General features: G+C 55.3%; 38 protein-coding genes and 1 pseudogene. 24 read left to right on the top strand and 15 right to left on the bottom strand.

The genetic code is table 11. The annotated features are described in order from the left end of the window. Window positions 1-44: 44 nt before the first annotated feature. Entirely contained in the window at window positions 45-518 is a 474-nt protein-coding gene (locus B2R17_RS18505) for a hypothetical protein (protein ID WP_339886564.1), read from the top strand. A gap of 98 nt (window positions 519-616) precedes the next feature. On the opposite strand, the gene B2R17_RS18510 is transcribed toward B2R17_RS18505, so the two are convergent. Both B2R17_RS18510 and B2R17_RS18515 read right to left on the bottom strand, forming a co-directional pair. Beyond that, complete coding sequence (locus B2R17_RS18510) at window positions 617-1,009, bottom strand: hypothetical protein (RefSeq protein ID WP_286765125.1); 393 nt, start codon at window positions 1,007-1,009, stop codon at window positions 617-619. 254 nt (window positions 1,010-1,263) lie between these two features. After that, window positions 1,264-2,430, bottom strand: coding sequence for a ParB N-terminal domain-containing protein (locus B2R17_RS18515; protein WP_286765126.1), 1,167 nt, complete (start codon window positions 2,428-2,430; stop codon window positions 1,264-1,266). Between the two features lie 481 nt (window positions 2,431-2,911). On the opposite strand from B2R17_RS18515, the gene B2R17_RS18520 reads away from it, so the two are divergent. Beyond that, entirely contained in the window at window positions 2,912-3,172 is a 261-nt protein-coding gene (locus tag B2R17_RS18520; RefSeq protein WP_007325233.1) for a hypothetical protein, read from the top strand. Between the two features lie 871 nt (window positions 3,173-4,043). On the opposite strand, the gene B2R17_RS18525 is transcribed toward B2R17_RS18520, so the two are convergent. Next, window positions 4,044-4,706 (bottom strand): hypothetical protein, encoded by a 663-nt coding sequence (locus B2R17_RS18525; RefSeq protein ID WP_286765127.1) that lies wholly within the window; start codon window positions 4,704-4,706, stop codon window positions 4,044-4,046. 423 nt (window positions 4,707-5,129) lie between these two features. Here B2R17_RS18525 and B2R17_RS18530 point away from each other — a divergent pair, with 423 nt between their 5' ends. The 5 genes from B2R17_RS18530 to B2R17_RS18550 all read left to right on the top strand — a co-directional run bounded on the left by B2R17_RS18530 (window position 5,130) and on the right by B2R17_RS18550 (window position 10,002). Then, complete coding sequence (locus B2R17_RS18530) at window positions 5,130-6,581, top strand: WG repeat-containing protein (protein WP_286765128.1); 1,452 nt, start codon at window positions 5,130-5,132, stop codon at window positions 6,579-6,581. Window positions 6,582-6,735: 154 nt separating this feature from the next. Beyond that, window positions 6,736-7,032, top strand: a complete 297-nt coding sequence (locus tag B2R17_RS18535; protein ID WP_286765129.1) for a hypothetical protein — start codon at window positions 6,736-6,738, stop codon at window positions 7,030-7,032. Beyond that, the gene (locus B2R17_RS18540) at window positions 6,974-7,633 is read left to right on the top strand and encodes a S1 family peptidase (RefSeq protein WP_286765130.1); all 660 of its coding nucleotides are present in this window, start codon (window positions 6,974-6,976) and stop codon (window positions 7,631-7,633) included. The genes B2R17_RS18535 and B2R17_RS18540 overlap by 59 nt, the downstream gene beginning before the upstream one ends. Window positions 7,634-8,532: 899 nt before the next feature. Further along, entirely contained in the window at window positions 8,533-9,117 is a 585-nt protein-coding gene (locus tag B2R17_RS18545; RefSeq protein ID WP_286765131.1) for a hypothetical protein, read from the top strand. A 510-nt stretch (window positions 9,118-9,627) separates the two neighbouring features. After that, window positions 9,628-10,002: a hypothetical protein gene (locus B2R17_RS18550; RefSeq protein ID WP_286765132.1), complete on the top strand. Its 375-nt coding sequence runs from the start codon at window positions 9,628-9,630 to the stop codon at window positions 10,000-10,002. A gap of 119 nt (window positions 10,003-10,121) precedes the next feature. Here the strand turns inward: B2R17_RS18550 and B2R17_RS18555 are convergent, their stop codons facing one another. The 3 genes from B2R17_RS18555 to B2R17_RS18565 all read right to left on the bottom strand — a co-directional run bounded on the left by B2R17_RS18555 (window position 10,122) and on the right by B2R17_RS18565 (window position 12,147). Beyond that, window positions 10,122-10,421, bottom strand: a complete 300-nt coding sequence (locus B2R17_RS18555; RefSeq protein WP_286765133.1) for a type II toxin-antitoxin system RelE/ParE family toxin — start codon at window positions 10,419-10,421, stop codon at window positions 10,122-10,124. Continuing rightward, window positions 10,408-10,659, bottom strand: a complete 252-nt coding sequence (locus B2R17_RS18560) for an addiction module protein (RefSeq protein WP_286765134.1) — start codon at window positions 10,657-10,659, stop codon at window positions 10,408-10,410. The genes B2R17_RS18555 and B2R17_RS18560 overlap by 14 nt, the downstream gene beginning before the upstream one ends. A 495-nt stretch (window positions 10,660-11,154) precedes the next feature. After that, complete coding sequence (locus tag B2R17_RS18565; RefSeq protein WP_286765135.1) at window positions 11,155-12,147, bottom strand: hypothetical protein; 993 nt, start codon at window positions 12,145-12,147, stop codon at window positions 11,155-11,157. Between the two features lie 38 nt (window positions 12,148-12,185). Here B2R17_RS18565 and B2R17_RS18570 point away from each other — a divergent pair, with 38 nt between their 5' ends. The 3 genes from B2R17_RS18570 to B2R17_RS18580 are packed head-to-tail and all read left to right on the top strand — an operon-like array spanning window position 12,186 to window position 13,320. Next, on the top strand, window positions 12,186-12,749 hold the full coding sequence (locus B2R17_RS18570) for a 3'-5' exonuclease (protein WP_286765136.1): 564 nt from the start codon (window positions 12,186-12,188) through the stop codon (window positions 12,747-12,749). Further along, on the top strand, window positions 12,746-13,111 hold the full coding sequence (locus B2R17_RS18575; RefSeq protein ID WP_286765137.1) for a low molecular weight protein tyrosine phosphatase family protein: 366 nt from the start codon (window positions 12,746-12,748) through the stop codon (window positions 13,109-13,111). The genes B2R17_RS18570 and B2R17_RS18575 overlap by 4 nt, the downstream gene beginning before the upstream one ends. Further along, window positions 13,111-13,320, top strand: a complete 210-nt coding sequence (locus B2R17_RS18580) for a hypothetical protein (RefSeq protein ID WP_286765138.1) — start codon at window positions 13,111-13,113, stop codon at window positions 13,318-13,320. Before B2R17_RS18575 ends, B2R17_RS18580 begins: the two co-directional genes overlap by 1 nt. A 304-nt stretch (window positions 13,321-13,624) precedes the next feature. On the opposite strand, the gene B2R17_RS18585 is transcribed toward B2R17_RS18580, so the two are convergent. After that, window positions 13,625-13,843: an addiction module protein gene (locus tag B2R17_RS18585; RefSeq protein ID WP_286765139.1), complete on the bottom strand. Its 219-nt coding sequence runs from the start codon at window positions 13,841-13,843 to the stop codon at window positions 13,625-13,627. 350 nt (window positions 13,844-14,193) lie between these two features. Continuing rightward, on the bottom strand, window positions 14,194-15,057 hold the full coding sequence (locus B2R17_RS18590; protein WP_286765140.1) for a GDSL-type esterase/lipase family protein: 864 nt from the start codon (window positions 15,055-15,057) through the stop codon (window positions 14,194-14,196). A gap of 630 nt (window positions 15,058-15,687) precedes the next feature. Here B2R17_RS18590 and B2R17_RS18595 point away from each other — a divergent pair. The 6 genes from B2R17_RS18595 (at window position 15,688) to B2R17_RS18620 (ending at window position 24,251) form a co-directional block, all read left to right on the top strand. Next, entirely contained in the window at window positions 15,688-17,376 is a 1,689-nt protein-coding gene (locus tag B2R17_RS18595) for a glycoside hydrolase 43 family protein (RefSeq protein WP_286765141.1), read from the top strand. 73 nt (window positions 17,377-17,449) lie between these two features. Then, window positions 17,450-19,375, top strand: coding sequence for a rhamnogalacturonan lyase (locus B2R17_RS18600; RefSeq protein ID WP_286765142.1), 1,926 nt, complete (start codon window positions 17,450-17,452; stop codon window positions 19,373-19,375). Window positions 19,376-19,937: 562 nt separating this feature from the next. Then, the gene (locus B2R17_RS18605) at window positions 19,938-21,842 is read left to right on the top strand and encodes an FAD-dependent oxidoreductase (protein ID WP_286765143.1); all 1,905 of its coding nucleotides are present in this window, start codon (window positions 19,938-19,940) and stop codon (window positions 21,840-21,842) included. Window positions 21,843-21,992: 150 nt separating this feature from the next. Beyond that, entirely contained in the window at window positions 21,993-22,649 is a 657-nt protein-coding gene (locus B2R17_RS18610) for an NAD(P)/FAD-dependent oxidoreductase (protein ID WP_008663594.1), read from the top strand. 48 nt (window positions 22,650-22,697) lie between these two features. Beyond that, window positions 22,698-23,255 (top strand): hypothetical protein, encoded by a 558-nt coding sequence (locus tag B2R17_RS18615; protein WP_008663593.1) that lies wholly within the window; start codon window positions 22,698-22,700, stop codon window positions 23,253-23,255. Window positions 23,256-23,615: 360 nt separating this feature from the next. Beyond that, a complete protein-coding gene (locus tag B2R17_RS18620; RefSeq protein ID WP_008663591.1) occupies window positions 23,616-24,251 on the top strand; it encodes a hypothetical protein in 636 nt (211 codons plus the stop codon). Window positions 24,252-24,525: 274 nt separating this feature from the next. On the opposite strand, the gene B2R17_RS18625 is transcribed toward B2R17_RS18620, so the two are convergent. From B2R17_RS18625 to B2R17_RS18635, 3 genes are all read right to left on the bottom strand, one after another. After that, complete coding sequence (locus B2R17_RS18625; protein ID WP_037249692.1) at window positions 24,526-25,461, bottom strand: ThuA domain-containing protein; 936 nt, start codon at window positions 25,459-25,461, stop codon at window positions 24,526-24,528. A gap of 79 nt (window positions 25,462-25,540) precedes the next feature. Then, window positions 25,541-26,641 carry a quinone-dependent dihydroorotate dehydrogenase gene (locus B2R17_RS18630; protein ID WP_008663589.1) on the bottom strand — a complete coding sequence of 367 codons (1,101 nt, stop codon included), beginning with the start codon at window positions 26,639-26,641 and terminating at the stop codon, window positions 25,541-25,543. A gap of 292 nt (window positions 26,642-26,933) precedes the next feature. Next, a complete protein-coding gene (locus tag B2R17_RS18635) occupies window positions 26,934-27,911 on the bottom strand; it encodes an alpha/beta fold hydrolase (protein ID WP_008663587.1) in 978 nt (325 codons plus the stop codon). A 289-nt stretch (window positions 27,912-28,200) separates the two neighbouring features. On the opposite strand from B2R17_RS18635, the gene B2R17_RS18640 reads away from it, so the two are divergent. Beyond that, complete coding sequence (locus tag B2R17_RS18640) at window positions 28,201-29,577, top strand: hypothetical protein (protein ID WP_286765144.1); 1,377 nt, start codon at window positions 28,201-28,203, stop codon at window positions 29,575-29,577. A 690-nt stretch (window positions 29,578-30,267) separates the two neighbouring features. On the opposite strand, the gene B2R17_RS18645 is transcribed toward B2R17_RS18640, so the two are convergent. Beyond that, complete coding sequence (locus tag B2R17_RS18645; RefSeq protein WP_286765145.1) at window positions 30,268-32,088, bottom strand: serine/threonine-protein kinase; 1,821 nt, start codon at window positions 32,086-32,088, stop codon at window positions 30,268-30,270. A 94-nt stretch (window positions 32,089-32,182) separates the two neighbouring features. On the opposite strand from B2R17_RS18645, the gene B2R17_RS18650 reads away from it, so the two are divergent. Next, entirely contained in the window at window positions 32,183-32,674 is a 492-nt protein-coding gene (locus tag B2R17_RS18650) for a DUF6985 domain-containing protein (RefSeq protein WP_286765146.1), read from the top strand. Window positions 32,675-32,718: 44 nt separating this feature from the next. Here B2R17_RS18650 and B2R17_RS18655 read toward each other — a convergent pair whose 3' ends face one another. Together B2R17_RS18655 and B2R17_RS18660 are read right to left on the bottom strand one after the other, a co-directional pair. Next, window positions 32,719-33,024, bottom strand: a complete 306-nt coding sequence (locus tag B2R17_RS18655; RefSeq protein ID WP_081610876.1) for a hypothetical protein — start codon at window positions 33,022-33,024, stop codon at window positions 32,719-32,721. 356 nt (window positions 33,025-33,380) lie between these two features. Then, the gene (locus B2R17_RS18660) at window positions 33,381-35,117 is read right to left on the bottom strand and encodes an SMP-30/gluconolactonase/LRE family protein (RefSeq protein WP_286765147.1); all 1,737 of its coding nucleotides are present in this window, start codon (window positions 35,115-35,117) and stop codon (window positions 33,381-33,383) included. Window positions 35,118-35,451: 334 nt separating this feature from the next. Between B2R17_RS18660 and B2R17_RS18665 the strand changes: the two genes are divergently transcribed. From B2R17_RS18665 to B2R17_RS18685, 4 genes and pseudogenes are all read left to right on the top strand, one after another. After that, a complete protein-coding gene (locus B2R17_RS18665) occupies window positions 35,452-35,970 on the top strand; it encodes a sigma-70 family RNA polymerase sigma factor (protein ID WP_286765148.1) in 519 nt (172 codons plus the stop codon). Beyond that, window positions 35,967-37,019, top strand: coding sequence for a hypothetical protein (locus B2R17_RS18670; protein ID WP_286765149.1), 1,053 nt, complete (start codon window positions 35,967-35,969; stop codon window positions 37,017-37,019). The genes B2R17_RS18665 and B2R17_RS18670 overlap by 4 nt, the downstream gene beginning before the upstream one ends. Next, window positions 37,020-37,757 (top strand): annotated as a pseudogene (locus B2R17_RS18680) (hypothetical protein). Beyond that, the gene (locus B2R17_RS18685) at window positions 37,754-39,619 is read left to right on the top strand and encodes a YHYH protein (RefSeq protein ID WP_286765152.1); all 1,866 of its coding nucleotides are present in this window, start codon (window positions 37,754-37,756) and stop codon (window positions 39,617-39,619) included. Before B2R17_RS18680 ends, B2R17_RS18685 begins: the two are co-directional and overlap by 4 nt. Here the strand turns inward: B2R17_RS18685 and B2R17_RS18690 are convergent. Then, window positions 39,594-40,052 (bottom strand): hypothetical protein, encoded by a 459-nt coding sequence (locus B2R17_RS18690; RefSeq protein ID WP_008656341.1) that lies wholly within the window; start codon window positions 40,050-40,052, stop codon window positions 39,594-39,596. The two genes, B2R17_RS18685 and B2R17_RS18690, sit on opposite strands and share 26 nt — an antisense overlap. Before the next feature lie 524 nt (window positions 40,053-40,576). Between B2R17_RS18690 and B2R17_RS18695 the strand changes: the two genes are divergently transcribed. Further along, window positions 40,577-43,825 (top strand): DUF6797 domain-containing protein, encoded by a 3,249-nt coding sequence (locus B2R17_RS18695; RefSeq protein ID WP_286765153.1) that lies wholly within the window; start codon window positions 40,577-40,579, stop codon window positions 43,823-43,825. Between the two features lie 304 nt (window positions 43,826-44,129). After that, window positions 44,130-48,692 carry a vWA domain-containing protein gene (locus B2R17_RS18700; protein ID WP_286765154.1) on the top strand — a complete coding sequence of 1,521 codons (4,563 nt, stop codon included), beginning with the start codon at window positions 44,130-44,132 and terminating at the stop codon, window positions 48,690-48,692. The last annotated feature ends 79 nt before the right edge of the window (window positions 48,693-48,771 follow it).

Genomic DNA, 48,771 nt, shown 5'->3' on the forward strand with positions numbered 1-48,771 from the left:
GGCCGAGATCGAATGGCTCCATTGTCACTGGCTTTTGCCCGGCAGTGATTCACCTCCCCGAAACCAAACTCTCTGACACCAACAAGGACACGGACATGACGACACGATTGACGGTGAGCTTGACTCGCCACGACGGGCAGGCTGGTGGTGGCGAAACCGCTGCAACCTGCCAAATGGAAATCGACATCGATGATGAAGTGAACGCGGACGCCGGCCGGCTCTCGGATCGCCTGCAGCAAGCCTTCACGGTATGTCGCCGGCAAGTTGACCGGGAGCTTGCAAGCGGACCGGGTGACCTTGTCGAAAACAGGCACGCCAAGAGTCACGCACGTTCGGGGCCGGATCCGCGTCCGGCAACGGAAGCACAGGTGCGAGCGATCCATGCGATCGCGTCGAAGACCAACACGCGACTGGCTTCTCACTTGGACGAGGTCTACGGCGTCTCGACACCGCAACGACTGACACTGAAGCAAGCCAGCGAACTGATCGGCAAACTCAAGGAGCAACTGGTTCACTAGCGTGCATGGCGTCAAACGAAAATGAAAGCCGCTCTGCCCGTCGTCCTTTGGCGGCGGGCAGAGCGGCTGTTTTTTAGCTCCCAGAGCTTCGGCTGAGATCAGTTGGCCTGCAGTCGTTCCTCGATGCCTTGCATAATGTAATCGAGTACGTCATCGGCTGACTGTGCGAAGTCATCAAGCGCCTGCTGTGCATCGCATACTCGGCTCCATTGCTCCTGCATGTCTGGCTGGTTCATGTCATGGCTGGTTGGTGGTGCGATCCCGGACAGTGCGAGAAGGATGTCAGACGTAACCGTCTGCACGCTCTTCTGCTTTCCACTGGCGATCCTTCCAATCGTCGAGGGATCAAGGAAACAGAATTTCCCCAGTTGCCTGTAGTTGGGAAAGCACTTTTGGTTCGACCTTAGCGAGTTGCCTCGCTTGTTACACCGTTGAAGGTAGCTGCTGATTTGTTGGCTGTTGGTTTGAGCCGGTTGCGTGAGAGTCGACATTGGATTCCAGTGAAAGTCGAGTGGTTTTTGCATGAAACCGCGGAGTTTGCCGCGGGATGATAGGTTTCGTGTTGGTTTGAGACTGCAAAAGACGTGATGGTTTTGCAATGGACGATTCGACGTTGACGTTGACTTGCATCGAAAGGCGTAATTCACAAGGGGGCCGATGAATGTGGACATCTCGGTGAGGGGTGGAATCAAGGAAATTCCACCCCTCACTCTGAAGCCCCAGCACCTAAACTTCCCCAAAAGCGTCACATACCAGTTGCCGTTCTGAGGTTGTCTGCACCGCAGTTCGCTGCCCGCTCATGAGACGTGACGATTTCCTGTGTCAAGTACGTTGAAAGCGGCAGACCATTGTCGTGTTCATTTGCGAGCCACTCCGCGGCAATTTGGGAACGGATGATTCGCGTCTCGGTGAGGCCCAATGAAGTACAGGCTGGATAGACGCCAGCGAGCGCCAGAATCACACCTACTGCTTCTAGCTCTAGCCAGAAGTAGTCTGCCCAAGCGACGTGACGAAGTCGCTCAACATCACACTGACAGTACAGGGCCAGTTGTCTCAGACTTGGGTGATGGTCAGGGCGATCCTCGTCGCAACACTCCCTCAAGTAGTCGCGGATGATCCGGGTCACGTCACCTAGTGCGGCCTGTTTTAAGAGTTGGTCAGAAAGGTGGCGTAGTGCCATGAGTTCATTTGGTGACAGTCCGCTGTCAACTGGAGGCTCGGATGGTTTACCGAGATCATGCTCGCACTCCGATGTGATTGAGCTCTTCTTTGCGTTTGATTCGGGCTTGCTCAGACCGTGGTTTTCGATATCGGCGTCCCAATCCCGCTCTCTGTTGTCAACCTGTTTGGCGAGCTCAGTATCATTCTTGCGAAGCGATTCCGCATGCTGCAGCCTCTCGCGAGGCTGGCCATCTGACTTCGGCACCGTATCAAGGGCGGTTGCATTCCGCCCGGGTGCAACGGGTGACGTTGCAACTGGATTCATTTGAAACTGTTTGGGCAATTTGGCACCCGCAGGCAGTTTCGTTCCTTCTCGGCGTTCTGCTTTCAATAGCTCGTTTGCAACCATGATCAGTTGCCCCTTCGTCAAATGCCGTCCGGCTCGATTTAGCTGTTCGAACAAACGTGGAGGAAGAACGGTGGTCTCGAACATTTGGTCGGAGATCGGGATGCCCAACACGTGTAGTGCACACAGCCGACTTCTGCCGTCCAGAAGATAGCCTTCAGGGTCGACGAGTACGGGTGTGAGCAGACCCGACTGTTCGATCGAATGAACGAGCCGGTCGAATTCCTCTGCTGACATCGGCTCAACGGAGTTGCAAACATCGTGCACGCCACGAATTCTTTTGTGGGTCTGGAGGGCCGTCTCAACTGCTGGGAATGCATACGTAGACTTGGTTGTTTTTGACATCGTCGATCCATATGGAAGTGGGCGGCGGCCCGTGTCACCGCGATCCCCGGAGTATCCGGAAGAACTTGGCCGCCGCCCAACTTGGATTGGTTTGATCACGGTGACAGAAGCAAGCATGGCTAATGCGAGACGATGTCCAATTTTGCGGGCCGTTGCCGGCTAAGGCAATCTCTTCATCCCGGTACAGGTGATAATGTGCCGAGCTGTCAGATACTGATCATCCATGCAAATACGCGGGCAGTTTGTTGCGATTCTTAGCGATGACAAATGATCGTGCATTCTGCGAGGACTCATCGAAAAATGCGTGTGACGCCGAATGGTCAGTTCGCTGATGGAGTACAGATGACACATGTCTCGTCCTGTCTGTATGCATCGTAAGTACACGAGGCGTTGGTCAGGCGGATGTGCAACGGGGTGGGCGACGTTGATCAAGCGAGTCTACGAAGTCGCCCCCTTGTGAAGTCCCGAGTGTGACGACCAGATGAAGGTGGTGTCGTTCATCGAACCGCCAGGAGCCGACGTGATTGAAGCGATACTGTCGCATTGCAGGTTGTGGTGGTCTCGATCACCGCCAACGCCGCCCCAGGTGCGTGAATTGTTGCTCGAGTTGGACGCTGCCTACTCAGGTATCTCGCTCGATGCGGCAATTGAAGCCGACCACTCGTACGAATTAACCTGCATCGAAATCTGCGTGCTACCGCGTGACGGCCGATTCGGCAGCGGAGCCAACATTCGCACGTGAGCGTTTTCGGTTGAGTGTGTCTGGCGACATCGTGTGCCGATAACTTGCTCGCTGACTAGACGCACAAGCAGTCAACTGCGACTCGCCTGATTAGCCACGAATGTGTCGCCTTCGTTGAAGCATCGAAAACGTGATCGGCGATACGCATCGATGCGATCTTCCCAGTACGTGGCGACAGTTTGACCGCGGACCCGCGGTTCGCACAAAGTCGTCGCCGTCGCCACATAGCAGTGACGCGAGCAAGGCTAGCGAGTCGAAGTCTTGTTCTTGGAGGTCGGCGTCGCGTCGTCGCAAGCTTTGAAGTTGCAACAGGCCAGCGACTTAATTGAAAGGCTGAAAGGCCAATTGTCGCCAAGCTAACAATCGGCCGCCAACCCCAGGATTCACTCCTGTGCGTTGGCGGCTTTTTTAGCCCCTGTGCTTCGTTCATTCTCCTGATTGCCTTCAGGCGACATCGCTGGACAGTTCAGTCGGTTGGCATCCACCGATGGGTTCAATTTTACTCAAATCCGCAACGTTGCCAGTTGCCCTTGATAATCGCCGAGCGAACGTCGCCGGGCGTCGCTCCTCTGACTTTGGATGCAACGCGAGCATCCTGTAGCCGGCGAAGTTGTTCGTCCGTCTCTTCCAAATTTGAGGAGTCTAGTCCCGGCGGCGTGATGCCCGCGAGGGCAAGGAGGAGACGGCATCCATCGGAGGCGTCGGTAATGTTGCTTGTAATGGTTGCTGTTCTCAATGGTGCCTGATTTGTTCATCGAAACAACTCCAAAGTTGAGGGCGGCGGCACGTGTTAACACAATCCGTCCCGAGAACCGGGAAGAACTCTGCCGCCACCCTCGTGATTGGGTGCGAAATGGATTGGTTGACCCATTCAGTTTCCCGGTCGATTGAAATCCGCCGAATTGCGTGGGCTACTCAACGCATGAAGAAGACGCAGCAGCTCAGCCAACTCTGGATCATCCAAGTGATTGCGGATGCACTCGCCGACGATCACAGCAGAGGTGGTGGATTCGGTGGTGTTTTTAATTTCAGTTAAGAAAACACCGTGATTTCCGCCGTCGGAGAAGTCCTGTCGGGGGAGCTGAGAGATCAGTCTCCAAGCATTCTGACCCCGTACAACCCAGCGTTGTACGGGGTTTTTTTGTGTCGTCGCTCTCAGGTCCCAGTGATCCCGCGAGGCGTGGGCCGGACCAAGCGGAGCGCTGTTCCGGCAATCCAAAGCAGATCGGGTTAGATGGCTGGCACCATCCGTTTCCCCGGGAAACAACGGCGTGATGCGGCTGGCTTTGCCTTCTTGATGTTCGGTCTTGATCGACCGGACCAACATGCGGCCACGTTCCCAGTTGATGTCGCTCCAACGAAGCAGCAGCGTTTCGCTCGGCGTGCGTAGTCCGCCGTAGCGTGCCAGTGCGATGATCGCTCTCCACTGAACGTCTGGGGCGGCACTTCGCGGGAAACGAAGTGCAATCGTTCGCTGTTCACTTCCGATCCGACTTTGATCGCCGCGAATGCCATCGTCGTGCGGTCGCGACATTCAGGATGCTACCGACAGAATCGTTCTCGTCCAGCTTTGCAAAGCCGGTTGATTGAACCGTTGTCGTTCCGCTTGCCACTCCAGTCATCTTCGTGCATCGCCGTGCTTCTTCTGGCATCCGAAAATTGTTTTCGGTTTTTCTCATCGCTGTTCGTTCACGTTCATGCACTTGGCTGATTGTCTCGTTTCGGTTGCCGATCGTTAACGGACGACGCGACAAGTCAGCGCTGAAAGGAACCGTCGCCACGTTCACTACGGACAGACCGGTGGCGTGCTTCGCAGTGTTCACGGTCGCCGTGAAACGTTTGGTCCACCATGCCCAATAACTGCTAAAATTTGGTGCAAAAAGTTCCAGCAGTAGTCGAGGCCATGCACAAAAATACCGCACAGTTTCTCGCGTTTCTCACCTTGGTAATTGGGGTGATGAGTCAGACGAATTCCGCCGAGCCAGAGCTCTGGCCCATCTCAGTTGAGGGGAAATGGGGCTACATCAACTCAACTGGCAAAGTCGTGATTAAGCCGCAATACGCGAAGGCGGATCAGTTCAGTGAGGGCCTTGCAGTGGTATCTGTCTTTGGAACCAGCGAAACAGATCGCGTTTTCGACCGAACCTACGATGGATTTATTGACAAGAACGGAGAGTTCGTCATTCCAGCGAGATTGCCAGATTTCTACAACAAACGTGAAGCCTACGATTCCTACGGATACTCGAGTTTCGAGGATGGCGTCGCGGTCGTTCGAGACGCATCGAGTTCAAGCGGTTTGAAAGGACTGATCGACCGAACTGGAAAGTTGGTCGCTCCGATGAAGTTCAGCTCGTTTGGATGGTCATTCAGTCAAGGATTGACCAGTTTTCAGATTGGAAATGGGGACGGTAGTTCCGAGCGTGGATACATGGACTACACGGGAAAAGTCGTCCTGCGTCCAAAACACTTTCTCTACGGAGACGCGTTTTACGAGGACCGAGCCAGCATCACGATCCGCGACGAGTCGGACGACTACGTAACGTTGATTGACCTCAACGGAAATCAAATTGTGGCCCCAGGGACGTACACGGCTATCTCAGGAGTTCGCGGTGGGCTTTGCCGAGTCTACGGAGATGGCAAAGTAGGCTTAGTTGACCGCAATGGAAAGGTTGTCATCAGGCCCGGAGAGTATGAGCAAATCACGGAACCTGACCCGGGAACTGTTTTCATCGGCGAGAAGCAGGGAAGGTTCTACTCCATAAGCCTGAACGCGGACGCAACCGTGCTGCCGGATTTTGGTGCCGAGCCTATTCGCTACCGCGATGAGTTGATCTGGGTTCGGAAGAACGAGAAGAATGGTTTTGTGAAACCAGATGGAACCGTCATCGTTGAATGCAGGTTTGACGATCTGTCCAAATTCAACGGAGAGCTAGCGGAGTTCCGTGACGACTCAGGGCAGGGCTACGTAAATCGCGAAGGAGCCATTGTTTGGTCAACGAGTCAATGGGAACTGCCTCTTCAATATTCGATCCGCAATCCACTCAAAAGCTACCTGCCAGACTTTAGCAATGAGGCCAAGCCGTTGTCGTACAACTGGGACTGCGAAAATGCGATCGTCTTTGTCTGCGATGGAAATTTAGAGCGACTGAGAAAGTTCTACTTGTCGAAGCGATCTGATGACGTGGAGGTAAAGGACTACACGGACTATGGCTCCGAACCCGGCAAGATCAATATGATGATTTCGTTTGACGGAGTGGCGTATCTGGAAGTGTACGCGATGCAAGGTGATGCGGAGTCCGAAGACTCTGAAGATACAGACTACTTCGTTAGCTTCTATCATTGCGAGAGCATGGACGCGCTGCGAAAGAAGTATCCCGACAAGACCGTCGGAATCATTCTGGAAAATTGATTCGGATATTTTCGTCCGCTCTCAACCACTCGACTCTGCTTTGCTCCATTCGGCGCATTGGGTTCGTTTGACCGAGCCAAAGTCGGCACTTGAACTCCGCGAGGGCGAACGCATCCTTCAACGAAAGGATCGTTTCTCACACAGAGGTTTTTGAATGTGCCGCAATCTTGCCGCTGTTTTTGTTGTCGCGTTTGCCGCCGCCGCTGCAATCGCCGACAGTCCAGATGCCACGACCACGGACCGCGTCTTGCAAGCAACCTGCCGCATCTTCGATGCCGACGAGGACAGCTACCGCGTTCTGGCAAACGCACACGTCGTCGGCAGAACCGGCAGTCGCGTGAAGCTCGAATTTGAACACTCGGGTTATCGGTCTCGCCCGATCGCTGGTCGCGGTGGCACGGCCACACCGGGGTTCTGTTCGTTCGCACATCGCCCGCAACTCTTCGATTGATTTTGCGATTGTCGAACTTCCGCGATCAGTTTTCCCAGGACCGATGCCCGTTGTGCCGCTTGCAGAGGTTTCCGCCCTGTCAGATGGGAAGTTGGCCAAAGGATTGGCCGATGGCGAAACCGTGCTGACGGTAGGTGCCCAAGGAGGGGCCGCCGTCAGCCTGCAACACGGTCACGTCGTCAGGCAAACGCGAAGCTTGATCTACTACAAGCCCGAAGCGTTGCCGGGTCGCTCCGGTTCACCGCTATTCAACGACGAAGGAACCAACGTCGTTGGCTTGGTCGCATGGAGAACCGGCGACGGTCACGGACTCGCGATGAACGCCGGCGCCGTTCGCTCATTCGTTCACGTCGAAGTCGAAAGCGAACTACCCGACGACGCGATACCCTTTTGGCAATCGCGAGTGCATTTGGTTCTCGTCACGTCAAACGGATGCCAACCCTGCGAACTGCAAAAGCAATCCATGCCCGCCGACGTTCGCTACGAAACGCTCGGCATCGCGAAGGCAAACGCCAAGGGCTACAACATCCGTGTGACGCCAACGCTGATAGTCTTCGTCGAAAACAAGCATCGAGCGGCCTGCTTCGCGGCGATCGCCTGATTACGTTCCTGGACCGTTGGGGTTTCGGCAACAGGGAGCCACACTCCGAAGAAGTCGAACCAGCCGATGACGACTTCAACCCATGGACAAACAACCGCCGCTGGAACCGAGGCCTCGTTCGAGACCGCATCGACAACGCGAAGAGCAAGTTCGCGTGGTGGTTGTTTGGAAAGTGGCTAGGCTTCGGAGCCGGAGGCGTTGCGGTCGTCCTGCCGTGGCTGATGTGGCTCGCCCGCGTCTGGCGATCATCGAAGTCGAAAATTGCAGGCCGCCGATTGAATAGGCGATCGGGCTCAAGCTCAAGGCGTTCGCCGCGAAAATCTACACGCCGTAGCCATCGGTAAACGCAGTGTTGTTTAGAAAGTGCTTTGATGGGATCGTTCAGAGCGATTTCAAAGAAAATTGAAAAAAATCCTTGACTGTGATGTGGGAAACACAATAATCAGGCGATGCTTTCGGGACCGCCATTCCCTTCCGCATTCTCTGGAACAGAATTTCCCTCCCCCGTATTACGAGAGGAGGGTGGTTGAGTCGAATTCGAGTGCCTTCATGCAGGTCGGCAACAAGAATTTTGATTCAGGATTGAACCCTTCAATTTTGTTCATCTGATCGAGTAGAGATGCGACTTCTATCCTCTTCACCAACGCCAAGGCGACTGGGATATCTCTGGAATGTAGGTTTGCTTTCTAAAGCAAATTTGCTCGCATGTTCACACTCATATATCGCCACCCTTCTCTCACTTATTTGGGTCCAGCGAGCAGTAGTATCCAGAGAGCTACTGTCGCGTTGGTGGGATGACAGGGATCTGGAGACTGCTTGGCCGCCGTTCGCATGTTAACTGACCATTCGGTCGCCAAAGTACATGCGAACTACTCCATGATTCTTGCCCATTTTCTCTGGTGGACTTTTATTTCATCATTATCCCAGAGGAAAACGCAATGTCTTCAGAAAATAGACAATCTGTTGGCGAGTTGGTTCGTGGAATCTTTAGCCGTCGTCGATTGATCAAAGTTTGGCAGGATGCAGCCGCGAAAACTTTAGCACAGATGGCGCTTGGACTTGTTACATTATGCGGAGCTCTTGTTCTGGCATATTTTTGGAGCCAACATACGCCAGAGTTTTTAGGGAAAACGTGGGCGTCTGACGATGGTCAGCTGGTTCTTGTGTGTGAAACCTTGGATGACATTAGCCTATTCGGCCGAGAAGAAGGACCTCTTTTAATCTCGCTGGAAGCGCCTCAGGCTAGCGAGTCCATCCATTACGAAGGTGTTTTGCGTTGCGCTGACCATGGTGGCGTCGTCGGGCAGGTGAGTTTTGACCTGGAGCCATTCAATCAAATTCGCATTAGAACGATTTCAAACGTTCAGCAGGGATATAGGTTAGATGCGGTCTTCCGAATTACGTGGCCAGATGGTGCTGTTACACATGGGTACACCGGAGTTGCAGCCGCTGCCATCCACACAACGGTCTCGACTCGCAAGTAGACTCGCGGCGATCATAGCGGCCCCGAGGCAATCTGATGCCTATCTGGCACGTCAATGTCGTTTGGGTTGGAGACCGAGCGTGCAGTGGTGTTGGAGCATAGCTCGGACGATGGAGACTTCGCTTGTCACACGGACAATCACCGGCCCGCTCGTTCCTCGCTAGCACCGTTGCTTGTCCGTGTGCCTGCGCTCATTCGCTTCGGTCATGCTCCGCCGCCGCGAAACGTGGCCTCCGTTCGTTCCTCACTGCGGATACGTCACGCGACGGCTCCGCATTCTAGCGTGACGATGCTTTAGAGCGTCTTCCGTTCCGCCGGGCTTCTGAGCCCGGTTCAGGCTGTCCGCAAGCGGTTAGCCACTTCTTTCGAGGGTCAAAGTCGATCGGCAGGCCACCGCTCCGATCGTTCGTTCCGGTCGTCCGCTCGGGTCAAACATCGGCCCCTCCAACGCACAAGTGCGAGGGGCCGATGTTCGACCTTTCGCTCCCGACCTTCTATCCCTCACTTCGCTATGGACATTCTCGATTCCGACATCCCCGTCTTCGTCCGACGTCGTCGCCCCATTCGGGACTTTGTTCTCAACGTGCTTTCGCACATCTACGCGATCCTGCTTCTCGCGGGGTTGTACATCGCTTTCGCGATTCGTTTGATCTCCGGTGCTTTCATCCGCTACACGCGTCTCCGCTACATTCCCGCTCACTGGTTGTGGCTCGTCGACTATGACTACGATTCGCCGTGCTGGGTCCAATGGGCAAACATCCGCTACATCGACGCGATCGCCTCGCCTTCTCGCTATCGCTCGCCGGGGAGGCTCAGGCGGTCGCTTCGCTCCGCCAGGCGCGAGCGGGTTAGGTGGCTGGCACCATCCGTTTCCCCACCGTCTTGAGTATCTCCGCACATTGACCCGAAGGACTCGCGATAGTTCTGCTCAAGCCTGGTTACCGGCTAATTGGCGAACAACGGATGGTTTTGGCGGGCTCGACTATCGCGTGCAACGAACAAAACTCACTGTTCCAAACGCTCACGCCAGTAGCCTGGTTTTCGCTTTGTGTGAGCCAACGCGACGATGAGAACTCTTTCGTCGCGAATGATGTAAGCGAGAACAAATGGAAACTTCTGGAATCGGAAGCCTCGCGTTTCCAATAGATACGCCGCCCAAGAATCGGGTGATCGCTGCACAAGCTCTTCGGCATGTTCAAACTCAAGCTTGAACTGCTCGCCTATCTCCTGGGCGATCCTGGCATACCAGGAAAACGCCTCGGCGACTTCATCGGACGCGTCAGGGTGGTACTCAAGTTCGACCACTGGGTTTCCCGCCGATTCGTTTCCATACTTCCGACGAAGGAACTGTCTTTACCCGACCGCTGTCAATATCGGCGATGCGATTGCTAATCTCGTCAGACCAAGACTCGCGAATCTCTTGCGATTCGTGATCGTCAGTTTCGCTTTCCAAGCTGGCAAGAATGGCGTTCGCAACGACGACTCGATCTGCGGGAGCAAGTTGCAACGCAGATGTGATGAGTTGATGGGTGGATTCGGACATGAGTGGACCCTTGAGTGAACGATGACGCCGGTCCCAGTATATCAAGCCAGCGTCATCCAGTCGAAGACCGACTTTCGACGATGGTTTGGATGATCTCCTTGGTGGTTTGGTCTAGCGTGGACCAGGACTGCACGAGTGTGCGTAGAGCGGAATCTTCCATTGCCAATGAGCCTACTGCACCGAAAATCGCACCACGACATAGGCAAACCTCCGGTTTCACTAGTGTTTTGTGAGGTTGTGCTTCTCCTGCCGGGGGACCTGAGAGATCAGTCTCCAGGCATTCTGGCCCCGTGCAATCCAGCGTTGCACGGGTTTTTTTGTGTCGTCGCTCTCAGGTCCCAGTGATCCCGCGAGGCGTGCGTCGGACCAAGCAGAGTGCTGTGCCTTGGTCCGGCCTACTTCAATCGCTGAATGCTGCCATCGGCTGTTCGTAAAACCGGTTGACGTGAAAGCTTGGTTGGCGTCACGGTGCGAAACGCCAATGACTTGAGGTTGTCATTCGATGCGATTGCAGAACTGCGAGACCGCAGGTTTGGATTGCCGATACGAGACGATTCTTACATCGAGACCGTGCGACTTCGTTTTCAAGAACGCTCTTTCGATCGCGCTGATGATCCAGGCGTCGTCATTGCGAAACACGCCTCCGCCGAGCAGCGTGAGGTAGACGACATTGACGCCGGTGCGTGACGCGTTGATAGCGGCGGCCAGTAGTGTTGCTTCATAGGCGGCGTCGAGGATCAGCTTGGCGAAGTCCGTCCACAACTTGGCACGCTGGCCACCGTAGGCAACCGGCAGTGCGGAGCAATACGCTTGGCTGACGCGATGTTCAATACCGGGAAGCGTCACGTCGGCTTGCCATTGCAGGCCGATTCGCAACTCGCCGCGAAGTTCGTCCAAGTCCGATTCGCTTGCCGATTGCAGACGATTGGTGATGCGCCGAAGGCCATCGTCGGACGGGAAAAGATAGCCGTTTTGCATTTGCCAAAGCTGGCCGTCTTGATTGCCGAGTTTGCTTCCCAGATCGGCGGAGCAGTCGATTTGATGGTCGGCGGATTGGCCGATGCGGTCGCCGACCGGTGCAAAGTAGTTGCGATAGATCGTGCTCGCTCCACAGGCGATCGCGCACGCCGGGCCTTGCGTTGGGTCGTTCTCATAGATGCCGACGCCGCGTTCCGGAGTGACCGATGGGCCGGTCATTTCCAATAGATTGAATTGTGACGCGACTTGGAACAGAACGCCCGCGTTGGCCGAGTCCGCGTGCAGCTGGCGAACGTCGCCAACGTGTTCGCGAATCGTCGATGGATGCGTTCGAGCGTCGAGTTGCGAAACGGTTTGACGAAGTTCCGATAACTTCGGTGTTTCCAAACGACCGAACGCAAATCGTTTTCCGTCGGGGCAAACGATCTGATCGCTTTCGATCGATAATTCTCGGCGAACCTGTTCAGGCGATTCTTCCTCGATTCCGGTAAGCTTTGTCAACCAAGTCATGACGTTTGTTGTTTTTCGAGACTGAATGGACCGCCGCGATGGCACGCAAATTGGATCAGATTCTCGTTGTTGATGTCGAGTCGACGTGTTGGGACGGTGGACCGCCCGAAGGCGAGGAGAGCGAGATCATCGAGATTGGTTTGTGCCTGGTCGATGTTGCCTCTCTGAAGCGAATCGGCAAGCACAGCATTTTGGTGAAGCCAGAGCGGTCGACGATCAGCGAGTTCTGCACTGAACTGACAACGCTGACGCCGGAGATGTTCGCGGGTGCTGGTACTTTGGCAGACGCGATCAAGCGTCTTAAGAAAGAGTTCGCATCGAAAGATCGGTTATGGGCCAGTTGGGGCGATTACGACCGGCGACAATTTGAACGGGTGTGCCAGTCGGCCGGCGTTGGCTATCCGTTCGGGCTGACGCATCTGAACGTGAAGACCCTGTTCGCGGTTTCGCTTGGGTTGAATCACGAGGTCGGCTTGGACGGTGCCTACGACAGACTGGGGATGACGATGGAGGGGACGCATCACCGAGGTGATGACGATGCATGGAACATCGCGGACGTCTTATGCCGGCTTCTTTCCAAATCGCGAAGAATTGCGTTGTGAAGACGATCAACGTGCTGTTCGTGTGCAGCAAGAATCAATGGCGAAGTCCGACGGCCGAGGCGATCTATCGACGTGACGATCGGGTGTCCGTTCGATCGCGTGGCACGGCGAAGGCGGCGGTGCAGACGATTCGGGCGAGTGATATCGCTTGGGCGGACGTGATTTTGGTGATGGAAGACAAACATCGACAACGGATCTTGGCCGACTTTCCTGGCGAAGCAAAGTTCAAGCCGATGCATGTGCTTGACATTCCGGACGACTACCGGTTCATGGACGACGAGTTGGTGGAGTTGATCCGGTCGGCGGCGGAGCCGATCATTGCAATTTCACTTGGTGAATCAAAGCGTTTCCCGCCGAGGTAGTGCTCGAACAATCGGTAGGGCTGGTCGCCGTAACGTTGGACCTCGAAAAGCCCGGACCAGAAATTCGCCAAGACTTCAGCGTCCAGGCCAGCGTTTCTGGGTTTGGCTTCCTATACCAAGCGTGCTTTCATCCGTCGCTTCGCCCGTGGCAGTCGTTCATCGTCGATGCCGCCGACGCGGAGGACTACGTTAACGAGCATTGGCCTTGACGGCTACGCCGCGTTTAGTGCCCGAGCCGCTTGCGTGTCCATGATGGGCTTCGCCGTGCATCGAGAACTGCGACGACTAACACGACGTCTTGATCGACTCGGTAGTAGAGCGTGAAGGGAAACCGCCGCGAGAGCGAACGGTGGTAGCCGCAGACTTGCTCGTGAATGCCGCCGTCGATCGCAAGTGAATCAATGTCGGCGATGATTGACGACCGAAAGTAGTCGCCAAGTCCTATGTTTTGTCCCTCGTAGAACCAAAATCCATCGGCAATGTCCGCTTACGCGTCACTGCTGATGTTGACGATCATTGGCCCAGTTTCAGCAATCGGGCCTTGGCATCGCTCCAAGTCGATATGGTTGCTTCGCCGCTGGCTAATCGGCGCGCGCGTTCCGCAAGCACTTCCCCATGCCACTCGGGCGACTGAACATCACCAGACTTTTGGCAGAGGCTCGACCAGATCGTTTCCATTGCTTCCATCTTGTCAGCGACAGACATGGAATCGAGAGGGATTTTAATTGACATAGGTTTTCCTTTTCTGGACAGCGTTGACTTCAATACTAACGAGAGCAGTTCAATCTCGCGATTCGCCCGCCGCCTTCGCTTTCAGTTCGTCAAAGAGTGCCGTTTTTCCGAGCAATACCCACATGCATTCGTATCCTGTCGAGGGAGCTGAAGCAACATTGCCTGGGCATTTTGCGTCGTACTGAGCAAAATCTTCCAGATTTTTTTGTGCCTCATTGGCTGCAGATTCCTGAGTACGAGCAGGAATGGGACCGCCAATGGGACCGCGGTCCCGTTCGCAGCTGAGGCCAGTCTCAACGATCGCGCCTTCTTCCTAGTGATCATTCGGACCTGCAAATCGCTCTTCTCGGCTATCGGTCGCGCATCAGGTTTTCTAAGGGCTGCTTCACTGCTTTGGCCCAAATTTCGTAGCCTTTTTGCGAAGGATGCAAACTGTCAACCATGACGTCCGGTGGGATGTTGCCATCTTCATCGAGGAACTTCTCGCCGATGTCGAGATAGTGAATGCGGTCGCCGTCGTGCAGCCGCGAGATGGCTTTGTTGATCTCTGCGATCTTACCGCGGACAGGATCGTCGGCCTTTCCACGTGGAAAGACGGCATGTAGCAATATTTTGGAATCAATGAACCGTTTTTGCATGTCGAGCACGATGGCTCCGATGCCTTCGGCGATTTCAGGAGCCGTGTTTCGCCCCGTATTGTTTGTGCCGATCATTAACATGATGGCTTTCGGATTGATCCCTTCACCTTCGCCGTTTTGAAGGCGGTAGAGGACACCCTGCGTGGTGTCTCCCGCAATCCCGAAATTGGCGACGTTCCATTTGCCAAAGCTCTCTTCGAAGACCTTCTTCCCGGCAAACGGACCGTTGTCGTTTCGCCAAAAGTCGGTAATCGAATCGCCCATGAACAGGATCTCTGCTTTGCCCTGCTTGGCGACTGCCAGGTTCTGCTGATGTTTCTGTCGGAAGAAGGGAGCAAGGCCTGGAACAATTGCCGAGTTCGGACGCGGCACACGAACTTCGACCAGCGTTGGGAACTCCTTGAGCACCGCCCTTGTTTCCGCGTCGGTCGTGTCGACGAATTTCGCGAGCGCTGCTTTCGCGCGAGCAACTTCTACTGCCGTTGGACGCTTGATTCGCACTTCGTCTGGGACTTCCGCACTGCCGGGAGTGGTTGGGCGTTCGACGCTGGTGGAGTCGTCCGTGGGTTCGGGCACGGATTGGCCTCTGATTCATCCGTGTTCGCTGCGTTTGGATCGTCTGCATTGCCACTCTTTCCCGGCCGCAGCTTCGTGATTCCCAGCTGATCCAGCATGTGCTGGCGGTCTTGCTGGGTGTCGAAGACAACAGGCTTGGGAGTGTTTGAAGTCTGCTGCGACTCCTGCGCGTTCGCTACTTCGAACTGCGTGATCAGCAGGCAAGCTATGAAGATTCGAGTCTTGGCTTTCAGCATACTTCGGGGCTCCAATGTAGAATTGCGTTTCAAGTGCATTCGCGAGGGGAGGACGAATCCTTCGAGCCATCTGAAAAATATTCGATTTTCGGCCGAAGGCATTTCAGGGGTACCGCGAAGAATTTGAAGCTCAAATCGAATTGCGGTCTGATTTGACAAAGTTCATGAATCATGATTCTGAGAAGCACGCAAGAGGCTACCGATTGGATTCATTGCAGCATATAAACCGCATTGCTGACCTAGAGAATCGTCGCCGGCCAACGGTCACTAAAAAGCCTATTCGTAATGTACGACCAACGTCTTGACGGAGAAGACTCTCCGACGAGTCGCCCTGTTCCAATTTGAATGACGCATTTTTTCCTGTTCCACATCAATGAAACATTTTAAACACTCCGTGTCACTTGCGCTGATCGCTCTGGTCTTCTGCAATTTGAGTCAGGCTCAAACTCTTTCGCAAGAAACGCAACGAGAAGAGTCGGCTACGCCGCAGAAGGCTGCTTGGGGCGACCTCGGAAATGGCACCTTTAAGAACCCGTTCTTGTTGGCCGACTACAACAACTTGGATGTCATTCGAGTCGATCAGGACTTCTACATGATTTCGGCATCGCACCATTTCATGGGCATGCCGGTGCTGCATTCCAAGGACATGGTCAACTGGACGTTGATCGCTCGGATCAGCCGCGAGTTAAAAATCCATGAACGATACGACACGCCCGGACAGGCCTACCAACATGGAACATGGGCACCCGCCATTCGGTTTCATGCGGGCAAATTCTTTGTTTACGTTTGCACACCTCAAGAAGGCTTACTGCTTTCGACCGCGACGAATCCGGCCGGCCCATGGAGTCCCTGGACGCTCGTGCGGAATGAGAAAAACTGGGAAGATCCCTGTCCCTTATGGGATGATGTGAAGGACGCGGGAGGTGATGGCCCGGATGGAAGGCAGGCCTATCTGATCCGAAGTCGCCTGGGAGCAGGGCCGCTGATCATTCACAAGATGAGCTGGGATGGGACGACGGTTGCGGGTGAAGGAAAGATTGTCGCAAAAGGCCCAGTGCTCGAAGGTCCCAAGTTTCATAAGCGGAACGGCGAGTATTACATTTTTGCGCCGGAAGGCGGCATCGACAAAGGCTACCAGGTCGTGCTCCGTTCTCGCAATATTTGGGGACCTTACGAGAAACGAAAAACGCTTGAACAGGGCTCGACGAACATCAATGGTCCGCATCAGGGATCATGGATCGACCTGGAAAGCGGAGAGTCCTGGTTCTATCACTTTCAACAACACATGGCTTGGGGACGCATCGGGCATTTGCAACCGGCGGGTTGGGATAAAGATGGGTGGCCGTGGATGGGAAAGGATCACGACGGGAACGGGATCGGCGAACCGGTGTCGCATTCCCCAAAGCCGAATGTCGGAAAAGCTTTCCCCGTTTCGCTTCCACAAAGCTCGGATGAATTTGAAAGTGATTCGCTCGGCCTGCAATGGCTCTGGAATCACAATCCGGACGACGCTTTCTGGTCATTGATAGAGCGGCCCGGTTGGCTCCGGCTTAAAGCCAAACCGATTTCCTCTAAATCCGGGATCGCCGGGGTTCGCCATCTAAAAATCCCATTTGTCGAAGACAGCATTCACTTCGCCTACAACACACTCGTGCAGCTGGCGATGGGAAAGGAGTGCTCGGCCACCATCAAGATGGATGCAAGCCAAATGTCTGAGGGCCAGCGAGCAGGTGCAACGTTGTTTGGAAAAAACTACGGCTGGATTGGATTGGTGAAAGAGAATGGAACGCTGAAGATTCGAGCCAACATCAAAGGCAAGTATTTCAATGGCCCCGACTTTCAGGGCGACACGATCTACCTGAAGCTTGCTATTAGCGCTCCCTCCAATCCTCGTTTCTATTTCAGCATCGATGGTTCAACATTCCAGCGGCTTGGGGACGACTATTCGGTCGGACGCGACTGGTTCGAGGGAATCAAATTCGGCCTATTTACCTACCATCTCAGCCAAGCTTCGGCGGCAGGTCATGTGGATTTCGACTACTTTCGCTACAAAAGCGATGGGCAGAGACCCGAGGGGCAGTAGCCGTTTGAGCCGCTAACTGATATCCGAGTTGTGGCCTCCGCAGTCACCCTCAATCTAAAAATCAATGAAAACAATGTCTCGAATTTGTCTCGCCCTGGTTGGCTTAATCACGCTTACCACCAGCGTAAGCGCACAGCGATGGATGGAGCAGTTAGATCGCGGTGTCGTCGCAATCCCGCGAAAAGACGGCTCATGCACGGTATCCTGGCGTGTGCTGGGAACCGACGCCGCCGGAGTTTCCTTCAATGTATATCGCGTCGTGGAGGGCGAGATTCCTGAACGGGTCAACTTTAAGCCAGTCAGTGGCGCGACTTTCCTTGTCGATGAAGCATTTCGGCATGGAACGGAAACCACTTATCTGGTCAAGCCGCTTATTAACGGCGAGGAGCGAGCGGCGGACGGAAGCTTCACGGTCGCCACCGATGCGCCATTTGACTACCTTTCCATTCCACTGCAGACACCAGAGCGATATACGCCGAACGATGCGTCGGTAGGCGACCTGGATGGCGACGGACAATATGAGATCGTCCTCCATCAAACCGGGAAAGGGCGCGACAGCAGTCAAGGAGGCATGACCGATCCTCCAATTCTTCAAGCCTACGAGTTTGATGGGACGAAGCTGTGGGAGATTAATCTGGGAAAGAATATTCGCGAAGGGGCGCACTACACTCAGTTTATGGTTTATGACTTGGATGGCGACGGAATTGCGGAGGTTGCCTGCAAGACTGCCGATGGGACCGTAGACGGCGTTGGCGCAGTGATTGGCGATCCCAACGCGAACTGGGTGAACGAGGGTGGTCGAATACTGGCGGGCCCCGAGTTCTTGACGATTTTCAATGGTCAGACTGGCGCGGCCATGAAAACCGTGGATTACATTCCGGCTCGACACCCCGACACCGAAACGCCAACTGGCAAGCAGTTGGATCGAATCTGGGGAGATGGCTATGGAAACCGGGTTGACCGTTTTCTGGCTGGCGTCGCATATCTCGACGGCGAAAAACCTTCCTTGATCATGTGCCGCGGTTACTACACGCGATCAGTCCTCGCAGCCTGGAACTGGCGTGAAGGCAAGCTTGAGAATGTCTGGACTTTCGACAGCAGCTCGGATCCGAAGTACCGAGCGTTTTCGGGGCAAGGTAACCACGGTTTAAGCATTAACGATGTCGATAACGATGGTAAGGATGAAATCGTTTACGGCGGGTGCACTATCGACGACGATGGAACGGGCCTTTACAGCACCAGGCTAGGCCATGGCGACGCGCTCCACGTGGGAGACCTTGACCCAACGCGTCCCGGTCTTGAAGTCTTCCGCATTCAGGAGCCCAGAGGAAGCGCTGGCGCGCACTATTATGAAGCCGCAACGGGAAAGATGTATTGGAAGTTGCCTTCCACAAGCAGGAGGGGCGAGGGGCCAGGCCGCGGCTTATCCATTGATATCGACCCAAGGCACAAGGGCGTGGAATCCTGGGTCTTTGGGGGTGGCATCCGTGGCCTGTACAACAGTGATGGCAAGAGAATCAGCGACAGGAGTCCTCCATCCTGTAACTTCGCCGCTTGGTGGGATGGCGATCTGCTACGCGAAGTTCTCGACAAAAACTGGATTGGCAAATGGGACTGGAATGAGTCCAAATTGGAGCGTTTGTTGACGGCTGAAAATTGCACTTCCAGCAATGGGACAAAGGCAACGCCGACCTTGAGCGCGGATCTTCTTGGCGATTGGCGAGAGGAAGTCATTTGGCGGACCAAAGATAAAAACGAACTGCGATTATATGTCACGCCGATTCCGACGGAGCATCGGATGACCACGTTAATGCATGATCCCCATTATCGGCTCGCGATTGCCTGGCAGAATGTAGGCTATAATCAACCGCCTCACACCGGGTTTTATTTAGGACCGGGCATGGATATGCCCAAATCGAATATTCAGGTCGTGCCGCTTCCCAATGCCGATACGCAGGCTTCCAGTTTTGAATTGGAACCGCAAACCGCCGAGCGGTAGCAAGAATGCAAAAGCTGATTCACCACTAGAAAATTTGGAGACCTAAAAAGGTGTCAGGAACGAATGGCACTGCCGTTGGTTTTCCGTGCTTTATACCGCGACATTTAATTCTGCTTTCGCAACGCTTCTTGGTTTCGTTAGCAACGCAATGACTTTAGGCCTTCGCTTGTTCGCTCGTGGTTCAACTCGACCAAGACGATTGCCAACGGTTTGACTTAATGATATCAGCATCCCTTGTTGCACAAGTTCACTCGTGCATTTGACACCTCCCAGTAGCCAAGTCACGCCGAGCGACTGAAGCGTTGCGGTGAAACTCAATGTCCGTGGCATCCGGTTGGCTAGCGATGCGTTTTGAAGCCTTTTCTACCGGACGAGGTTGTAAGCTAACGGACACCGTTTCTCGTTCCTTGAGTCCGCGCGCTGATTTGCCTTTGTCAAATGTTCTTCTCAAGTGAGGCGAGTTATACTCACTGGGATTTCCATCCGTATGCCGAATGAACAGGCGTTATTGAACATGGTATTCTTGCCGAGTCTGGCATCGCCGCATCGAACAATCCCAGGGATGCTTGTGTTGATCGCGCTTGCTGCCATCCCTTGTAAGCCGATTCATGCGGCGGCTTTTCCTAATTCGGCTGAAGTGGATGTTTGCGTCTACGGGGCGACTCCTTCGGGAATCCTGGCTGCCATCGCTGTGAAACGTGAGAAGCGGTCCGTCGTCATTGTCGAACCTGGTCGTTGGGTTGGCGGGATGCTGGGTGCCGGGCTGAAACCTCTCCAGGACTGCCCTAACTTTGCTGCCACCGGTGGCATGACTCACAAAATCCTCCCGAACCTGGGCGCCAGTGCTCCAACGCTGGTTGAATCGAGCCTGGGGAGCCTGAACCCGAAAGCGATTCGCGAAGACTTCCTTGCACTGCTCCAAGAGCACGACATCAAGGTTATCTACGACCATCGAATCGCGAGCTGTGAGCTGCAACGTGGAGCGATCAAGACGGCCATTTTTGACCTCGCACCCTTCGACGAACTTGGTTGCCCCATTGCCAGGCCAAAGGAACGAAGTCACTTGCGCGTCACGGCAAAGGTGTTTATCGACGCCAGCTACGAAGGCGACCTGATGGCGCCCTCTGGCGTTCCCTTTCGTGTGGGGCGCGAGGCTGAATCAGAGTTCGACGAAGCACTCGCGGGGGTGCGTGAACCGATGGAAATCGCGTCGCTGGATCCTTTCGTCGAGCCTGGAAATCCCGACAGTGGTCTTTTGAATTGGGTGGAGAATGACCACGGCAAAAGGATCGGTTCTGCTGACGAATACACTCAAGCTTATAACTACCGCTACTATACGACGAGCGATCCCGAGCATCGTGTGCCGCTGACTCCCGCGCAGGATTACGACCCGGCCGAATTCGAGTTGGTGGGGCGGTATGTCAAACACCTTGCCCAGACGATCGACGATCCTGAACGACTTCATCGAAGTCTGGTCGCTATCTTTCCTGGTTGGAAGAATGACGGCGAATGGAATTACCAACGCAGCTCTCTGTTCTCCATGTCTCCTCTGGGCATCAGCCACCTTTACGCCGGTGGCGATTATGCCGCCAAAGCACGCGTGTGGAAGCAGCACCAGGACTACCTGCGCGGTATCCATCATTTCATGAGCACGGATCGTCGCGTGCCCGAAAGTTATCGCCAGGAAGTGGCAAAGCTTGGACTCGATCGTCGTGCGCATCCCGATACAGGTGGCTGGCCGGCTCAGCTTTACATTCGAGTGTCTCGCCGTCTGAACGGACAGTACACGATCACCTCGCACGACGTCTATAACCGCCGCCAGGTCGACGATCCGATCGGACTTGCCCAGTACGGAATCGACACTTATCCCGCACGTCGGATTTGGGGTCGAGGCGCCGAGGGTCGCACGTGGGTCGGTATCGAAGGAAAGATGTTTGTTGGCGGCGACAAAGGTCCGACCAATGTTCCTTACCCAATTTCGTATCGTGCGATTACACCTCGTAAAGGCGACTGCACGAATCTGCTGGTGCCTGTCTGCTTCTCGGCCAGCCATCTCGGCTATGCGTCGGCACGCATGGAACCTGTCTTCATGATCTGTGGAGAGTCTGCCGGAATTGCCGCTTGCCGGGCGATCGAGGAAGACGCGAGCGTTCAGGACATCGATGCGAAGAAGTATCAGGCTGCTTTGGTGGCTGCCGGTCAAAAGTTGGAGTGGGATCCGGAAAAGGATGTCGCTCCCACTCGGAATCGCGACCGCCGAACGTATTCCCGACTCCTGGCCGAAGCGGATCGTGACGGTGACAAGGCCGTCTCGAAATCGGAATGGGACACTGGCAAGCCGGGCTTTGAGTGGCTCTTCGCCAAGATCGACCGCAACCAGGACGGGAACCTCAGTGAAGAGGAATACAAACTCTTCCAGAAATACAAAGCGAGTTACAGCGACTGGGCCAAGCGACTCAAGCAATAGAATGCCCCTCGGTCACTTTTCATGCGAGACACCAGCGTCAGGGGCTCGCCATATTCGGTCGCTTTCACGGTGAGTGTGCCGTTGTTGTAGCTGGCGTCGATCGCTTCGGGGCGAGGTGGGTTTCCTATGCATAGCAAAACGAGAATCACCATGAATCGACGAGATGCAACGAGCGCTTTTGCCGCGACTGCGATCGGAGCGGTGTTGTCGACCGAGGCTTCCGCCGCGGCTGATACAAACGAAGAGGCATCCAAGATGGACTACGATGCCATCGTGGTCAGCGGTGGACCATCTGGATTGAGCGCCGCTTTGGTGTTGGGGCGGAGCTGCCGAAAGGTGTTGGTTTGTGATGCGGGCCAGCCTCGCAATCGAACTTCGCCCGCCGTTCACAGTTTCTTTTCGAGAGACGGGATTCGTCCGGCGGAGCTGCTGAAGATCGGACGCGAACAGTTGAAACCTTACGACGTCAGCTTTCACGATGGCCGCGTCACAAGTGCCCAAAGATCGAATCCTGGATTCCGTGTGCAAACCGAATCGTTGGACGTGGAAGCTTTCTTCATTCGGGCTCCTGTGGTTCCCCGATCGTCGCTCGCCAAGCAGCTCGGATGCAAGCTCGTGTCGATGACTGGCGTGTATAGCGACACCGCCGAGACGGACCAATTCGGTGCCACTTCCGTGCCTGGTGTCTACGTGGTCGGGGATGCCTCCGTTGGAGCACCCCAGGTTGCGACAGCCGTGACGGATGGTGCGATGGCTGCCACGATGATCAACAAATCGTTGGTCAAAGACGGTGTTCCATCGAGGTAAGAGAACGTTCTGTCAGTCGAAGATGCGATTGAGAGGTGAATCGAAAGGATGCACACGGTGGATGATGACCTGTCCAAACGGCAAGCGGTTCTGGAAACGGTCTTTGGCTTTTCTCAGGCTGATCTTGCAGCCAATCGGTCCGGTGAATTGTCGGCAGCCCAGAAGGAACGGATCTCAAAAGCCCACTTTGCGAACTCACGTTTCGCATGGGTGGCCTTCTCGATCGTGTTTGGGGTGGCTTTCCTTGGCTTCTGCGCGGAGATGGTTCGCACCGGCGCCTTCGGGATTCGATCGTTGTCGGCGTACGTTGGTGTGACGGTGTTCTTCGGTCTGATTCTGTGGGGCTTCATTCTTTTTCACCGGTACCAGATGAAGCGAACTCTTCGGGATGGAAAGGCTTTCCCCGTGAAAGGCAAGATCCTGTTGTTCACGATGCGGTATGACAAATTGCTGCATCGATATTTTTGCATTGGCGGTCATCGGTTCCAAATCGAACGGTATGATCACTTTGAATTGCTGCAGCAGTCTGGTTTGGCAGGGCAGGAAGCCGTCATGTATGTCTCGACGCCACGGGAGGCGGTCCAGTCGGTTGAGTTGAAAACCTGACTTTCTTCAGGTGGTTTACGGACGCTGCTTGAACGCAACGTCTTGGTCATGCCAGCGTCTGTCGCGTCGCCCTGTTCTTGGGCATGCTCGCTGAGATCGATAAGTGGCGTTTTGCTCAAGCTCATGGTGAAGAGCACGATGTGTTGATTTCAAGCCACTTGATTGGCTCGGCGAAGCATTTCAGGGCCAACCAATCAAGCGGACTCCTGTGACCCGAATCCGGGCGGTCTGCGGCCAGGGCCGGAGATTCAGCCGAATCGCTATCGGGCTGGCGAGTGAAGTGAAGGCGGGTGGCTTCAATTCAGTTGGCGGATAGTGGATGATGGGGCGTCAGGTGTTATCTGCAGGAAAGGGATCCCCATGAGAATCGAGTTGCGTTCAATCTTCTACCCGAAGCCAGTTGATCCGAACGGATACCTTCGTCCGCACGAGCTTTCTGTGTACTGTGCGTCAAGCGAAGACGAGGATGGCGAAGTGGTCGCGGCTCGGTTGGCGTTCGACTACCTCGACGTCGCACGGATCGAGGAGGAGGGTGTGAATGTGTGGGAAGTCTGCGATGCGGATTCGCAGGGATGGCTCAGCGTCTGCTCAGCGATGCTTGAGCCAACCGCGAAGTACGCTGAGTATCGGAAGGAAATTGGAATCGATCATCCGGTGCTTGGTTTGGTCTTCATTCATCGTGCTGTCTTCCACTCGTCGATGCGTGATTGGCAAGGAATGATCGTCGACTCCGTGTCCAGGATGTTCTCGGGTGAAACATCGACGATGATGTGGAGAGAAACGACTGGTATGACAGATCGTGAACTGGCGAGTCTCGGATTTCGGATCGTTGCTGGCGAGGATTTGTTGTTTCGCCCCAACATGATGCGAAGCGAGTACGAGCCTGCGAACGATGACCGAGATCCAAACTTTGATTTGAAGGTCCCCAAAGAAGCTGGTGAGTATGTTCAACAGCAATGGGACCAGCTGTCGGAGCTCGACTTAGACGGGATTTGAACCAACCCGAAGGACACCTGCGCCGATACGATCATGCACCTCGAATTGGCATCTGCGGGCACATTTGGAATGCCCAAAAAGGTTCGTCAGACAACAGCCAACGGAATTGGTCTTGGGAGTGATTGCTGTCTTCCATGAAATCACTTGCTGAGTCACCCCTGTATAGCAACGAGCGAAGAATAAGTGCCGGATTGAAATGGTGACATCGGCTTCCAAACTGTGTTCCTCGCAATCACAGGCTGGAAGGCTATGGCATTCATTTTCCGCTCAATCCTTAAACCGACTTTGGATCGAAGTCGGCTAGGTTTGGCGAATCGGTTTTCACGCCTCCCGCCGGAACATCGATTTTGGCACTCCAGACGATTCCGTTGAGGATCAGGCGGCGCAGGTCTTCGTCACGCCAGTTCTTGTAGTAGTGCGGCATCACGACGCCGAATCCGCGGCCGGTGTCCTCTCTTTCGATGCACCATGCGACTGTTTCTCGCTTGGGAGCTTCCGGTGGCAACATCGATGTCGCCAGAACGGTTGCTTTCGGGGCAACTTGATTTCCATCCGCACCGAAGTAGTTGTTGAAGTAGGGCTCGTCACGAAGGGTGAATTCTTTCCAGCCTCGCGTGACCGGATGATCGGTCTCCACGGGAGTGATGGTTGCTTTGGGGAAGACTCTGGCGAACGATTCGTGGTGCGGGCAAGAACGGTTGGCGAAGTAACCACCCATCCATTTCAACAGCGGGTGGTCGCCATCGGGCGTGACGTCATCGCCCAGCAAGCCCGTCGCATAATGAATGCATGCGATGCCCACGCCTCGCTGCATCATTTCATCCAGGTCGGCAAGGTTCTGCTGCGGGTTGGGGAGACGGTTGGGCGGGAACAGATCCCCGATGAAAACCACCGTTGATGCGGCGTCGCGAAGAGATTTTTCGGGCCAGCCTTCGACCACGTCCGCCTGGATTCCCGACAGATTCTCGATCTGTTCGAGGGCGTGTTTCATCAGCCGACCACCGGCAGCGACCTCGTGAGTGCCCGGCGGATGGCTGCTGGGGCCGACGACGATCAGGACTCGCGTGGAACCATCGGCCAACTCATCGGACCATCCATGAGCTGGCGATACCGCCGCACCAGCGGCGACGAGTCCGGATGTCGTCTTGATGAATCCGCGACGGGACGCATGTGTTGATTCGCTTGCCGGACGGTTGGTTTGGTTCGTCATTTCGAAGGTTGCTCCAAGTGATGTGATCTGTTTCGACGCTGCAAGTTCTTTGATGTTAAGTGATCGAGCATGGCGATGTTCACCAGTGTGCACTCCCGACGGCCTCGTTCACATGATTGAAGCCATCCCGTTTGAGTAGCTCCGCCAAACCGGTGCAAATGCGTTTCACGACACTGGGGCCTTCGTAGATCATGGAGGTGTAAACCTGAACCAGCGAAGCACCGAGACGGATTTTGTCGTACGCGTCTTGCGGGGTGAAGACACCTCCGGCACCGATGACAATGTATCGATCGCGATCCATCCGGCGGTACAATTCTGAAATGCAATCGTTGATCAATGCAGCGATGGGACGGCCCGCCACAGCACCAGGCTTGTCGATCAGATGTTCCGGTGCGACCGAAAGCGGTGGCTTTTGAGAGGGCAGGTTGAAACAGAAGCCACGCACAAAGGCGAAGCGTTCGCACTGAGTGAGCAAGCGATCCAGATGACCGGGATCATTGTTGGGGGCTATCTTGAGAAAGACCGGGGATTGGATTTGCAGCGGAGCCAAACGTTCGAGCAAACGTTCGACATTGCCAGGTTTGGCAAAGAAGCTCTTGCCGCCTTGGGCGTTGGGACAACTGAGATTGAACATCAGGTAGTCCGCATGAGAATGAAGTCGGCGCGTGCTGAATTCGTAGTCGCTCAGGATCTGCTCGTCGCTGCACGTGGGTGCGTTTGTTCTATCGTTGGTCTTGACGATGTTGACACCAAGCGGGACGCGACCGCGGTGAGATCCCAATCGTATAGCAACGATCTCAGCGCCATCGTTGGGCAGTCCATAGTTCACGACGACGGCGCTGTCTTGAGGTAGCCGAAACAGGCGTGGCTTTGGGTTGCCGCTGGACCTTCTCGCCGAGACGGAACCGATCTCAATCAACCCGGATCCCAACGCGTCCAGCATTCGCAAGGCACGTCCGTTCTTGTCCCACCCAGCCGCGAGCCCGATTGGATTGTCGAATCGGAGCCCAGCCACTTCGGTCTTCAAGATTGGATCATGAGACTCCAGGCACCGTCGCGCGACATTGGTAACCCCGGGCAACACACCCATCCATCGGCACCCTTCCACTGCGAAGTGATGAGCTGTTTCCGCATCGAGTGAAAAGAGCAGCGGCCGGATGAGCGTTTTGTAAAAAGTCATCGCTGTCGCTTCGGTTCCAGGATTTTGGTTGTCGTGCCAAGCCTCGCATGATCAATCATCTGGTGTGTGGGATAGGCTTCCAGCCTGTCAATGCATTCCTGACAGGCTGGAAGCCTATCCCACTGTTTGCTCGCGCGATGCCAAGTGAGTTTATCGTGCATCAAGGTACACACATCTTACGAGTTATTCAGCCAAGTCACTCCGAAGCACGCAGGAGGAGATGAACCGTAGGCGGGACCAAGTGAAGCAACGTCCCGGCAGTCCAGCACCGCGTTCAGCGGATTGGTTGTTCTCAGTCTGACTCTGAAATGGAGTCGCTTGCCCAGGCTTGAGTGACCTTCTCATTCGGGAGCCAAGATTTTGCTGAGTCGATTGCATCGAGTTTCGAGACGGGACCGTGCTCCTTCGAAGCGACATCAGCCACCCAACCCTTTGTGAGGTCAACCGGCAACAGATCGACCGATCCTTTGCGAGGATCAACATTCATTGGCAGTCGAAGTTTGATCATGGCTTCGGTCCATTGGATGACGATGTCGTGGGCAGCCCACGCTCGCCAATCGATGACAGATGTTTCGTCTTTCTCGAAGTGCATTCCTTTGGGCCAGTGCGACTGACCTGGCAACCAAACCCACGCGCGTGGAGATCCGTTCCGGCGAGCTTCACGAAAATGTTCACGTATGTCGGCCGGCTTCCCGTCGTTCGCGCCCATCAGGTAGAGCCCCGGAACCTTCACCGCAGCCGCTTCCTCTTCCATCAATTCTTTGGACGTGGGGTTCGCTCGCAGGGCAATGTGAAACGCGATCACGCGTGCGGGTTTGAATCGCACAAAGTCCTGTGCGACTCGGCCGCCCATCGAATGGCCCCACAAAACAAAAGGGGCATGCCGAAGCTCCGGCCGATTCAGGGTTTCAGCAAATTGCTCGCAAGCCTTCAGGATCGACAGACCGTACCCGTTGTCACGAACGCTCTTGGCCTCGAACTCGCAGTACAACATCGCAGCAGAGTTCCGATCAGCCATCGCTCGCCACTCTGGATCAACGAAGAGACGCCTGCCGGCACCACGCATGTTGATGACGAAAAGCGAGCGGATGACTGGCGTGTCATCGGGGACCCAAAGTCGATAACTGGATTCTGCGATCAGCGGTTTGCTACTGGCAGCGACAACGGTTTGATAATCGCGACCAGTTGCCGCTTCTTCACCAGCCGCGTGATCGGCACTGAAGAAAGCCAGCGAGAGCAAAGCTGCGAGAACAATGGCTACGTTGTGCATTTGATTTCGATCGGCGATTTGGTGAATCTTGAGTGCGTCGGCAGCTTGAAAGCGAGGATCGGGAGGCTACCTCCGTCCCCGGGAGTGTGTTACCCATGTCCCCGAACAAAACATTCTACCGGCCGTGCTCGTTTGGGCTTGCGACCAATTTAGCACCACGCCCGAACGACCAACCACTTTCGTTGGTGGCATGGGATCGCATTTTGGCCGGTAGAAACCAGTCCTGCCGGTCTGCTTGAGGTACCATTTGGGCAGTGTCCCCTCCGCCCGTCAGAGCCAATCTTCACCGATGCGATCTTCTACCAGTTTCTACCTTGCCCTCGTCGTTCTATGTTCGCTGGCCTTCATCGTCGATTCATCCGCGCAGGAATCTCCCTACGACGTGTTCCCTGAAGCCGAGCCGCCCTACTACTCGGTTCGTTATGAGGCGTCCAAAGAACCTGGTCAGCTGACCTATCCGGTGAGGTACACCATTTGGATTCCGAACGGTGTCGCAACACTTCGCGGCATTGTCGTGCATCAACATGGTTGCGGAGAAGGATCGTGCAGCTCCGGCCTTACCGGTGCGTACGATCTGCACTGGCAAGCTCTGGCCAAGAAACACGATTGTGCGTTGCTGTCTCCGGCTTATGAGCAGCCACAGAAGGCGGATTGTCAGATGTGGTGCGATCCACGCAACGGTTCCGCTGCAGCGTTCGATCGCTCGCTCGTTGATTTTGGCAAAATGTCGGGGCACCCGGAACTCGCTTCCGTGCCACTTGCCCTTTGGGGGCACAGCGGAGGTGGACACTGGTGCGGCGGGATGGTGATGACCCAGCCCGAACGTATCGCCGCCGCATGGCTTCGCTCCGGTGTGCCTCTGTTGGAAGTCAATCCCGATCGACCAGCAATCAAGCCGCATGCCTTGCCCGAAACGGCACTCAGCGTTCCGATGATGTGCAATCCCGGCACCAAAGAAGGCGTGACAGTGAAAGACGGGCGCTTCGCCAATGTTTGGCCAGCGAACCTCGCGTTCTTCAACAACGTTCGCGGTCGTGGTGGCCTGCTCGGGGTTGCCATCGATCCTCTGACCGCACACGAATGCGGAAACTCCAGATACCTGGCGATTCCTTGGCTGGATAAATGTCTCTCGCTGCGACTGCCTTTGGAGTCAGGGCAGGCGTTGCACAAGATTTCGCTCGAAGGAGCGTGGTTGGCAGAGCCTACCGGTGCGACCGCCATACCCGCCAACCGATTCGAGGGCGACCCGGTCAAGGCAGGGTGGCTACCCGATGAGACCATTGCCAAAGCGTGGATGAAATTTCGAAAAGACACAAACGTGGTCGATACGACACCGCCGCCCGCACCAGCAAAAGTCCAGCGTGATGGAAACCGGTTGGATTGGATTGCGGAAGCAGATGTCGAAAGCGGAATTCAGAAATTCATCATTCTTCGCGATGGAGGATTCCTAACGGAAGTTGGCGGTCGCGGCAAGAATCGCTTCGGACGCCCGTTGTTTCAGAACCTGCAATACAGCGACACTCCCGTTCAACCGCTCGCAAAGATGGAGTTCGTCGATCGGACAGCTGAGCCTGGTGTCGATCATGACTACTCCGTGGTTGCCGTGAACACGATGGGGCTCGAGTCAAAGCCCTCACCGGCGGCACCCGAAGTTGGTGGTAACTGACCGCTTCATGATGCCAAGCTAAATTTCTTAGCAATCATTGCTCGGGAAATCTATTCTTACTTGGGACCACTGACACGAGAGTTGGCGCCCGGAGCACTTGTTTTCGGAGAACGATATGCGGGCTGGAATCCGACATGGCAGATTATCCAGGAGGCTCTGCCCTACATCGATGTTGTTTCCGTTAAACCTTACAGCGCTGAATTTGAGTCCTTCGATGCTTTGGTCAACGCACATTATTGGCGACTCCACACGGATCTTTCCAATGCGAATGAGACACGTGACAACGTCGAGTTTCTGAAGCAGGTCGTCGACAAGTACGACGCCACGGCACGCCATTTGTCGACAAGAGCCCAATCACATGTTCTTTGGCGACAAGCTCAACGCGAACACCGACAGTGTCGATACCGGGCTTCCGGTGACTGAAAAATACGTCGATGCTGTTCTGTACCAGATGTATGGGCGTTGCGAGGTCCAGAACCTGGGCTGAATCGTTGGGCACGGCTGACGAGCAAGCCATTCATCAACGGGAACTCTTCAAGTCGCTTGGTCAGTGTACTGACCGTCTCTATCAGATTGCCTTGGGCAACGTATGAAATCTGACCGACGGATCATTTCACCGTGAGATAGAGCAGCGGCAAATTACGTCGTCAACATGCAGGCTCGTTTGAGACAAGGAGACTGAATGCACGGCTAATCGGATATCGGCGTAAATTGAATTTCGTCGATGACGAATTCGCCAGTCGCACCAAGGGAGATCGACTTTGTGTCGGGGATCTCCCATCCCGGTGGCAACTCAATTTGAGTCGGATCTCCGCTCCATCGAATTGCTTCGATGCCATCAATGAAAACCACGATCTCATTTTCGCGGACATTCAGATCAACGGTGCGATGTTCATCTTGCTCAAAAAAGAATCCTTCCGTCCAAGTCGGTAGCGATTCATGCCGAGCGATTCCGTCAATGCGTTCGATAAAGCAACCACCAACGTCACGGTGTGTACCTACCGCGAGCATGCCGCTTGAATCACCAAATGGAAAAGCGATGTTCAACCCACCATAGAGTTTGTTGGCGTCACTGCGACGCGCAACCACGAGGCTCAAGTCGTATTGAACGGGCACCTCAACAGGTAGTTGAAGTACGGCGCGCAGTCCGCGCTGGAAATCTGGCGTCAACAATTGACCCGCCTCTATTCGCCACTGACCGATGATGCTGTCCCGGATCACGTCTAATTCGTTGATCGCGTCGATACTTCGCTGCTTCTGATCGGGTTCTGGCACTGCTGGCAAAGGAGCCTCACTGGGTTGCATCGGATTGGTTGCTGGCAATCCAGTCTCCGTTGTATTGAAACGCCAAGGGTTGACGAAAAGGAAAAATCCAATGACGCAGCATGTCAACAAAACAGCGCCTACTATTCGCCACCTATTCACTGTGCGTTGCGAGGCCGCAGTAGCATCGCTGTGCCTACTCGTCGGCAAAGCGTCCGGTGCGGCAGCAATGAATGGCGTCAAAGCTTGGATCACATCGTTGGGTGTTTGATATCGATTCTTCGGGTCAGGAGACATCATCCGACCGATTGCGTCTCGCAAGCTGTCGGGAATTGCGTCTTCATCGAGCAAGCCTTCGGAGGATGCTGCGTCGGCTTGATCCATGTCGTGCCTGCCCGTCTTTTCCTGCACACTTGGCGGCCTGCCGAACAATAGAAAATGTAGCGTGGCTCCTAGCGAATAGATGTCACTACGAATATCCGCTTGGCGTGCATCTTGAGCCTGTTCAGGTGCCACGTAGGCTGGCGTTCCGATGTACGTTCCAATCGCGGTGATGCTATGGTCAGCGGTCCGCACGCTTTCATTCGAATCATCCGGCACAGCAAAGGAAGCCAAGCCGAAATCGAGAATCTTGATCGTGACGTCCGACAATTCAGAGGTATCATCACTGGAGCCCTCATGCGCGGTGGACATCATCAGGTTCGGTGGTTTGATGTCGCGATGGACCATGCCGTTTTCAAAGGCGTGCTGCAAACCAGCAGCAACCTGCACGACGTACTCGCAGGCAACAGGAACGGATAAACGTCCTCGATGCTTCACCAGTTCAGCCAGATCGATCCCATCAACATGCTCCATCACCAACAGGTGTAGCTCTCCGACTTGTTCGGCGTCGAAGGCGGCGACGATATTGGGGTGAGCCAATCGAGCAGCGGCTTTGACTTCGCGTTGGAAACGTTGGATCGCCTTTGCGTTTCGAATCAATTCAGGTTTGATGACTTTGATTGCCACCATGCGATCCATCAGGCGATGCCGTGCTTTGTAGACGCTGCCCATTCCACCTTGTCCGATTGCCTGAAGCACTTCGTAGCGTGGGTGTGTGGTAAGCTCGGCGGAGACGGAAGACAACGGTGAAGGATTGTTGTCGGCCACTGAGAAATCCGAGTCACCGCCGACCAGCTGGTTTTCGTCGACAGTTTCCCGCTCATCGAGATTTTCAGAATCCGGATGTGGAGGGGGGACAGTCATCATGCATTTCCGAAACAAGCAGTCATACGTTGGGACGATCCCCTAGCAAGACTACGATTTGGGATTCAAGCACTCAAGATCATGCAAGTGAGTACCGATGACTGACGCAGAATTGGTCGACGCAATCACGAAGGGAGACGAAATCTCGATCGGCTACTTTGATGAGTCCCCCATCAAAGTGAAAAACGATTCGGTCAGTACGGAAGAGGCGATTGAGGCCCTGAAGAACTTTCTCCGTTTGACCTCTGCGGACCGATTTGCCGATTCTCGTCATCCTTTTGCCTACTACCAGTTCATGGTGCATGAGTGCGGCAATGACTTGCTCGGGAAGCAGAGCGGGCAGCTGAAGGAGCCGACGCAAGTTTGGGAGTACGTCACTCCACTGCATTTCTATTTCGCTAAATCGGACGACAAAATGCATGTCGTTTTGGAAGCCAACGTTGCCTGGTACTCCCACGGGATGGTGATGAGTTGGGAAAACGGCAATACGCTTGTCAGGGTCAGCGAATTCGATGGGACGACAACGAACGACAATCCTGAATACGTGTTCTGCACCTACAAGCAAGAGTTCAACACGAAGCGAAGTTAAGAGGGCCGTTCACGATGAATTGCGGTTGGTTGTTCGTTCGACGATTAGGCTGGATCAGGGATGATCTTTCCGGTTCGGTCATCGACTCGGTGCAGTTGGGTGATGTCTCCCATCGCTCCGTCGCTGGTTTTCAATGAGACCAACCAGTAGGGATCGTCGGGCACGTTGGCGGACACCATTGCTTGCAGGATCTCCGCATCATGCACACCGTTCTCGCTGTAGAGCTTTGCGTAGAACTCCTTTTCCCGGCGAATTCTTTCGCGGTCAAAGAGCACCGCCGAACACTTGGTGCCGGGCGGAATGTTGCCCAGGTGATCGATCACGATCATGATCGCGGCTTTTTGATCCATCTCTCGTTTCGTCAACTCTGGCTCCTCAGTGAGTTTTGAAGGTGCGTCTTTGCAGTCGTTTTGGTTGGTCGTTCAACGAAGATTAAGTGGCATAGGCTTCCAGCCTGTGTTCCGCGCAATCACAGGCTGGAAGCCTGTTCCACTTGTTTTACCGGGCTGCCGATTTGTAGACGTCCGCCTCGGTTTTAGCAGAAGGAACCGGGGCTAACGCCTAAACGACTCACAAGGAGAATTGGAAGGCGACTCAATTAACTGGTCGTTATGTGTCGGGTTACTTGAAATGGATTCTTGGGCTGTGTCCATAGTGACGTTGAAGAACGCCGTTGGCCAACGAGAAGAGTCACACATCTTCCAAATTAGAGTCGTGGTTTGGGCGGTTGGACGGCGGGTTGCCAGGGGGCGATGCCGTCGAGCTTGGTCTCTCTTGAAAACACTTTGCTGCCGCAGGTGACGTACAGCGTGGTCATGTTCTCACCGGCCAGAACGCAGTTGGAAAGCTTGCCCGACAAAATGGGACGCGAAAGGATCAGGTGAACTCGGCCGGGCGGGTCGATGATTTGAATGCCCAACTTGGTGGCGACCAAGAGTGGCCCATCCTTGGTCATGGTGACTCCGTCGGCCCCGCCGATCATGTCGTCTTGCGGCGTGTGGACGTAACTGTAGGGCTGGCCGTGCAACAGTTTTCCCGTCGCGGCGTCGATTTTGTAGGACCATACGTAACGGCCTTCTGCATCGACGACCATCAGGAATCGTCGGTCAGGCGTGACGATCAATCCGTTTGGTTTCTTGGGTCCTTTGCCGGCTTGAATTGGCTTGCCATCTCCTCGGGGGTTGCCATCGGCGTCGATCGGCAGGTACCAGACGGCTTGTTCGGTGGGACCGGTGAAGTAGATGCCATGTTCCAGCACAACCAAGTCGTTGCAGGAAACGCCCGAGCACAGATCAGTGCGTCGGCCATCGGGATCGATCCGTGTCACGGTCAGGGCTTTGTTTCGTGCGCAGTAGAGACGGCCGGCCGCGTCGTACATCAACGCGCTAACGCCCGGCAGGTCGTCAACAAACTTGGTCGCCTTGTTCGTGCCGGCGGCGATCTTCCAGATTTCGCCTCGTGGCCCATCGATGAAGGACACGTCGCCGTTGGGTGCGACGGCGGGGCCTTCGGTGTACTTGTGGCCTTCACTGACCAGTTTCCACGATTCGCCTTCGATCAAGCGGTCTTTGATTTCAGGGTGTTCTGAAACGTTGGTTTTGATGGGACGATCGAAGTCTTTCCACAGCCATTTCATTGCATCGGGAAAGATCGCTGCGCCGTGTTTGCCGTTGTGGCCGCCCTCGCCCCAGACGTTTTTGACTTGATAGCCGGCCCACTGCAGTGAGGCCAACATCGTTTCGTTGGCATGCCACCAACTGCCGCCGTAGATGTTCAAGTCATTGCTGCCATCTTGCAAAAATACTCGCAGCGGTTTGGGTTCGTGTTTGCGAACCAGGGTTGGGTATTCGTTTCCGCCTCGCAGCCCGACGTAGGTGCCAACGGTGCTGAAGACTCGGCGGAACTGATCGCTACGGTGCCAGGCCACGCCAAACGCGGCGATCGCGCCGCTGCTGCTGCCACCGATGGCTCGCAGGTTGGGATCGTCGGTGATCGCATAGGATTTGCGGACTTCGGGGATCAACTCATCGATCAGGAACGAAGCGTAGTGATCGCTCACGGTGTCGTATTCAAAGCTGCGATTGAAACGATCCTGAGCCCCCTCGCCACCGGGAACGACACCGGGGTTCACGCAGACGGCAATCGTGACCGGCATTTCGCCGCGATGGATCAGGTTGTCGAAGACATGGTGCAATCGATACTCGCCCTTTTCGCGGACGTACTTGGCACCGTCCTGCATGACCATCAACGCGGCCGGGGAGGACTCGTCGTATTGGGCGGGCACGTAAACGAAGTAGTCGCGTTCGGTGCCTGGATAGATCGTGCTGTCGGTGAATCGATGGGCCGTCACCACTCCTCGGGGAACGCTTTCCTTTGCCACGGTGTCGGGGTGAACTGGATAGCTCTCTTGGGCCAACGTTACCATCGCGGGCAGCAGGAACAAGATGAACGAGATTCGTGCACTGGCTCCTGAGAGGAATCTGGCCCCAGCGAGGAATCTGGCCCCGGCGAGGTATCGGAGGAAGGATCTGGCTCGTCGTGATTGGACGCGGCGGTGAATTGCGAATGTCATATCAATTCGTGGATGGGGGAGAATGTTCTGGGGAGAGTTGGAGGGGGCCACCAAGATAGTCGAGGCGAGGCGGTTTTGCTTCGCGGTGGCAAACGGAGATGCGTCCTGCCGTGGGCGATTTCGGACATTTCAGAAATTTTCTCGGTCATGAACTGGACCGTCTTGTTAAGTAACGGTGTGAGCACTTCTCTGGACGGAGCACGGAATGGACGAAACCGCACGACAGGCAACTCGACAATGGACACTGGCGCAGCCCGCTGTGTCGGCGTTTGTGACATCGATGGTTCGTGATTTCCGTGATCGCGATGACGTGCTGCAGGAAGTCGCTGTCGCTGTGATCGAGTCGTATGACTCCTATGATCCCGAGCTTCCGTTCGTGCCCTGGGCGATCGGTGTCGCTCGCAATCAGGTGAGTTTGTACATGCGAAACCGACGGAAAGACCTGTTGGTGTTCGACGACGATGCGATCGCTTGTCTGGCGATCGCGATTCCAACCGTGGCTCAGCAAGAATCAGCGAAACTGGATTTTGTCACGGAATGCCTGGGCGGTTTGGAGAACCGTGCTCGTCACCTGTTCGAGTTGCGATATCAGAAAGACTTGAAGCCCGCGGCCATTGCCGAGCGAGTGGACATGTCAGCGAATTCCGTCGCCAAGGCACTCCAACGAATTCGAGATCGCGTGAGAGCATGTGTTGAACGCAAGAGTCTGGAGGCGATGTCATGAGCCTTGCCATCGAAGATTTGATTGACGGCTACTTGGACGAATCGCTGTCGCAGGAACAATTTCAGCAACTGAATCAGTGGATCAAGTCCGACTCGCTGCACGCCCAGCGGTTTGCCTCGGCGATGTTGCTGCATGATCGGCTTCGCAATGCCTTCACGACGAACGAGTTCATGGCTGGGCAATCCACGGTCAATGATCCAGGGCCCGACCAAGATGACGAGCGGCCCAACGTGGTCACTCCGACCAGTCACTCTAGAAACGTTTGGGGGCGATCCGCGATAGCGTTGGCGACGACCGCGTGCTTGGTGTTGATCAGCGTCGCTCTGCTTTGGAATGGCTTGGGGACCACTTCGGCATTCGCAGCGGTGATGGAACTCAACCGCATCATCGCGGCCAACCGCCTGTCATTGGATCGGACGTTCTTGATTTCGGTAGAAGAGAGCGCGGCTCAAAAAGATCTAAGACGCGATTCGCCGGAGTATCGACGCCCGCCGAAGCCTTCTTTGAACAACGCGATCTTGGATGTTCGAGGTTCGGATCAGTTCGTGTTGAAACGGGAAGTGGAACCTGGTGTCTTCTTCGTCACCGGCAGCAACGGCACGACCAGTTGGGCGGTTCGGCCGGACGGACCGGTTCGTCTGAGCAACGACCTGACGCGATTCAATCGAGACTTGCCCGGGCACGAACGATCGCTACCGATCAACAACATCGAAGACGGTTTGGACGCTTTGCACACCGCCTATGAGTTGAAATTGTTGCCGGTGGAAGGCCAAACAAACGAGGTCCACGAACAGGACGTCGAAGCCAACACGGCGACCAGTCGTCGGATGGTGGCGATCAAGAAGCGAGGCTTCCTAGGGCCGGAACGAGTTGAAATTCTTTACACCGCATCCAGTGGCCAGATTCGTGAGATGCGATTTGTCGACATGCCCTACGGACGGAACATCGTCACGTTGAAGATGACATTGATGGAGGAACAGACGTTTGCTGCGGACCATTTTGATCATGAATCCCATCACGACCCGAAACGCATTGTGGAGTTTGAATAGATGAACAGGAAACGAATTTTAAAACCCGCCTTGGGTTTGGCCGCACTCGTTTGCGTGACCGCCGTCACCAGCTTCGTTTGGATGCAGGCGGGCTACAGCCAGGGAGAGAGTCGCGGCAAGGTTGGCAAGCCGCGAATCAGTGACACGGTGCAGGCGAACATGTACGCCGACAACTGATTCATCATGTACATCAATGGCGAGCTTGTCGCGGTCGACTCCATCCAGTTCATGCCGCACAACGTCATCTCCGTTGATATCCTTCCGGACTACCCGATGACGATTGCGGTGATGGCCAAGGACAATGCCGACGCCAAAACGGGAATGGAGTATGCCAACACGAGCATTGGCGACGGCGGGTTCATCTTGAAATTTGGCGATGGCACGGTGACCAACGCCGACTGGAAAGCCAAGGCATTTTCTCGAGGTCCCATCGATCGAGACACTAAGAATCCGAGGGTTGAAAACACTCCCATCCCGGAAGACTGGTATGCGGTCGATTTTGAGGATGAATCGTGGGGCCAAGCGACGGAGTACACGCAGGCGCAGATCGATCCGAAGGAACCGTTCTTCGAGCACGACTTCGAAGGCGCGCGTTTCATTTGGACGGAAGATGTCGAGATCGACAACACCGTCATCTTTCGACATGTCGTGACTACATCGCCAGACGGAAAGACTCGCCCTGACTTTTCCAATTTGAACGACATCGTTCCGAGTGGGCCTCGTCGAAGACCTCGGTGAACCCTTTCCGAACCATCCTTGAAATGAATGCCATGTTTATCAACTCACGCTCTCTCATTCCGACGATCGCGAGCCTGCTTTGTTTGATAGCGACCGCCCATGTCGCCGCACACGAAGGCGGGCATCATGGGCATTCACACGTGTCGACTCCATCGAGAACTTGGTCGATCGCATCGGATGGATCGCACCTGCGCGGATCGTTTGTTTCAGCGAGGGATTGCAAGGTTCAAATCCGCCGTGAGGATGGAACACTCACGGACATCGCGATCGAACGTCTGGTCGCTGCAGACCAAGCCTGGATTCGGGAACGAATGGAAGAGATTCAAACTCTCAATCGACAGCACGCGATTCGGCTCGTGGCGGTGAACCAACCGGTGCAAGCTAGCTCAGAGAATGCTGCGGCGAACGAGACGATGCCAGCGATCGGGGCGCACTTCCAGCCCTTTGAGAAATTGTTGCAGCTTCGCTGGGACAAGGACTTTCTCTATGTCGGTTCCAATGGGTTGCCGGAACATCCAATGATGATTGGCATTCGTTCGTGGCAGCAACAGGTTCCGATCCCGCAGAAGTACCTCGGAAACAATGCGTGGCAGATTCCGTTGCATCCGGTTCCCGCAAAGAATCCGATGTCGACCAAGAACGATTTTCTGCGTGGTGCGATTGCTCTGGCCGTCAACGGCGTGCCGATCTTCAACCCGCTGAACAATCGTGGTGATGATGCCTACTTGTTTGGCGAGCTGGATGAATACGGTGGTCATTGCGGTCGCGGGGATGATTACCACTACCATATCGCTCCGGTTCATCTGGAGGAGACAACAGGGAAAGGCCAACCGATTGGTTATGCCTTGGACGGCTACCCGATCTTTGGCTATCAAGATGCGAAGGCGAGTGATTTTGCACCGCTCGATGATCTCGGCGGGCACAAGGACGCCTCTGGCAACTACCACTATCACGCACAAAAGACCTACCCGTATTTGAATGGTGGCTTTTACGGGGAAGTGACCCAGCGTGGCGGTCAGGTGGATCCGCAACCGCGTGCCGAACCGATTCGTCCTGATCTGCGACCGCTGCGTGGCGCCGTGATCACGGGATTCAGCAAGACGGGCAATCGATTCGAGTTGGTGTATGACGTGGAAGGCCAACAGGGATCGGTGACCTATGTCGTCAAAGACGATAGCACGGTCGACCTCACGTTCCAGGACCCATCGGGTGAAACGCGAAGCGAAACCTATCGCAGCCGCATGGGCAAACCGTTTCTTCCCCAAGCCGATAGCTCAGGAACAGAAGGCGGTCCCGACGCTGATCAAACGTCTCGATTGAAAGTCACCAGCCCGGCGTTTGCTGCCGGCGACGAATTGCTACTCGAGTTCACCGGCGATGGCGCGGGTGAGTCACCACCGATTGCTTGGTCGAAAGGGCCCGCAGGGACTCAGTGTTATGCACTCAATCTTCGGCATACGCCTGGACCTGACGATGTGAAGTCGTACTGGGTGGTTTATGACATTCCAGCGGACGTCACTAGCCTGCCGCAAAACGCGAGCGGAATTGGGACGGTGGGGATCAACGACAAAGGGCACGCGGGATACGACCCGATGAAATCGAAGGGACCGGGTGTGAAACACTATCACGTGACTGTTTATGCATTGTCCGAGAAGCCCAAGTTCACAACGGCCCAAGTGACACGAGCGGATTTACTGGAAAGCATTTCAGACATCACGTTGGCACAAGGCACGTTGGACTTTCAGTACACTCGATCCCGTAGTCGTTCATTCCTGATTCTGATTGGAATCGGGGTTGTCGCTCTGCTGGCGGGAGCGTGGTTCAGTCTGAAGAAGTTCACAGCCCCGAGAGTTGCCGGTTGAAATCGAATTGCAGGTCGGGATGGACTTTTTCGATCGCCTTGTCGATTTTTTTGAGCTGCGTCGCGTACATGTTTTGGCTGACGCGGCAACCGCCGAAGCTGATTCGTTTTTCCTTGATCCGCTGGCAGAAGTGAATCCGGACTTGCAGCTCGGTTTCTTTGTCGCCGGAGAACCGCAGTGACTTGTCCATCCAGCGGACAATTTTGCGAAGCGTCTTTTTGTGGATTTTGCCGGAGACGCAGAGGTGCTCGTCGATCTCGTCGCACAATTCATCCGCGTACGCTGGTTCATCGTCCGCTTTCATCAGCAAGTACGTCAGCAGCTCTTTGCTCTCGACTTTGAACTTGGCCATTCGGACACAAACGTCGAGCAACTCATCCTCATCCAGCTTGGCGAGTTCTTTTTTCAACTGGCTGATCGTGGCGGCTTTCATATCGTCTCAAAGAGTGGGCGGGAGATCCCGAGCTGAATATTTTGATGCGGCACTGTCTTGGTGACCCGACGCGTGAGTTTTGAATTTGCGTTTTTCCTCTAATGGCCAACGGCCTCGTTCAATTCAAAACGTGTGGGTTGATGTTGGCCGTTGGCCAACCAATTTCCCTTCATTCTCGATCCCTGGGGCGATGCCCCAGGCTACGATGACGAAGGCCGTTGGCCAACAAGACCGAATGCAAAAGCGCAACTACAAAACTCACGCGTCGGGTTGTGAACTCGAGTGAATCAACACGCCTTCATGCTTCGTTTTACCAAAAAATAAAATCGCTACTTCAAAAGCTGGAAGGAGCGGTCGCGATATCTTAGCGGCCTGGCGGCGGGTGGGAATTCCCACTCACCGGTGGCGTTCTCCTGGTGCGTCTGCTCCAAAAAGCAGAAGATAGAAATCGCTGCGATGACTATTCTGTAGCCAACTGTTTTTGGGCAGCGATGCTTTGCCTGGCCTCCAAGGGAAAACGATTTGTGAATCGAATCACCATTTTCGGAATGCTGCTGTTGTTCGGCATTGGGTCCACTGCGAGGGCACAGGATGACCGAGCGGTTTTGCAGGCCTTGATGTTCGAATCGCCGGAGAAGCTTGCTGCTGCGGCTGTGTCCAGTGGAGATGCCGCGCGAGGCGCGGTGGTGTTCTTCACCCCCACGATGTCGTGTGCCAATTGTCATGCAGTCAATGATCCGGCGGAGAAGTCGCAAGCCAACGTGGGGCCGAATCTCGCCTCGCCAAATCCAGACCTGTCGAATGCCGGCATCGTCGATGCGATTCTGCATCCGTCAAAGAGTATCGCAAAGGGTTTTGAGACGGTCCAAATTTTGACCGTCGATGGAAAAGTGCTGACTGGTGTTCTCGTGGCTCAGTCCGATGAGTCGGTCCAATTGCGCGATCCATCGACAGGCAAAACGGTCGGAGTCAGCGCGGATGACATCGAAGACGTCGCGACGAGCGAATTGTCAGTCATGCCCGAAGGTGTCGCGGGCCAAATCGGCAGCCGCCAAGCGTTTTTGGACTTGGTGCGGTACCTGATTGAAATTCGCGATGGTGGTGCGGCGCGGGCAAGCGAGTTGCAACCGAAGGTCATGCCAACGGCCGAGCCATTGCCGGAATACGAATCGCACATCGACCACGCTGGCATTCTCGCGTCGCTGGATCAGCAAGCGATGAAACGTGGCGAAGCGATCTACAACCGGACGTGCGTGAATTGTCACGGCACGGTTGATGCCCCAGGTTCATTGCCGACGTCGTTGCGATTTGCGTCCGGTAAATTCAAGAACGGATTTGATCCTCACAGCATGTACCAAACCATCACCAAAGGGTTTGGTTTGATGCTGCCGCAACGAAACTTGGTGCCGCAGCAGAAGTACGATGTGATTCACTACATCCGTCATGCCTACTTGAAGGAGCACAACCCAACTCAGTTTGCTCGGGTCGATGAAGACTACCTGGCGAGTTTGCCCAAGGGTGATACGCGCGGTCCGGAACCATCGCTCATCGAGGCCTGGCGGGAAATGGACTACGGACCCAACTTGATGGCGACGGTTGAGATCGGCAACGACGCGAAAAACTTTGCTTACAAAGGGCACGCCATTCGTCTTGACCAAGGTCGGGGCGGGATCACGCGAGGAGAGCATCGCGTCGTTTATGAGCACGACACAATGCGAGTGGCGGCTGCGTGGTTGGGCGATGAGTTCATCGATTACAACGGTATCAACTTCAACGGTGTCCATCGGAGACACCCGCGCATCGTCGGCGAGGTGGTGTTTGAAAACGCAAACGGTCCTGGGTGGGCGAACCCTGAAAATGATTCCTTTGACGAGGTCCGCGAACCAGGACGAGACGGTCGCTTCTATGGCCCGTTGCCGAGTGACTGGATCGACTACCAAGGAACCTATGTCAACGGGATGGAAACGATCCTGCACTACCGCGTTGGCGGAATCGATGTTCACGAGCGGCCGACGCTTGAACAACTGGGCGAGAAAGCCATTTTCCAACGGTCGCTTTCCGTGGATGCCAATGAGCATCGGTTGACGATGCGGGTGGCTGATCGTGAAGAGGGCGAAGTGTTTCTGGACGCGGAACATACAAAGGCGGTCTGGTCGAGCTCCGAGGATGGTTCTGAGGCGTTGGTATTCGCGGTCACGGGAGATGTCAGCCAACTGGAATGGCAATTCGCCGACGATCAAATTCGACTGGCATTGATGCCAAACGTGAATGCAAGAGACTTCACCGTTCATGCCTTTCGAAGCGAGAGCAAAGGAGACGCAGAGCAAACCATTGGCGAACTCATCGAAGGAATCGATCCGGCTGCTCGCTCGGCAAAGGAATGGGCCACGTCCACCAGCGAGAATGCGAAACGCTGGCCCGAAATCGTCACCACGAAAATCACTACCGCGGACGCTGGCGGACCGTTCGCGGTCGATACGATTCAGTACCCGGTGAACAATCCATGGTTCTGCCGGATGCGATTGACCGGTGTCGACTTCTTGGACGATGGTGAATCCGCCGTCCTGAGTGACTGGGACGGGAACGTCTGGAAAGTCACCGGATTGCATCAACCGGAGGTGACCTGGCAGCGGATTGCATCGGGTTTGTTTCAACCGCTCGGAATCAAAATTCGCGACGGCGAGATCTTCGTGACTTGTCGCGACCAGCTTTGCCGCTTGCATGATTTCAACGGCGACGGTGAAACGGACTACTACGAGAGTTTCAACCACGATCACTACGTCACCGACCACTTCCATGAATTCGCGATGGGATTGCAATGCGATGACGATGGCAACTTTTACTATGCCAAGTCAGCTTGCCACGCGTTGCCCGCGATCGTTCCTCATCATGGAACGTTGTTGAAGGTTTCTGCGGACGGATCGTCGACCGAGATTCTCGCGAATGGTTTTCGTGCCGCCAACGGCGTTTGCCGCAATGACGATGGGACGTTCTTCGTCACGGACCAAGAAGGGCATTGGAATCCAAAGAATCGAATCAACTGGGTTCGTCCGGGCCGGTTCTATGGCAACATGCTGGGGTATCACGACGTGACCGATCCAAGCGACTCCGCGATGGAGCCGCCGATGTGCTGGATCACCAATTCGTTCGACCGTTCGCCGGCGGAGTTGCTGTGGGTGACCAGTGACAAGTGGGGGCCGCTGAAAGGTTCTCTGCTGAACATGTCCTACGGCTACGGCAAACTGTATGTTGCCCCACATGAAATCATTGGCGATCAGATGCAGGGTGGGATGTGCGAATTGCCGCTGCCTCAATTCCCGACCGGGATCATGCGTGGACGATTCCATCCCGACGATGGTGACTTGTACGTGACCGGCATGTACTCGTGGGCGGGAACCCAACAAGCCGACGGTGGTTTTTATCGGGTTCGCTACACGGGCAAACCGATCCACGTGCCGGTGCGTCTGAACTGTCGAGGGACGACCGTGCGAATCGGATTGAGCGACGAGGTCGATCCTGAGTCGGTCTCGCCAGAAAGCTTTTCGATCAGCCGTTGGAACATCAAGCGATCGAAGAACTACGGTTCCAAGCACTTTGATACGCAAGCCATCGAGGTCGCGTCGGCCCATTGGGACGCTGAGCAACGTGAGATCGTGCTGGAGCTTCCCGAGTTGAAGCCGACGTGGTGCATGGAGATTCAGATGGAATTACGAGGTGCGGACGGAGAACCGATTCATCGCGTGATCCACAACACGATTCACGAACTGAATTGATCGACCGGTGCAGCAATTGGAATCGCTTTGCTCGGATCGGGCAGAGCACGGAACCGCGTGAAACTCGTTTGATCGGTGACCGTTCGCAACGACGGCATCGTTCGCGAATCAAGGAAAGGCCTGTTGGTCGGGTTCGTTGAGTTGTACCGATTATGCGGGCGGTGGTTGGGGTCATTCCGATTTTTCGCGTTGCAAGCGAAATGTCGTCTGCTCGCATTCCGATGATTCGAACGAGTGGTAGTCCGTTTTGGCACTGCCGCTGATTGGGAGGCGTCCAGTTCGAATCGCTGATGAGTGTTGTTGCATGACGAGTAATCCCGGCCACGCCACCGCCAAATCGTCCATGTTTGCCACCAAGGGGTCCGCAGGTCGCAAACCGTTGTTGCTAGGCCTTTGCTTGATCGCAATGGTCTTGGTCAGCGGGGGATTTGTCACGTCGGTCCTGTCACGCTCGGCCCGGACACCGATCTTCACGTTGACGGGTGTTTATGGTCCCGAGTGGGACGTGAACGCTTGGGTAGCTGAAGACTTGAATTGGATTCGGACGTTGGGTCAAAGCACGTACTCGGTCCAGGCCTTGCCCGGTGCTGGCGAGTTGGCGGGTGGGTTTTGGGATCAGGCCGACGACTCCATTCGAGCGGCGCTCGCTTCATGTCCGAGTGATCGCCCACTGATTTTCTATGTCAATTTGCACGGCGTTGTGAATGACGACGGGCAAGCGTGCTGGGTGCCACCCAACGGTTCGGTCGTGGATGGTTCCACTTGGTTTCCGATCAATGATTTTTTGGATCGAGTCGCCCAGATTCAGTCGCGTGACGACGTTCGGCCGATGTTGTTGCTGCTTGAATGCGGTCGGCTGCGGTCGCACTGGCCCGCGGGAATTGCCGACAACGAGTTCGATGATCGATTGACCGAGACACTGGCTCAGCACGTTCGCAATTATCCCGAGTCCAACGTCACGATCCTGTCGTCGACAGCACGTGGGCAGCGCAGTTTCTATTCCCGGCGCGGTGATGGAGACGTCTTCACCCGGTACGTTGCCGAAGGATTGGCGGGTGCCGCGGACGGCTATGGAACAACGAGCCGGGCGGATGGTTTGGTCGACACCGAGGAACTGCATCGTTTCGTCCGCCAGCAGGTTGGCGGGTGGTCGCAGCAGCATCGCGGCGTGGCCCAAACACCAACACTGCATCGAACCGCGTCGTCCAATCCGGTCACCGTCGCACGCGCCAGTCGCGGACGCTTCGGGGCCTCCTATGTCAAAACGCCTCCTCCGTCCAAGGATGAAACGGATCGATTGAAAGCGGCGATTGATTCAGTCGTCGTTCTCGAGAAACACGACCCAAGTTCGGTCGACGCACACGCTTGGTCGCAGATCCAACGCACGATGCACGCGATCACTCAATCGGTCTACGGTGGAGAAGCCGCGAAGGCATCAAGTGCTCGATGGTACAGTCGGCTTGATCGACAGTTGCAGGGACTTCGCCAGGAAATCGCGAATCGGGCGAGTGAGTCGTCTCACTTTGTTGATGTCGAAATGGATCGTGAGGCGGAGCGAGTTTGGTCGACGATCGCAAAGCAACCGACTCGCGAAACCACGGCTGAATTGCTGGCCGATTTGGACGACGACAAAGTGATGCCGGTGCCGATGTTGTACGCGATTTATCAAGCGGGCGAGCATTCACGAAAGGATCCAAATGCTTCCGAATTGAGCTTTTGGAGACATCCCGATTGGATCCAACGCACGGCAAAAGCGCAAACAGAATGGTTGCACGTGGTGCGTCGTCTTCCCGATGCGATCTTTCCCGCCGTCGACCAGATCACGTTGGACGTGCAACAAAGTCGACGACGTCTGGCGGATACGATTTTGGCGTCCACGGTATCGTCGGACGTCAATTCGATCGAGCATGGACAGGATGGAGACGCACACGATTCCGTTGTGTCAGCGTTGTCGGATTTCGAGCGTGTCGTCAAGGAACGCCGAGACATTTTGGCGGGTTTGGTCGATGCATGGCAAACGCGAGATCGAGCGTTTTCGGAACTGCCGTATCTGTTCCGATCGATCGATGAAGAGGCAACGACCTTCGGAACGCATGAAGAACATGACGCTCACGAGGCGAACCTGAACGACGTCATCGCGCTGGACACGCTGCTGAATGAGTTCATCGATGGCAAACAGGTTTGGTCGACGAAGACTCACGACCAGATCGTGATCGCATCCAAACGGGCAGGTCAGTTCCTGGAACACATCGGCGGTTCTTTTCAAGCAGCAACGGCGTCGATGTTGTTGACTTCCGATCCCTATCAGGCGATGCGGGTGGAGAAACAGCTTCGTGAGACGGACGAAAAGCTGGCGATGGAGCCCTTCGAGCCATTGTCTCAGTCATTGGAACATGATCACGAGCATGAGCACGAATCCGAATCGAACAAACACATCAGCAACGATTTCTTGGCGGTTCTGTTGGGATTGGATCCGGATGAGACCAGCCCATCCGACGTGCGGCGACGTTTGCGTTCGTTGACGTCGGTTGATCACGATCACGCCTGGCGACATGTGGTTTCGATCGTGGTGGACGAAGCTTTTTCGCAGGTGATTGCGGATCATCAACGAACGTCTCGGCAGTGGCGATTGGCTTGTCGAATCGACGAGGTGCTGGGCGATTTCTGGTACGCACCGACAAGCAACGGCACGGCCTACTTCGATGCAACCGCTCAAACGTTGTTGAAGTTGGCCAAACCCGAAGACAATGAGACCCCGGATTGGAAATCGATCGAGCGTTCCGTGACGGCCAAGATGGAGGCCCGCCGGACGGCGTCGATCAAGGGCTTGATCGTCCGTGCCACTTCGCAGCCATCCTTCTTGGATCAACAGACCCAATCGGTTTCGGTGAAGCTTGATACGGCGGACGGCCAGGGGGATCTTCCCGAGGGAATCGCGGTGATGTCGATTCATCGCGACGGCATCAAAACGTCTGATGCTCAGCAAGCGGTGTCGATCCAAGCGACCGATGCACCGACCAACGTGGAACTGACGTTGGCGGTCGATCAAAAGCGGGCTTCGTTGGCGGAGGTGAACTTTCGCGGCAACCGTTATCAATCCTCCGTCATGTCGTCGGGCACGGCGTTTGGCGTGACCAGTCGAGGTCAAACGGTCCAAAAGGGAGCCAAGGTCACGATTCGTGATGCGATGGATTCAGGGCGTGCGATCACGTTTGTGATGGATTGTTCGGCGTCCATGAACGATCCTCTCGGCGAAGAGATGGGGCGTTCCGCATTGGGGGCACAACGCGCGAGCAAGTTCGAAGCCGCGCGTTCAGCCGTTTACGAAATGATGCGTCGGCTGCAGCCTGGACCGTCACAGGTTGGCTTGGTTTTGTATGGTCATCGAATGGCAATTCGTGCGGGCGATCCAGCAAAGGATTCGGGCGATGGAGGTGGTCAGACAACTCTGTTGCAGAAACGCTATCACAAGCGTTTTCCTTTCCCACCGACAATCCAACCATTCGAAGATGTCGAGGTGGCGCTGCCGACCGGACGCTTTGACACCGCGGAATTGGAACTCGCTCGTCAGCATTTTGATGCGGCCGTTCCTTGGGGACAGACGCCGCTTTATCTGTCGATTTGGAAGGCGATGGAGGACATCAGCCGAACGGGTGACGGTGTTCGCAAAGACGTGGTGGTGATCTCTGACGGTCGCAACTACCAATTCAATCCTACCCCCGAAGCGATCTTCTCGATTGGTCAGTTGGTGACTCGGGCGAAGACACTGGGCGTCCAAGTGCATGTCATTGGGTATGGGCTGGCCAGCCACGAGGCCGCGGCCGCAGCGGTTGAGTTCGAAGCTCTCGCGAGCGGCACCGGCGGTCAATCGATCACGGATATCAAAGAAGCGACGGAGTTGCTCAAACGATTGGAGGAGTTGTCATCGTCCGAATCGTTCGAGTTGCAATTGGCGGATGGAACGAAACATGTTGGCACGTTTGGCGACACGATCACGCTGCCTGAAATTCAGTCCGTCAACACGGCCGTGACCGCGACCGTTGGCGACAAATCGACGGTCCTCGCCGTATCGCCGGGCGACCAGTTGGATTTGATCGCCAACCAGATGGAGCACCCACTGGCGACGCTGCCGTATCTCAATGGGGCTCCCCAATTCAGCGTGTTGGCAACGCCCGAGGGGCATGCCACTTCGGTTCGGATGGGAGTGCACACGCCTTCGGTCCAAGGGAATCGATGTCGCTTTCAGTTGTCGATGCAACGAACCAATGCACAGGTTGCTGACCGTCCACTTTCGATGTGGGTGGAGGTTCATCCGGTGCGGCAGGGGAACTCTGGGGAGAAGCAATCGCCCGAAGTGGCTTATCGAAACGGCGCGTTTGAGTGGGTGGCGGGCAAACCGTGTCCGGTCGCCGAATTCGATTGCTTGGGTTGGCCAAGCGATGCGGTGGGTTATCAGATCAACACGTGGTGTTCGGCCAAGCGATTGGCGAGCGAAAGCGTTTCCATTGCTGCGGGGTCACAACCGAAACAGACCAAGACGCTGGCGAACTTTCCTGGCGTGAAGGTTCATCTGAGTCGCCAAGGGGACGAGGTTTCGGTTGGGTTGGAGTATCCCACTTCGCAGACCCCTGATCACGATTCGATGTTGATCGTCCAAGTCGAAGGTGCTGGTTCGCAAGACCATTGGTATGACGACAGCGGCCGGCGAAGCTTTCATGTTTTCCGGCAAACCGACCCGACCGCAGAGGTGCAGGTCGAAATGCAATCGATCGCGGAAATGAAGCGTCAATCGGTTCGCACGATCCAGCCAGTTGACGGTTCGATGTTCCCAAGTGTTGCGACGTTGGGAGCGACGAGTCGACGGTGAACGATTGCCGTTCGACGTTGTTCGCTTGCGTTTGGTTTCGCGGGAGAGCAGTGCGTGCCGCTTCCCATGCTCGGCCCCC

The sequence above is a fragment of the Rhodopirellula sp. UBA1907 genome, from assembly GCF_002337565.1.
Classification (GTDB): domain Bacteria; phylum Planctomycetota; class Planctomycetia; order Pirellulales; family Pirellulaceae; genus Rhodopirellula; species Rhodopirellula europaea.

What these genes read in the sequence shown, in the direction of transcription:
- B2R17_RS18640 (WP_286765144.1), top strand. Translation starts at nt 28,201, where the DNA reads ATGCGATCTTCTACCAGTTTCTACCTTGCCCTCGTCGTTCTATGTTCG.
- B2R17_RS18655 (WP_081610876.1), bottom strand. Translation starts at nt 33,024, where the DNA reads ATGGATCAAAAAGCCGCGATCATGATCGTGATCGATCACCTGGGCAAC.
- B2R17_RS18700 (WP_286765154.1), top strand. Translation starts at nt 44,130, where the DNA reads ATGACGAGTAATCCCGGCCACGCCACCGCCAAATCGTCCATGTTTGCC.
- B2R17_RS18565 (WP_286765135.1), bottom strand. Translation starts at nt 12,147, where the DNA reads ATGACTTGGTTGACAAAGCTTACCGGAATCGAGGAAGAATCGCCTGAA.
- B2R17_RS18630 (WP_008663589.1), bottom strand. Translation starts at nt 26,641, where the DNA reads ATGACTTTTTACAAAACGCTCATCCGGCCGCTGCTCTTTTCACTCGAT.
- B2R17_RS18625 (WP_037249692.1), bottom strand. Translation starts at nt 25,461, where the DNA reads ATGACGAACCAAACCAACCGTCCGGCAAGCGAATCAACACATGCGTCC.
- B2R17_RS18610 (WP_008663594.1), top strand. Translation starts at nt 21,993, where the DNA reads ATGAATCGACGAGATGCAACGAGCGCTTTTGCCGCGACTGCGATCGGA.
- B2R17_RS18690 (WP_008656341.1), bottom strand. Translation starts at nt 40,052, where the DNA reads ATGAAAGCCGCCACGATCAGCCAGTTGAAAAAAGAACTCGCCAAGCTG.
- B2R17_RS18600 (WP_286765142.1), top strand. Translation starts at nt 17,450, where the DNA reads ATGTCTCGAATTTGTCTCGCCCTGGTTGGCTTAATCACGCTTACCACC.
- B2R17_RS18615 (WP_008663593.1), top strand. Translation starts at nt 22,698, where the DNA reads ATGCACACGGTGGATGATGACCTGTCCAAACGGCAAGCGGTTCTGGAA.
- B2R17_RS18525 (WP_286765127.1), bottom strand. Translation starts at nt 4,706, where the DNA reads ATGTCGCGACCGCACGACGATGGCATTCGCGGCGATCAAAGTCGGATC.
- B2R17_RS18560 (WP_286765134.1), bottom strand. Translation starts at nt 10,659, where the DNA reads ATGTCCGAATCCACCCATCAACTCATCACATCTGCGTTGCAACTTGCT.
- B2R17_RS18670 (WP_286765149.1), top strand. Translation starts at nt 35,967, where the DNA reads ATGAGCCTTGCCATCGAAGATTTGATTGACGGCTACTTGGACGAATCG.
- B2R17_RS18585 (WP_286765139.1), bottom strand. Translation starts at nt 13,843, where the DNA reads ATGTCAATTAAAATCCCTCTCGATTCCATGTCTGTCGCTGACAAGATG.
- B2R17_RS18535 (WP_286765129.1), top strand. Translation starts at nt 6,736, where the DNA reads ATGTGCCGCAATCTTGCCGCTGTTTTTGTTGTCGCGTTTGCCGCCGCC.
- B2R17_RS18520 (WP_007325233.1), top strand. Translation starts at nt 2,912, where the DNA reads ATGAAGGTGGTGTCGTTCATCGAACCGCCAGGAGCCGACGTGATTGAA.
- B2R17_RS18650 (WP_286765146.1), top strand. Translation starts at nt 32,183, where the DNA reads ATGACTGACGCAGAATTGGTCGACGCAATCACGAAGGGAGACGAAATC.
- B2R17_RS18620 (WP_008663591.1), top strand. Translation starts at nt 23,616, where the DNA reads ATGAGAATCGAGTTGCGTTCAATCTTCTACCCGAAGCCAGTTGATCCG.
- B2R17_RS18510 (WP_286765125.1), bottom strand. Translation starts at nt 1,009, where the DNA reads ATGTCGACTCTCACGCAACCGGCTCAAACCAACAGCCAACAAATCAGC.
- B2R17_RS18605 (WP_286765143.1), top strand. Translation starts at nt 19,938, where the DNA reads ATGCTTGTGTTGATCGCGCTTGCTGCCATCCCTTGTAAGCCGATTCAT.
- B2R17_RS18550 (WP_286765132.1), top strand. Translation starts at nt 9,628, where the DNA reads ATGGACATTCTCGATTCCGACATCCCCGTCTTCGTCCGACGTCGTCGC.
- B2R17_RS18645 (WP_286765145.1), bottom strand. Translation starts at nt 32,088, where the DNA reads ATGATGACTGTCCCCCCTCCACATCCGGATTCTGAAAATCTCGATGAG.
- B2R17_RS18515 (WP_286765126.1), bottom strand. Translation starts at nt 2,430, where the DNA reads ATGTCAAAAACAACCAAGTCTACGTATGCATTCCCAGCAGTTGAGACG.
- B2R17_RS18570 (WP_286765136.1), top strand. Translation starts at nt 12,186, where the DNA reads ATGGCACGCAAATTGGATCAGATTCTCGTTGTTGATGTCGAGTCGACG.
- B2R17_RS18665 (WP_286765148.1), top strand. Translation starts at nt 35,452, where the DNA reads ATGGACGAAACCGCACGACAGGCAACTCGACAATGGACACTGGCGCAG.
- B2R17_RS18635 (WP_008663587.1), bottom strand. Translation starts at nt 27,911, where the DNA reads ATGCACAACGTAGCCATTGTTCTCGCAGCTTTGCTCTCGCTGGCTTTC.
- B2R17_RS18530 (WP_286765128.1), top strand. Translation starts at nt 5,130, where the DNA reads ATGAGTCAGACGAATTCCGCCGAGCCAGAGCTCTGGCCCATCTCAGTT.